Annotated in this window: 50 protein-coding genes and 1 riboswitch (1 of these 51 running past the window's edge); of the genes, 29 read left to right on the top strand and 21 right to left on the bottom strand. The window is 73.2% G+C overall.

Annotated features, from left to right (window positions below):
• A protein-coding gene (locus tag ACIF6L_RS09445) for a MarR family winged helix-turn-helix transcriptional regulator (protein WP_396488250.1) crosses the window boundary here: on the top strand, nt 1-412 show its 3' portion. 485 nt of this gene lie to the left of the window's left edge; the window shows 412 of its 897 coding nt (coding positions 486-897); its start codon lies beyond the left edge, outside the window; it ends in the stop codon at nt 410-412.
• A 133-nt stretch (nt 413-545) separates the two neighbouring features.
• Here ACIF6L_RS09445 and ACIF6L_RS09440 read toward each other — a convergent pair whose 3' ends face one another.
• Entirely contained in the window at nt 546-1,412 is an 867-nt protein-coding gene (locus tag ACIF6L_RS09440; protein ID WP_359806899.1) for an aldo/keto reductase, read from the bottom strand.
• Nucleotides 1,413-1,733: 321 nt separating this feature from the next.
• On the opposite strand from ACIF6L_RS09440, the gene ACIF6L_RS09435 reads away from it, so the two are divergent.
• From ACIF6L_RS09435 to ACIF6L_RS09385, 11 genes are all read left to right on the top strand, one after another.
• Complete coding sequence (locus ACIF6L_RS09435) at nt 1,734-3,506, top strand: ABC transporter transmembrane domain-containing protein (protein WP_396488248.1); 1,773 nt, start codon at nt 1,734-1,736, stop codon at nt 3,504-3,506.
• A 43-nt stretch (nt 3,507-3,549) separates the two neighbouring features.
• Nucleotides 3,550-5,322, top strand: a complete 1,773-nt coding sequence (locus ACIF6L_RS09430) for an ABC transporter ATP-binding protein (protein ID WP_352292434.1) — start codon at nt 3,550-3,552, stop codon at nt 5,320-5,322.
• Nucleotides 5,323-5,488: 166 nt separating this feature from the next.
• Nucleotides 5,489-5,734 (top strand): LapA family protein, encoded by a 246-nt coding sequence (locus ACIF6L_RS09425; RefSeq protein ID WP_359806892.1) that lies wholly within the window; start codon nt 5,489-5,491, stop codon nt 5,732-5,734.
• A complete protein-coding gene (locus ACIF6L_RS09420) occupies nt 5,731-6,495 on the top strand; it encodes an amino acid ABC transporter ATP-binding protein (protein ID WP_359806889.1) in 765 nt (254 codons plus the stop codon). The genes ACIF6L_RS09425 and ACIF6L_RS09420 overlap by 4 nt, the downstream gene beginning before the upstream one ends.
• Before the next feature lie 25 nt (nt 6,496-6,520).
• Nucleotides 6,521-7,399, top strand: coding sequence for a glutamate ABC transporter substrate-binding protein (locus ACIF6L_RS09415; protein WP_396488545.1), 879 nt, complete (start codon nt 6,521-6,523; stop codon nt 7,397-7,399).
• Between the two features lie 12 nt (nt 7,400-7,411).
• On the top strand, nt 7,412-8,056 hold the full coding sequence (locus ACIF6L_RS09410) for an amino acid ABC transporter permease (protein ID WP_329490737.1): 645 nt from the start codon (nt 7,412-7,414) through the stop codon (nt 8,054-8,056).
• Entirely contained in the window at nt 8,053-8,916 is an 864-nt protein-coding gene (locus ACIF6L_RS09405; RefSeq protein WP_396488245.1) for an amino acid ABC transporter permease, read from the top strand. Before ACIF6L_RS09410 ends, ACIF6L_RS09405 begins: the two co-directional genes overlap by 4 nt.
• A gap of 111 nt (nt 8,917-9,027) precedes the next feature.
• Nucleotides 9,028-9,942: a LysR family transcriptional regulator gene (locus ACIF6L_RS09400; RefSeq protein ID WP_329490739.1), complete on the top strand. Its 915-nt coding sequence runs from the start codon at nt 9,028-9,030 to the stop codon at nt 9,940-9,942.
• A 116-nt stretch (nt 9,943-10,058) separates the two neighbouring features.
• Entirely contained in the window at nt 10,059-10,625 is a 567-nt protein-coding gene (locus tag ACIF6L_RS09395; RefSeq protein ID WP_396488243.1) for a cysteine dioxygenase, read from the top strand.
• A gap of 13 nt (nt 10,626-10,638) precedes the next feature.
• Nucleotides 10,639-11,676, top strand: coding sequence for a YeiH family protein (locus ACIF6L_RS09390; protein ID WP_396488543.1), 1,038 nt, complete (start codon nt 10,639-10,641; stop codon nt 11,674-11,676).
• 85 nt (nt 11,677-11,761) lie between these two features.
• Complete coding sequence (locus ACIF6L_RS09385) at nt 11,762-12,472, top strand: spermidine synthase (protein WP_329490741.1); 711 nt, start codon at nt 11,762-11,764, stop codon at nt 12,470-12,472.
• 55 nt (nt 12,473-12,527) lie between these two features.
• Here ACIF6L_RS09385 and ACIF6L_RS09380 read toward each other — a convergent pair whose 3' ends face one another.
• The 4 genes from ACIF6L_RS09380 to ACIF6L_RS09365 form a co-directional block, all read right to left on the bottom strand.
• Nucleotides 12,528-14,798 carry a glycosyl hydrolase family 18 protein gene (locus ACIF6L_RS09380; protein ID WP_396488241.1) on the bottom strand — a complete coding sequence of 757 codons (2,271 nt, stop codon included), beginning with the start codon at nt 14,796-14,798 and terminating at the stop codon, nt 12,528-12,530.
• 322 nt (nt 14,799-15,120) lie between these two features.
• Nucleotides 15,121-17,169, bottom strand: coding sequence for a hypothetical protein (locus ACIF6L_RS09375; RefSeq protein WP_396488239.1), 2,049 nt, complete (start codon nt 17,167-17,169; stop codon nt 15,121-15,123).
• A 135-nt stretch (nt 17,170-17,304) separates the two neighbouring features.
• Nucleotides 17,305-18,195 carry a TetR/AcrR family transcriptional regulator gene (locus tag ACIF6L_RS09370; RefSeq protein WP_396488237.1) on the bottom strand — a complete coding sequence of 297 codons (891 nt, stop codon included), beginning with the start codon at nt 18,193-18,195 and terminating at the stop codon, nt 17,305-17,307.
• A 63-nt stretch (nt 18,196-18,258) separates the two neighbouring features.
• Nucleotides 18,259-18,771 (bottom strand): NUDIX domain-containing protein, encoded by a 513-nt coding sequence (locus ACIF6L_RS09365; RefSeq protein ID WP_329490745.1) that lies wholly within the window; start codon nt 18,769-18,771, stop codon nt 18,259-18,261.
• Nucleotides 18,772-18,846: 75 nt separating this feature from the next.
• On the opposite strand from ACIF6L_RS09365, the gene ACIF6L_RS09360 reads away from it, so the two are divergent.
• Nucleotides 18,847-20,070 (top strand): serine hydrolase domain-containing protein, encoded by a 1,224-nt coding sequence (locus tag ACIF6L_RS09360; protein WP_396488235.1) that lies wholly within the window; start codon nt 18,847-18,849, stop codon nt 20,068-20,070.
• A gap of 6 nt (nt 20,071-20,076) precedes the next feature.
• Here ACIF6L_RS09360 and ACIF6L_RS09355 read toward each other — a convergent pair whose 3' ends face one another.
• The gene (locus tag ACIF6L_RS09355; RefSeq protein ID WP_329490747.1) at nt 20,077-20,400 is read right to left on the bottom strand and encodes a nuclear transport factor 2 family protein; all 324 of its coding nucleotides are present in this window, start codon (nt 20,398-20,400) and stop codon (nt 20,077-20,079) included.
• Between the two features lie 145 nt (nt 20,401-20,545).
• On the opposite strand from ACIF6L_RS09355, the gene ACIF6L_RS09350 reads away from it, so the two are divergent.
• Together ACIF6L_RS09350 and ACIF6L_RS09345 are read left to right on the top strand one after the other, a co-directional pair.
• On the top strand, nt 20,546-20,974 hold the full coding sequence (locus ACIF6L_RS09350; protein ID WP_329490748.1) for a DUF6325 family protein: 429 nt from the start codon (nt 20,546-20,548) through the stop codon (nt 20,972-20,974).
• Nucleotides 20,975-20,981: 7 nt separating this feature from the next.
• A complete protein-coding gene (locus ACIF6L_RS09345) occupies nt 20,982-21,254 on the top strand; it encodes an SHOCT domain-containing protein (RefSeq protein WP_396488232.1) in 273 nt (90 codons plus the stop codon).
• Nucleotides 21,255-21,410: 156 nt separating this feature from the next.
• On the opposite strand, the gene ACIF6L_RS09340 is transcribed toward ACIF6L_RS09345, so the two are convergent.
• Both ACIF6L_RS09340 and ACIF6L_RS09335 read right to left on the bottom strand, forming a co-directional pair.
• A complete protein-coding gene (locus ACIF6L_RS09340) occupies nt 21,411-22,934 on the bottom strand; it encodes an aldehyde dehydrogenase family protein (RefSeq protein WP_396488230.1) in 1,524 nt (507 codons plus the stop codon).
• Nucleotides 22,935-23,227: 293 nt separating this feature from the next.
• Complete coding sequence (locus tag ACIF6L_RS09335; protein WP_352292410.1) at nt 23,228-24,175, bottom strand: terpene cyclase; 948 nt, start codon at nt 24,173-24,175, stop codon at nt 23,228-23,230.
• A 291-nt stretch (nt 24,176-24,466) separates the two neighbouring features.
• On the opposite strand from ACIF6L_RS09335, the gene ACIF6L_RS09330 reads away from it, so the two are divergent.
• Both ACIF6L_RS09330 and ACIF6L_RS09325 read left to right on the top strand, forming a co-directional pair.
• Nucleotides 24,467-27,457 (top strand): AAA family ATPase, encoded by a 2,991-nt coding sequence (locus ACIF6L_RS09330; RefSeq protein WP_329490752.1) that lies wholly within the window; start codon nt 24,467-24,469, stop codon nt 27,455-27,457.
• 333 nt (nt 27,458-27,790) lie between these two features.
• The gene (locus ACIF6L_RS09325; protein ID WP_396488228.1) at nt 27,791-28,873 is read left to right on the top strand and encodes an aldose epimerase family protein; all 1,083 of its coding nucleotides are present in this window, start codon (nt 27,791-27,793) and stop codon (nt 28,871-28,873) included.
• A gap of 148 nt (nt 28,874-29,021) precedes the next feature.
• Here the strand turns inward: ACIF6L_RS09325 and ACIF6L_RS09320 are convergent, their stop codons facing one another.
• On the bottom strand, nt 29,022-29,528 hold the full coding sequence (locus ACIF6L_RS09320; protein ID WP_396488226.1) for a GNAT family N-acetyltransferase: 507 nt from the start codon (nt 29,526-29,528) through the stop codon (nt 29,022-29,024).
• Between the two features lie 308 nt (nt 29,529-29,836).
• Between ACIF6L_RS09320 and ACIF6L_RS09315 the strand changes: the two genes are divergently transcribed.
• The 5 genes from ACIF6L_RS09315 to ACIF6L_RS09295 all read left to right on the top strand — a co-directional run bounded on the left by ACIF6L_RS09315 (nt 29,837) and on the right by ACIF6L_RS09295 (nt 35,972).
• On the top strand, nt 29,837-31,114 hold the full coding sequence (locus ACIF6L_RS09315; protein ID WP_396488225.1) for an extracellular solute-binding protein: 1,278 nt from the start codon (nt 29,837-29,839) through the stop codon (nt 31,112-31,114).
• Nucleotides 31,115-31,223: 109 nt separating this feature from the next.
• Nucleotides 31,224-32,225 (top strand): sugar ABC transporter permease, encoded by a 1,002-nt coding sequence (locus ACIF6L_RS09310; RefSeq protein ID WP_359806852.1) that lies wholly within the window; start codon nt 31,224-31,226, stop codon nt 32,223-32,225.
• Between the two features lie 39 nt (nt 32,226-32,264).
• Nucleotides 32,265-33,173: a carbohydrate ABC transporter permease gene (locus tag ACIF6L_RS09305; protein ID WP_329490757.1), complete on the top strand. Its 909-nt coding sequence runs from the start codon at nt 32,265-32,267 to the stop codon at nt 33,171-33,173.
• A 41-nt stretch (nt 33,174-33,214) separates the two neighbouring features.
• Nucleotides 33,215-34,927, top strand: coding sequence for an alpha-amylase family glycosyl hydrolase (locus ACIF6L_RS09300; RefSeq protein WP_329490758.1), 1,713 nt, complete (start codon nt 33,215-33,217; stop codon nt 34,925-34,927).
• 25 nt (nt 34,928-34,952) lie between these two features.
• Nucleotides 34,953-35,972, top strand: coding sequence for a LacI family DNA-binding transcriptional regulator (locus ACIF6L_RS09295; protein ID WP_359836429.1), 1,020 nt, complete (start codon nt 34,953-34,955; stop codon nt 35,970-35,972).
• Between the two features lie 59 nt (nt 35,973-36,031).
• Here the strand turns inward: ACIF6L_RS09295 and ACIF6L_RS09290 are convergent, their stop codons facing one another.
• Both ACIF6L_RS09290 and ACIF6L_RS09285 read right to left on the bottom strand, forming a co-directional pair.
• A complete protein-coding gene (locus ACIF6L_RS09290) occupies nt 36,032-36,232 on the bottom strand; it encodes a hypothetical protein (RefSeq protein ID WP_329490760.1) in 201 nt (66 codons plus the stop codon).
• Between the two features lie 179 nt (nt 36,233-36,411).
• Nucleotides 36,412-37,716, bottom strand: a complete 1,305-nt coding sequence (locus tag ACIF6L_RS09285) for a transglycosylase family protein (RefSeq protein WP_396488223.1) — start codon at nt 37,714-37,716, stop codon at nt 36,412-36,414.
• Nucleotides 37,703-37,861: riboswitch (cyclic di-AMP (ydaO/yuaA leader) on the bottom strand. Its footprint overlaps the gene before it by 14 nt.
• Nucleotides 37,862-38,253: 392 nt before the next feature.
• Here ACIF6L_RS09285 and ACIF6L_RS09280 point away from each other — a divergent pair.
• Nucleotides 38,254-40,392, top strand: a complete 2,139-nt coding sequence (locus tag ACIF6L_RS09280) for a hypothetical protein (protein WP_396488222.1) — start codon at nt 38,254-38,256, stop codon at nt 40,390-40,392.
• Between the two features lie 169 nt (nt 40,393-40,561).
• Here the strand turns inward: ACIF6L_RS09280 and ACIF6L_RS09275 are convergent, their stop codons facing one another.
• Complete coding sequence (locus ACIF6L_RS09275) at nt 40,562-41,485, bottom strand: hypothetical protein (RefSeq protein WP_359806836.1); 924 nt, start codon at nt 41,483-41,485, stop codon at nt 40,562-40,564.
• Nucleotides 41,486-41,999: 514 nt separating this feature from the next.
• On the opposite strand from ACIF6L_RS09275, the gene ACIF6L_RS09270 reads away from it, so the two are divergent.
• The gene (locus tag ACIF6L_RS09270; protein WP_329490764.1) at nt 42,000-42,245 is read left to right on the top strand and encodes a DUF397 domain-containing protein; all 246 of its coding nucleotides are present in this window, start codon (nt 42,000-42,002) and stop codon (nt 42,243-42,245) included.
• 329 nt (nt 42,246-42,574) lie between these two features.
• On the opposite strand, the gene ACIF6L_RS09265 is transcribed toward ACIF6L_RS09270, so the two are convergent.
• Complete coding sequence (locus ACIF6L_RS09265) at nt 42,575-43,096, bottom strand: ATP-binding protein (protein WP_329490765.1); 522 nt, start codon at nt 43,094-43,096, stop codon at nt 42,575-42,577.
• A gap of 417 nt (nt 43,097-43,513) precedes the next feature.
• On the opposite strand from ACIF6L_RS09265, the gene ACIF6L_RS09260 reads away from it, so the two are divergent.
• Nucleotides 43,514-44,380: a helix-turn-helix domain-containing protein gene (locus ACIF6L_RS09260; protein ID WP_396488219.1), complete on the top strand. Its 867-nt coding sequence runs from the start codon at nt 43,514-43,516 to the stop codon at nt 44,378-44,380.
• Between the two features lie 45 nt (nt 44,381-44,425).
• Here ACIF6L_RS09260 and ACIF6L_RS09255 read toward each other — a convergent pair whose 3' ends face one another.
• A complete protein-coding gene (locus tag ACIF6L_RS09255) occupies nt 44,426-45,004 on the bottom strand; it encodes a TetR/AcrR family transcriptional regulator (protein WP_396488217.1) in 579 nt (192 codons plus the stop codon).
• A 248-nt stretch (nt 45,005-45,252) separates the two neighbouring features.
• On the bottom strand, nt 45,253-46,767 hold the full coding sequence (locus ACIF6L_RS09250; RefSeq protein WP_329490768.1) for an MFS transporter: 1,515 nt from the start codon (nt 46,765-46,767) through the stop codon (nt 45,253-45,255).
• Between the two features lie 87 nt (nt 46,768-46,854).
• On the opposite strand from ACIF6L_RS09250, the gene ACIF6L_RS09245 reads away from it, so the two are divergent.
• A complete protein-coding gene (locus tag ACIF6L_RS09245; RefSeq protein ID WP_396488216.1) occupies nt 46,855-47,313 on the top strand; it encodes a MarR family winged helix-turn-helix transcriptional regulator in 459 nt (152 codons plus the stop codon).
• Nucleotides 47,314-47,362: 49 nt separating this feature from the next.
• Here ACIF6L_RS09245 and ACIF6L_RS09240 read toward each other — a convergent pair whose 3' ends face one another.
• From ACIF6L_RS09240 to ACIF6L_RS09215, 6 genes are all read right to left on the bottom strand, one after another.
• Nucleotides 47,363-48,310 carry a M56 family metallopeptidase gene (locus ACIF6L_RS09240; protein WP_396488214.1) on the bottom strand — a complete coding sequence of 316 codons (948 nt, stop codon included), beginning with the start codon at nt 48,308-48,310 and terminating at the stop codon, nt 47,363-47,365.
• A 132-nt stretch (nt 48,311-48,442) separates the two neighbouring features.
• The gene (locus ACIF6L_RS09235; protein WP_396488212.1) at nt 48,443-49,006 is read right to left on the bottom strand and encodes a DUF5134 domain-containing protein; all 564 of its coding nucleotides are present in this window, start codon (nt 49,004-49,006) and stop codon (nt 48,443-48,445) included.
• 201 nt (nt 49,007-49,207) lie between these two features.
• The gene (locus ACIF6L_RS09230; protein WP_329490772.1) at nt 49,208-49,966 is read right to left on the bottom strand and encodes an amino acid ABC transporter ATP-binding protein; all 759 of its coding nucleotides are present in this window, start codon (nt 49,964-49,966) and stop codon (nt 49,208-49,210) included.
• Nucleotides 49,963-50,913 carry an amino acid ABC transporter permease gene (locus ACIF6L_RS09225; RefSeq protein ID WP_396488210.1) on the bottom strand — a complete coding sequence of 317 codons (951 nt, stop codon included), beginning with the start codon at nt 50,911-50,913 and terminating at the stop codon, nt 49,963-49,965. Before ACIF6L_RS09225 ends, ACIF6L_RS09230 begins: the two co-directional genes overlap by 4 nt.
• Nucleotides 50,914-50,924: 11 nt before the next feature.
• Entirely contained in the window at nt 50,925-51,806 is an 882-nt protein-coding gene (locus ACIF6L_RS09220) for an ABC transporter substrate-binding protein (protein ID WP_359806819.1), read from the bottom strand.
• Nucleotides 51,807-51,970: 164 nt separating this feature from the next.
• Nucleotides 51,971-52,066 (bottom strand): putative leader peptide, encoded by a 96-nt coding sequence (locus ACIF6L_RS09215; protein ID WP_352296849.1) that lies wholly within the window; start codon nt 52,064-52,066, stop codon nt 51,971-51,973.
• A gap of 183 nt (nt 52,067-52,249) precedes the next feature.
• Here ACIF6L_RS09215 and ACIF6L_RS09210 point away from each other — a divergent pair, with 183 nt between their 5' ends.
• From ACIF6L_RS09210 to ACIF6L_RS09200, 3 genes are read left to right on the top strand one after another with little or no spacing between them, the layout of a single operon-like run.
• Entirely contained in the window at nt 52,250-53,650 is a 1,401-nt protein-coding gene (locus ACIF6L_RS09210; protein ID WP_329490777.1) for a DUF6421 family protein, read from the top strand.
• Complete coding sequence (locus ACIF6L_RS09205) at nt 53,647-54,393, top strand: SDR family NAD(P)-dependent oxidoreductase (protein ID WP_396488207.1); 747 nt, start codon at nt 53,647-53,649, stop codon at nt 54,391-54,393. Before ACIF6L_RS09210 ends, ACIF6L_RS09205 begins: the two co-directional genes overlap by 4 nt.
• The gene (locus tag ACIF6L_RS09200) at nt 54,390-55,466 is read left to right on the top strand and encodes a low specificity L-threonine aldolase (RefSeq protein WP_329490780.1); all 1,077 of its coding nucleotides are present in this window, start codon (nt 54,390-54,392) and stop codon (nt 55,464-55,466) included. The genes ACIF6L_RS09205 and ACIF6L_RS09200 overlap by 4 nt, the downstream gene beginning before the upstream one ends.
• Nucleotides 55,467-55,730 lie beyond the last annotated feature (264 nt).

The following is a 55,730-nucleotide window of genomic DNA, read 5'->3' as shown; positions in this document are numbered from 1 at the left end:
GCTGGACGCCCAGCGGGCGATCGGCTATCTGATCAGGGTGAGCCAGCAGGTGCACACCAAGCTCTGGTCGGAGCACGTCGGTTCGGAGCTGACGGCGCCGCAGTACGCGGTGCTCGACGCCCTCGAACTGGAACCGGGCGCGGACCAGCGCACGGTCGGTGAGCTGGCCTCGCTGGACAAGGCCACGATGGCCGAGATGGTCAGCCGGCTCGTCCGGCGCGGCCTGGTGCAGCGCCGGCGCGACCCTTCGGACGGACGGCGCAACCTGCTGTCGCTCTCGCCGGCGGGTCAGGACCTGCTGCACCGTTCGGCCGCGGGCGTCGCCCAGGTCCAGCGGCTGCTGCTCGGTCCGCTGGACGAGGACGAGCACGAACCGGCGATGGCGCTGATCGCCAAGGCGGCCAGGCTCTAGCCTTCGCCTTCGAAATCCAGCCAAAACGATTCGCCAACGTACCGAAGGCCGCCGACCCCGAATGCGGGAAGGCGGCCTTCGGTGTTGACGGCCCTTCAGGAGCACGGCGACGGCGCCGTGCTCACCGAGGGTGTCAGCTCCAGTCGAACTCCTGCGGGTCCGGACCGATCCGCACGCCGGTGGCGAGGCCGGCGATCGCGGCGAGGTCGGCCGCGTCCAGCTCGAAGCCGGCCACGTCCAGGTTCTCCTTGATCCGGGAGGGGGTGACCGACTTCGGGATCGCGACGATGCCGCTCTGCAGGTGCCAGCGGAGCACCACCTGGGCGACCGTGCGGCCGTGCTTCTCGGCGATCTGCGCCAGCACCGGCTCGGCGAGCAGCTCCTTGCCCTGGCCCAGCGGGCTCCAGGCCTCGGTGGCGATGCCGTGCCGGGCGTGGAAGGCGCGCAGCTCGTCCTGCGGGAAGTACGGGTGCAGCTCGACCTGGTTCAGGGCCGGCACGACCGAGGCCTCGTCGAGCAGGCGGGTGAGCTGCTCGGCCCCGAAGTTCGAGACGCCGATCGACTTGACCCGGCCGTCGGCCAGGAGCTGCTCGAACGCCTTCCAGACGTTCGGGAAGGTGCCGTGCATGGGGCGCGGCCAGTGGATCAGGTAGAGGTCGAGGTACTCCAGGCCGAGCTTGGCCAGCGAGGCGTCGAACTCGCGCAGCACCGCGTCCCGGCCCTGCGGGCCGGACCAGTCGCGGGTGCCCGAGTTCCAGAGCTTGGTGGTGACGTAGAGGTCCGCACGGGCGACGCCGCCGCCCGCGATCGCCTCGCCGATCGCCCGGCCGGTGCCGGCCTCGTTCTCGTAGATCGCCGCGGTGTCGATCGAGCGGTAGCCCGACTCGACGGCGGTGCGGACGGCGGCCGTGGCCTCGGCGTCCGGGACCTGCCACACGCCGAAGCCCAGCTGCGGGATCTGCGAGCCGTTGTTGAGGGTGACGCTGGGAATGGTGCTCACGGGAAGGGGTGCCCTCCTGGTTGTCCATAGGTTCGTGTGGACCAACCTGCCCGTTGTCCGGATTGTTCCCGGCCGGGCAAAGAATTTTCTGACGCGTTGTACCGGCGTGCGCAGGAGGTCCGGGAGGGGGCGCGCGACGCGGAAAACCTGTTGCGCAGCTCACAGTCGCCTTGGCAGGCTCGCTGCCATGACCTCCTGAGCAGCCCCCCCGGCCGTGACCGCACCGGCCCCATCCTCCCCTTCCCCCACCACGTGCTCCCGGCGCCACCGCGCGACGAGCACGTCGTCGCCATTCGCCCGCACCACCCCCAACGGAGCGTCATGCCGCTCAAGACCCTGCCGCTGGCCGATCCCGGCGACCCGGATCTCTCCTCCCCCCTCGCCTTCCTGCGCTGGCTGCAGCGCAGCCAGCGGCGCGGGCAGGTGCTCGCCACCTGCTGGTCGCTGCTGGAGATGGGCAGCCGGGCGGCCCTGCCGCTCCCGGTGGGCCTCGGCGTCCAGGCCGCCGTGGACGGCGACGCCGCCGGCCTCCGGTGGTCCGGTGCCGCCGTGCTGGCCCTGGCCGTCGTCGCCGCCTTCGGCGCCGTCATGCTGCACCGCCAGGCGGTGTGGAACTGGATCCACGCCGCCACCCAGGTCCGCCAACTGGTCTCCCGTCAGGCCTCCCACCTGGGCGCCGGGCTGTCCCGGCGGATCGCCACCGGTGAGATCGTCGCCGTCGGCAGCGGGGACGTCGAGAAGATCGGCTGGTACGTCGAGCTGGTCGCCCGGCTCCGCGGCGCGGTGCTGGTCTGGCTGGCGGTCAGCGCCGCGGTGCTGGTCGCCGAGCCCGTGCTCGGCCTCGCCGTGCTGCTCGGCGTCCCGGTGCTGGCCGCCTCCGTCTGGCCGTTGCTCGGCCCCTTCGAGCGGCGCTACTCCGAACAGCGCGCGCTCGGCGGCAAGGCGACGGAGCTGGCCGCCGACACCGTGGCCGGGCTCCGGGTGCTCCGCGGCATCGGCGGCGAGGAGCTGTTCCTCGACCGCTACCGGGCGGCCTCCCAGAAGGTCCGCGCGGCCGCCGTCCGCTCGGCCCGGGTCTGGTCGCTGATGCAGGCCCAGCAGGTCCTGCTGCCGGGCCTCTTCGTGGTCGGCGTCACCTGGTACGGGGCCCGGCTGGCCGCGGACGGGGAGATCGGCATCGGCACCCTCGTCGCGGTGTACGGCGCCACCGCCTACCTGGCCGCGCCGCTGCGCATCCTCGGCGAGGCCGCGCACGCCTGGAGCGTCGCCCGGGTCTCCGCCGGGCGGGCCGTCCGGGTGCTCTCGCTCAGCCGGACGACCGGCACCGCCGAGGCCGTGCTCACCGGGCCGGGCCGGGCCGACCTGTTCGATCCGGTGACCGGGCTGACGCTGCGGGCCGGTGAGCTGACCGCCGTCGTCTGCGGCGACCCGGACTTCGCCGGGGCGCTGGCCGGCCGGCTCGGCGGGCACGTCCCGCTGGGCGAGGGGGAGCGGGCGCAGCCCTCCGTCCGGCTCGGCGGCACCGAGCTGGACGCCGTGCCGCTGGCCGAGGCCCGGGCGGCGGTGCTGGTCCACGACAAGGAGCCGGTGCTGCTCTCCGGCACCCTGGCCGAGCTCTTCGACATCCCCGCCTCGGGCCGGGTCACCCCCGCCGAGGCGCTGGCCGCCGCCCGCGCCGAGGACGTCCTGGACGCGCTGGTGGACGGCTCGCCCGAGTGCGCGGGGGACGCCATGCGGGCCGGGATCACCGAGCGCGGCCGCTCGCTCTCCGGCGGCCAGCGCCAGCGGCTGGCGCTGGCCCGCGCCCTGCTGGCCGACCCGCCGGTGCTCGTCCTGGACGAGCCCACCAGCGCGGTCGACGCCCATACCGAGTCCCGGATCGCCACCGGGCTGCGTGCGACCCGGGAGGGGCGCACCACGGTGGTGTTCGCCACCAGCCCGCTGCTGCTGGACCAGGCGGACCGGGTGGTGCTGCTCCAGGGCGGCCGGGCCGTCGCGGCCGGCCGCCACCGCGAGCTGATGCGCACCGAGCCCGCCTACCGCGCCGTGGTCACCCGCGACGAGGAACCGGTCGCCGTGGGGGAGGGCGTATGAGCCCCGCACCCGTCCGCCGCCCCGCCCAGCCGAGGAGCACCGCATGAAGCCCCCCGCCCATCAGGAGCAGGGACCGGCCACCACCCTGCCGGTCGGCTCGCCGGCCACCGTCCGCGCCTACCTGCGGCTGCTCGCCCGGCGGCACCGCGCCGGCTTCGGCGCCGTGGTGGGCCTGCACTCGGTGGCCACCGTCGCCGGCCTGGTCGGGCCCTGGGTGCTCGGCACGCTGGTCGAGTCGCTGGCCACCGGCACCGCCGGGTCCACCATCGCGGTGGCCGTCGCCTGGTACCTGTTGGCCCTGGTGGTGCAGTCGGCCTTCACCTGGTGGTCCCGGCTGCGCGGCAGCGTCCTCGGCGAGCGGGTGCTGGCCGACCTCCGGGAGGACTTCCTGGTCCGGTCGGTGACGCTGCCGACCGGTGTGCTGGAGCGGGCCGGCACCGGGGACCTCGTCTCCCGGGGCACCACCGACATCGACCGGCTGGACAAGTCGGTCCGCGAGGCGGTGCCCGAGCTGGCCGTCGCCGTGGTCTCGCTGCTGCTGGTGCTCGGCGCCCTGGTGGTGACCTCACCGCTGCTCGCGCTCACCTCGCTGATCGGCCTGCCGCTGCTGCTGGCCAGCTCGCGCTGGTACTTCCGGCGGGCCCCGCAGTCCTACCGCAACGAGTCGGCCGGCTACGCCGCGGTCAACACCGTGCTGGCCGAGACGGTCGACGCCGGGCGGACGGTCGAGACGCTGCGCCTGGGCGACGACCGGGTCCGGCTCACCGACCGCAAGCTCGGCGAGTGGCTCGCCTGGGAGCGGTACACCCTCTGGCTGCGCTCGGTCTGGTTCCCGACCATCGACGCGGTCTACACCCTGGCCGTGCTCGGGACGCTGGTGCTCGGCGGCCTGTTCACGCTGGAGGGCTGGATCACCGTCGGCCAGCTGACCACCGGGGTGCTCTACGCCCAGGCGCTCACCGGCCCGGTCGACCTGATCCTGCGCTGGTACGACGAGCTGCAGATCGGGCAGGCCTCGCTGGCGCGACTGGTCGGGGTCCGCGAGGTGCCCGAGCACGAGAGCGACGAGTCCGCCCACCCGGACGGCCGGCACGTGCGGGCCGACGAGGTCCGGTTCGGCTACCGCGAGGGCGCCGACGTGCTGCACGGGATCAGCCTGGACGTCGCCCCGGGCAGCCGGGTCGCCCTGGTCGGTCCCTCCGGTGCGGGCAAGTCCACCCTGGGCCGGCTGCTGGCCGGGATCTACGCGCCCGGCCGGGGCAGCGTGACGCTGGGCGGGGCGGCGCTCTCGCGGATGCCGGCCGAGCGGGTCCGGGCCGAGGTGGCCCTGGTCAACCAGGAGCACCACGTCTTCGTCGGCACCCTGCGGGACAATCTGCGCCTCGCCGCGCCGGACGCCGCCGACACCGAGCTGCGCGCCGCGCTGGACGCGGTGGACGCCGGGGAGTGGGTGGACGCGCTGGCGCAGGGGCTGGACACCGAGGTCGGCTCGGGCGGCACCGCGCTGACCGCTCCGCAGGCGCAGCAACTGGCGCTGGCCCGACTGGTGCTGGCCGACCCGCACACCCTGGTCCTGGACGAGGCCACCTCGCTGCTGGACCCGAGGGCCGCCCGGCACCTGGAGCGCTCGCTCTCGCGGGTGCTGGAGGGCCGGACGGTGATCGCCATCGCGCACCGGCTGCACACCGCCCACGACGCCGACGTGATCGCCGTGGTCGAGGGCGGGCGGATCAGCGAGTACGGCAGCCACCCGGAGCTGGTCGCCGCGGGCGGTCCGTACGCGGCGCTCTGGCGGTCCTGGCGGGACGAGCGGTAACCGGGGGCGGCAGCGGCCCCGGGCGCTCTGCTGCCCCGACCGGCCACCGGTGGCCGGCCGCTCCCGGTGACACAGCGCAAACCCGCACGGGGCAGGGTTGCCCCGTGCGGGTTACTCCCGGGCGCGTAACCGGACAAGTCGGTCGATCCGCCCGCAGACTGCGCGTGTGACCAAGATTTCAGACGGTTCCTCCAGCACCCGGCGCAGCGAGATCGGTGGCGTCCCCACCCGGTACATCGGGATCGGCGTCATCGTCGTGCTCGCGGTGTGGTTCCTGTTCGCCAACCTCGACAAGGTGAAGATCCAGTTCTGGGTGTTCACCGTGACCGCGCCGCTCTGGATCGCGCTGCTCGCCACCCTGATCGCGGGTGGTGCGCTGGGGTGGTTGCTGAAGGGGCGGAGCACCAAGTGACGGCACCGCCGGGGGCGTCCGCCTTCGAGCCGCTGATCGAGCTGCGGGGCGTCAACAAGCACTTCGGCGAGCTGCACGTGCTGCAGGACATCGAGCTGACGGTGGGTCGCGGCGAGGTCGTGGTGGTGATCGGGCCCTCCGGCTCCGGCAAGTCCACGCTCTGCCGGGCGATCAACCGCCTGGAGCCGATCGAGTCGGGCAGCATCTCGATCGACGGCAAGCCGCTGCCCGCGGAGGGCAAGGGGCTCGCCCTGCTGCGCGCGGACGTCGGGATGGTCTTCCAGTCCTTCAACCTGTTCTCCCACAAGACCGTGCTGCAGAACGTCTCGCTGGCGCAGATCAAGGTCCGCGGCCGGCCGCGCGCGGAGGCGGACGCGAAGTCCCGGGCCCTGCTGGAGCGGGTCGGGCTGGTCGCCCAGGCGGACAAGTACCCGGCGCAGCTCTCCGGGGGCCAGCAGCAGCGCGTCGCGATCGCCCGGGCGCTCGCCATGGAGCCCAAGGCACTGCTCTTCGACGAGCCCACCTCCGCCCTCGACCCCGAGATGATCAACGAGGTGCTGGACGTGATGCGCCAGCTCGCGCACGAGGGCATGACCATGGTGGTGGTCACCCACGAGATGGGGTTCGCCCGCGCGTCGGCCAACCGGGTGGTGTTCATGGCCGACGGGCGGATCGTCGAGGACCGTGCCCCCGAGGACTTCTTCGGCGCGCCGGAGAGCGAGCGCGCCCGGGACTTCCTGTCCAAGATCCTGAAGCACTGAGGCGGGCGCCGTGACGAGGAAGTGGATGCTCGCCGCCGCGGCCCTGATCGTGCTGCTGGCCGGCTGCGGCAAGGAGGGCACCCCGCCGCCAAAGGGTCCGCAGCCCAGCGCGCTGCCCAGCTACCAGGTGCGGGACGCCGCCGGCATCACCGGTTCGCCCACCCTGGAGGCGGCGCGCGCCCGGGGCCACCTGGTGGTGGGGGCCAAGGAGGACCAGCCCTACCTCGGCCAGAAGAACCCTGCCACCGGGGAGTACTCCGGCTTCGACATCGAGATCGCCAGGATGGTCGGCGCCGACCTGGGCTTCGCGCCCGACCGGATCGAGTTCCGGACGATCGCCTCCGCCAACCGGGAGACCGCCCTGCAGAACGGGCAGGTGGACTACTACGTCGGCACCTACACCATCAACGACAACCGCAAGAAGCTGGTCGGCTTCGCAGGGCCGTACTACCTGGCCGGCCAGTCGCTGCTGGTGCGCGCGAACAACGACACCATCCACGGCCCGGAGGACCTGAACGGCAAGAAGGTCTGCTCGGCGGCGGGCTCCACCCCGTACCAGCGGATCCAGAAGCAGTACCCCGACGTCAAGCTGATCGGCTACGACACCTACTCGGCCTGCGTGGACAACCTGATCACCGGCCAGGTGGACGCCGTCACCACGGACAACACGATCCTGATGGGCTACGCGGCCAAGGTGCCGGACGAGCTCAAGGTGGTCGGGCCGCTGTTCTCCCAGGAGCCGTACGGGATCGGGACGCCGAAGGACGACACCGTGCTGCGCTACGCGCTCGACGACGCCCTGGCGCACCACGAGGAGAACGGTGACTGGAAGCGGGCCTACGACGCCACCCTCGGCCTGTCCGGGGTGCCCGCGCCGACCCCGCCGCCGATCGACCGGTACTGAGAGGGCCGCCCCGTGAAAACGCTGACCGACAACTGGTCGACCTACTGGGAGGGCTTCCTCGGCACCCTCTCGCTGTTCGTGGTGAGCGCCGTGCTCGCCCTGGTGCTGGGCGTGCTGATCGCCGGCTTCCGGGTCTCGCCGGTGCGGCCGCTGCGGGTGTTCGGGACGGTCTGGGTGACGCTGCTGCGCAACACCCCGCTGACCCTGCTCTTCTTCATCGTGGTGCTGGGCCTGCCGCGGTTCGACATCACGCTGCCGTTCTTCACCTTCGCGGTGCTCGCGCTCGGCTGCTACACCTCGGCGTTCGTCTGCGAGGCGATGCGCGCGGGGGTCAACACCGTGCCCAGCGGCCAGGGCGAGGCGGCCCGGAGCCTGGGCATGACCTTCGGACAGACGATGAGCCTGGTGGTGCTGCCGCAGGCGTACCGGTCGGTGGTCGCCCCGATCGGCAGTGTGATGATCGCGCTGGCCAAGAACACCGCGATCGCCGGCTCGTTCAGCGTGACCGAACTGCTCGGCAGCTACCGGACCATCAACGAGCTGGGATACAGCATCATCTGGACCTTCGTCTGGATCGCCGTCGGCTACCTGATCATCACCCTGGCCGTCAGCGCGCTCTTCAACGTGCTGGAACGACGAGTGGCGGTGTCGCGATGACGGTGGAATCCTCGGCGCTCTACGACATCCCCGGCCCCAAGGCGCTGGCCCGGCACCGGCTGTACGGGCTGATCGCGCTGGTCGCGATCGCCGCGCTGCTCGGGTGGATCGTCTACATGCTGTTCCACACCGAGCAGTTCACGTACCAGAAGTGGATGGCCTTCGAGTACGAGGGCGTGCAGGACCTGCTGCTGCGCGGGCTGGGGAACACGCTCAAGGCCTTCGGATGGACGGTGCTGTTCGCGCTGCCGTTCGGCGCGCTGTTCGCGGCCGGGCGGCTCTCCGACCACCGGGCGGTGCGCTGGCTCTCCACCCTGGTGGTGGAGTTCTTCCGGGCCATGCCGGTGCTGGTGATGATCTTCTTCATCTTCGTCGCGCTCAAGGTGGAACCGCTCTGGGCGCTGGTGGCCGGTCTGGTGCTGTACAACGGCTCGGTGCTGGCCGAGGTGTTCCGGGCCGGTGTGCTCGCGGTGCCCGCCGGGCAGCGCGAGGCGGCGTACGCGCTGGGCATGCGCAAGACCCAGGTGATGTCCTACGTGCTGGTGCCGCAGGCCAACCGGGCGATGCTGCCGGCCATCATCAGCCAGCTGGTGGTGGCGCTCAAGGACACCTCGCTGGGCTTCCTGATCACCTACGAGGAGTTCCTGCACGCGGGCAAGCTGATCGCCACCAACCTCGACTACGACCTGCCGTTCATCCCCGTGGTGATGGTGATCTCGCCGATCTACATCGGGATGTGCCTGGCGCTCTCCTGGCTGGCCCGGTGGGTCGAGGCCCGTACCCGGCGCAGTCCGAGCACCCAGGGCGGCGCACCGGTCGCCGAGGCCGGACTGGTGCTGGGGCTGCCCCCGGAGGAGTAGGAGCGGCGGGAACGCACCGGAGAAACCATAGGTGCGGGTGGGAATAGCTCCGGCATCTCCAAAGTCTGCTTATGATTCCTGGGACCAGGGGCGCGGGCAGGTGGAGGGGCAGTGGAGCCGGTATTCGACTCGCGGCACATCAGGACCTTCCACGAGGTCGTCCGGGCCGGCTCCTACTCGGCCGCCGCCCGCGAACTCGGCTACACCCAGCCCGCCATCACCCAGCAGATGAAGGCGCTGGAGCGGTCCGTCGGAGTGCCGCTGTTCACCCGGGCCGGGCGCGGGCTGCGCCTCACCGAGGCCGGTGAGGCACTGGCCCGGCACGCCGAACTGATCCTCGGCAGTCTCGCCGCGGCCCAGCAGCAACTCGGCGCGCTCGCCCGGTTGCGCGCCGGGAGGGTCCGGGTCTGCGCGTTCCCGAGCGCCAACGCGACCCTGATACCCCAGGCGATGGCCCGGCTGCTCGCCGAGCACCCCGGGGTCCGGGTCGAACTGCTGGAGGCCGAACCGCCCGACTCCGTGCAGCGGCTGCTGCGCGGAGAGTGCGACATCGCGCTCTCCTTCCGCTACCCGGGCGTCGCCGCCGAGCTGCCGCCCGAGCTGGACGAGATCCCGCTGATGGAGGACCTGCTCACGGTGCTGCTGCCGGTCGGCCACCCGCTGGGCCGCCGGCACGCCGTCCGGCTGGCCGACCTCGACGGCGAGCGCTGGATCGCCGGGTGTCCGCGCTGCCGGGCCAACCTGCTGCACGTCTGCGCCGAGGAGGGCTTCGCACCCGACATCGTCTTCTCCACCGACGACAACCTGGCGGTGCAGAGCCTGGTCGCCGCCGGGGTCGGGATCGCGCTGATGCCCGCGCTGGTGCTCTCCTTCATGTGCCACCGCAAGGTCACCGGGCGCGCCGTCGAGCCGCACCTGCGACGCCAGGTGAGCGCGTACGTGCTCCGCGAGCACCGCCGGATCCCGGCCACCGCTCTGGTGCTGGACCAGTTGCGGTCCGCGGCGGCCTCGCGGGTGGGCTGCTGATCCCCGCCGTTCGACAACCGGCCCGTCGGCCCGGGGTCAATCCATAAGCGGGGTTTGGGGAAGAGCGAAAGAACCCTCCTTGGACGTGATGGGTCGGCCGGGGCCAACCTGCTGGCATGACACCCTCCGCCACGGTCGGCAGCGACCGGCTCACCGAGCGCATGACCGCCCTGGTCGGCGAGATCCGCGCGGTCGTGGACCGCGGCCTGCCGCCGGAACTCACCGCCTACCTGGTCGGTGAGCGACTCGCCCCGCACCTGGGGGACGCCGGCCTGCTCACCGAGGCGCAGTGCGAGGGGGATCCCGACCGCTACCGCCAGCACGTCCTGCATGCCGAGGCCGACGGGGGGTTCTCGGTCGTCGCGCTGGTCTGGCTGCCCGGCCAGGAGACCCCGATCCACGACCACGTCTCCTGGTGCGTGGCCGGCGTCCACCAGGGCAAGGAGAGCGAGACCCGCTACCGGCTGGTGTCCGACGGACGCACCGCCCACCTGGTGGAGACCGAGCACGTGGTCGGCCCGGCCGGCACCGTCGCCGCCTTCGCCCCGCCCGGCGACATCCACCTGGTGCGCAACGCCTGCTCCTCCACGGCCATCTCGATCCACGTCTACGGCGCCGACGTCTCCCGGCTGGGCACCAGCATCCGGCGCGTCTACCGGCTGCCCGCCGACGGGCGGCGGTGAGCCCGCCGTGGCACTGACCCTCCGGGACCGGCCCGTCCGCACCCGCGCACTGCCCCCGCTCGGCGGCGACGTCCCCGGGCTGCTGCTCGCCGCCCTCGGCGTGGCCGCCGCGCTCGCGATCCACCAGGCCGTGCCCGCCGTGCCCAAGCTCACCGCCGCCGTGGTGCTCGGCATGGCCGCCGCCCACCTGCCCGGGCTGCGCCCGGTGGTCCGCGGGGTGGCCCGGCCGGGCCTCTCGACGGCCGGGAAGCGGCTGATGCGGCTCGGCATCGTGCTGCTCGGCCTCAAGCTCGGCCTGGACGACGTGCTCGGCCTCGGCTGGGCCACCGTCGCCATGGTCGTCGCCGTGGTGGCCGCCACCTTCGCCGGGACCGTCTGGCTCGGACGCCGGCTCGGCCTGCCGGGCGACCAGCCGCTGCTCGTCGCCACCGGGTACTCGATCTGCGGGGCCTCGGCGATCGGCGCGGTCAGCCAGGCTGCCGGCAGCGAGGAGGAGGACGTCGCCGCCTCCGTCGCGCTCGTCACCCTCTGCGGCACCCTGGCCATCGCCGTCCTCCCGCTGCTCCGCCAGCCGCTCGGGCTGGACGACGCCGGGTTCGGGCGCTGGGTCGGCGCCAGCGTGCACGACGTCGGGCAGGTGGTCGCCACCGCGCAGACCGGCGGGGCGGGTGCGCTGCGCGAGGCCGTCCTGGTCAAGCTGATGCGGGTGGTGCTGCTGGCGCCACTGGTCGCCGGGGTCGCCGTCGCGATGCGGCGGGCGCGCCGGGGCACCCCCGGGGCCACCGGCAAGCGGCCGCCGATCGTGCCGCTCTTCGTGGCCGGGTTCCTCGCGATGATCGCGCTGCGGACCACCGGCGTGCTGCCCGACCGGGCGCTCACGCTGGCCGGGGACGCGCAGGAGCTGCTGCTGGCGGCCGCGCTGTTCGGCCTCGGCAGCGCCGTGCACCTGCCGACCATGCTGCGCACCGGCGGGCGGATCGCCCTGCTGGGGCTGGCCTCCTGGGTGATGGTCGCCGGCGTCAGCTACGCGGGGGTGCTGATCACGACGTGACCGGCGGGGCGGTGGCCTCGGCTATTGTCGGGCGGGTACTCGTTCGCCGAGCCGTTCTGCACCCGAGCCCGGGAGGAATCGCCGCATGTCCATCGCACTGCCCGCACGGGACGACCAGGAGGCAGTCGTCACCCTCGACCGGCGGGAGGGCCCGTTCGGCGAGGTGGTGCTGCGTCGGCGCGGACGGCACTTCGAGATCATCGCGAACGGCTGCTTCCTGATGGACACCGCCGACGGCCGCTCCGAGCGGTTGCTGATCCAGGCGGCGCTGGACGAGCTGGACCGCACCGGCCCCGCGGTGGAGCGCCCCTCGGTGCTGATCGGCGGGCTCGGCGTCGGATTCTCGCTGGCGTACGCGGTGGCCGAGGCGCGCTGGGGCCGGATCGCGATCGTCGAGCGCGAGAACGCGATCATCGACTGGCACCGGAGTGGCCCGCTGGGTGCCTTCTCCGGCGGCGCGCTGGAGGACGAGCGGGTGGCGGTGCTCCACACCGACCTGCTGGAGTACCTGGCGGCGGCGGACGGCGAGCGCTACGACGCGCTCTGCCTGGACATCGACAACGGCCCGGACTGGACGGTCACCGACTCCAACGCCGGGCTCTACGGCGCCGACGGGCTGGCCGTGCTCTGGCACCGGCTGCGGCCGGGCGGGGTGCTGGCGGTCTGGAGCGCGCAGCCCTCCCCGGACTTCGAGGAGGCGCTGCGCGCGGCGGGCTTCTCGGACGTGGTCACCCACGAGATCGAGGTCGCCCGGGGAGTGCCGGACGTGGTGCACCTGGCCCGGCGCGCCGACTGAGCGCCGCGCCGGGCCGGGTCGTCCTGGGCGGGCTGGGCCGGGCTGTACCGGTGGCCTACTTCAGACCGTTGTCCACCGCGGCCATCAGTTCGCCGTTCGGGGTGTCGCCGTCGAAGGCCCACACCATCGCGCCGGCCAGCCCCTGGGACTTGATCCAGGCGGTCTTGCGGGCGATCTCGATCGGGTCGTCGTAGGTGTAGAGGACGGTCCCGTTGTAGATGTACGCGTGGCCGGCCACCGGGTCCCGGTAGATGGTGTAACCGCCGCCGGTGGCCATCTGCTTGAGCTTCTTGTAGTCCTCGAAGCCGGCCTCGTACGTCCCCGGGCCGGGGCCCGTCGCGGTCTGGAACAGGCCGTTGGTGGTGCCGCGCGGCACCCCCGTCCAGCCGCGTCCGTAGAACGGGATGCCCAGGGTCAGCTTGCTCTTCGGAGCGCCGCCGTTGAGGTAGGCGTTGATGGCGATCTCGGAGCTGAACTGCCGGTCCGGGGTGCTCGGGTCACCGGCCGCGAGCTTGATCGCGGACTGCTGGTTGGTGCTCATCTCCCAGCCGCCGTGGTAGTCGTAGCCCTGGATGGTGGCGAAGTCGAAGGCGCCGAACAGCCCGGGGACGTCGATGCCGGCGGTGACCTTCGCCGGGTCGGCCGGGAGGAAGGCGCTCAGCGTGTAGTGCTTGGCGGTGGTGGCGCCGAGGGCGTCCAGCTGGCGGCGGAACTCCTGGGCCAGCAGGGTGTAGTTGGCCTTGTCGGTCGGGCGGAAGATGTTCCCGTCGTGCCCGCCGGAGGCCGGCCACTCCCAGTCGAGGTCGATGCCGTCGAAGATGCCGGCCGCGCTGCCCGGGCCGCCGCGGCCGTCGATGACCGGCAGGTTGCCCTTGATGTACATGTCGATGCAGGAGCTCACCAGCGCCTTGCGGGAGGCGTCGGTGGCGGCCGCGTCGGAGAACCACTTGCTGTACGACCAACCGCCCAGCGAGATCTGGATCTTGAGGTTGGGGTACTTTGCCTTGAGCTGCTTCAACTGGTTGAAGTTGCCCGCCAGCTTCTGGTCCCAGGTGTCGGTGGTGCCGGCCACCGAGCTGCCGGCGTCCCAGCCCTTGCCGAAGTCGGCCCAGGCGTCACCGGCGCCGTCGCCCGCGTTGGGGTCGTTGTCCGGTCCGGCGGCCTTGTTGGTGATGAAGCACTGCTTGGTGGTCGGGTGGATGTTGGCGAAGGCGTAGTTGAGCGTGGTGAGCCGGCCGGCCGAGCCGGAGGTGTCGAGCTGCTTCACGCTGTACCCGCGGGCGTAGATGCTCCACTGGGTGAAGTAGCCGATCTTCAGCGCGCCGGGGTTGCTCCCGCCGGGCTGGGTCTTGCCGGTGACGGCGTTCGACGCGGGTGAGACGTTGCCGGCCGCGTCTCGGGCCTTCACGGTGAAGGTGTACGAGGTGTCCGGAGCCAGGTTGCCCACGGTGGCGGAGGTGCCCGTGACGGTGGCGGCGAGCGCGGTGCCGTTGTAGACGTCGTAGGCGGTGACCCCGATGTTGTCGGTGCTGGCGCCCCAGGTGAGCGAGACGCTGTTGGCGTCCGAGCCGGTGACCAGCGGGGTGCCGGGGGTGGTCGGTGCCTGGCGGTCCGGGTCGGTCGGCGGCTTGGTGGTGGCGGTGACCGGGCCGGCGGCGGCCGAGCGGTTGCCCGCGGCGTCGAAGGCCTGGACGGTGAACTGGTAGGCGGTGCCGGCGGTCAGGCCCTGGACGGTGACCGCCGTGGTGGCGCCGTCCGTGGTGGCGACCTTGGTGGCGCCCTGGAACACGTCGTAGCCGGTGACCCCGACGTTGTCGGTGCTCGCCGTCCAGGCGAGGTCGACGGTGGTCTGGGTGGTGCTGCCGGCCTGGAGGCCGCCGGGCACGGTCGGCGCGCTCTGGTCCCCGCCGGCACCGTCGCAGGGCTGGCCGTTCAGCTTGCAGTTGAGCAGCGGCTTGTAGGCGCCCGAGTAGGCGATGTTGAAGCCGAAGTTGTACGTGCCGCCCGGCGGCAGGTTGCCGGCCCAGCTGGGGTTCTTGACCGTGACGTGCGAACTCGCCGTGGTGTAGCTCGCGTTCCAGAGCGAGGCGACCGTGTTGGCGGCCGGCAGGTCGAACTCCAGGGTCCAGCTGGGCAGGGTGGCGCTGGAGCCGTTGGTGATGGTGTAGCCGCCCTCGTAGCCGGTGCTCCAGTCGCTGCCCTTGGTGAACGTCGCGGTGGCGGACCCGGCGGCGTGGGCGGCGGTGCTGGGCAGGGAGACGGCGAGCAGCGGGACGATCAGGGTCCCGGCCGCCAGCAGCGGCAGCTTGATCCGACGTCGGCGCATGGTTGTGGCTCCTGTCCTGGGGCCTCCGGGCATGCCGGGTCGCCCCGTTACCTGTGGGGAGGTGTCAGGTGCGTGGAGCAGCGTGCGGGAGCTCCGGGCCGTCGGGCGGCGCGGAACCGGGACCTCCGGCCGTCGGGGTGCCGTCAGGATCCTGTGCTCCCCGAGGGTAGGGAGCCGCTCGGCAACTGGCAATAGGTCTGTACCAGTTGACGGTGGTGGACATGGCGGGTGGCGCGGTCGCCGGTCGGTGGGGCCGGGGGCGGACGCGCACCGGCGGCCGCCCCTGGTGCGGGGCGGCCGCCGGTGCGGGGCGGTCCGGGCCTCAGCCGAAGGGGCTGGTCTCCGGCGCGGCGGCCGGTGCGGCCTCGGGGGCGGCGGGGGTGTCGGCCGGCAGCGGGGCGAAGGGGTTGAAGTCCGGCGGCGGGACCATCACCGGGGTGCCCTTGGGGCCGCGCGCCGGGTCGTCCGGCCCGTCCTCGGCCGTCGGCAGGGTGACGGTCGGTGCGGGGACGGTCGGCGGCGCCGAGGGCGGCGGCGGCACGGCGGCGGGCGGCTGCGGGAGGGTGGTGCCGAACGGGTCGCTCGGCCGGTCCTCGGCCGTCACCGTGCCGAACGGGTCGGCGGCCCGGGTGGCGGCCGGTGCGGCCTCGGGGGCGGCGGGGGCGGGGGTGTCGGCCGGCAGCTGGGCGAAGGGGTCGAAGTCCGGCGGCGGGACCATCACCGGCGTGCCCTTGGGGCCCCGCTCCGGGTCGTCGGCGGTCTCCGGCACGGTGGTGTCGGTGAGCGTCGCGGCCTGCGGGGCGAAGGGGTCGAAGTCCGGCGGCGGGACCATGACGGGGGTGCCCTTGGGGCGCCGCTCGGCCGCCTCCGGGCTGTCGTCCGGCACCAGGAGGGGCTCGACGGGCGTCGGGTCGGCCTCGGGGGCGAAGGGGTTGAAGTCGGCCGGGGGGACCCGGACCGGCGTGCCGCGCAGGTGGACCGGCAGCGGCGTGGCGTCGTCCGGAACGGGCGCGGCGGCCTGCTCCGGGACGGCTTCGGCGGCGAACCCGGCCGTCGCGGCGAGCGGTTCGGCCGCCGGAGCGGGCGTCGGAGCCGGAGTCGGAGCCGGAACCGGGTACGGCTCGGCGGGGACGCCGTGGGCGGGGGGCGCGGCGGGCGCCGGCGCGAAGGCGCGGACCGGCGGGGCCAGCTGCCCGGCCACGCCGTCCCAGCCGAACTGGACGCTCTTCAGCAGCTCGGCGAAGGCCTCCGTGTACAGCTCCCAGTCCTGCTGCTGCGCCGTCGTGAGCTGGACGCAGAGCACCGAGACACCGTCCGGCAGCGGCACGAACGCCTCCACCACCGAGGTGACCGCCCAGCGGCGCCGGCCGTCGTCGGCGAGCGGACCGGGGACGGGGACGCTGCGGCCCTCGACCAGGACGGCGGCCGGGCCGGCCGGCAGCAGCACCGTCCAGACCTCGGCGTGCCGGCGGACGGTGGCCAGTTCGGTGGCCAGCCCGGAGATCGGCAGCGGGTGGCGGGCGAGCGAGACCACCAGGGTGGCCTCGGTCGGCCGGCCGGCCACCTCCAGGGCGCAGAGCCCGGCGTAGACCGTGCCCGAGGCGGTGATGGTGTCGGCCAGGGACGCGGCGATCACCGCGAAGTCGCGGCGCGGCGCCGGACCGGTGCCGCTGAACAGCTCCTCGGCGACCTCGGCCAGGTGCGCGGTCAGCTCGGCGGCGGCCGCACCGGTGGCCGGGTCGACGCCCTTGGTGGTGGCCACCGCGTCGGCCCCGGCCGGGCCGGCGGGCACGGTACGGGCGGAGACGCCGACCGGGCCGCCCGGGGAGGTCAGCGGGTGGAAGCCGGGCGGGACGACCAGGCGGACCTCGGCGCCGGCGCCGGTGGCGAGCTCCACCGGCTGCCGGGTCTGCTGTCCGGCGGCGAGCGACGCCAGCGCGGCGGCGAACGGCGGGCGCAGCTCGGGGGCGGCGACCTCGCCGGCCACCGGCAGCCCGAACAGCGCGGCCGTGGCGGTGCCCCGGTCGGCCACCGCGCCGCGTACCGGGCCGCCGCCGTACCGCGCGAGCAGCGCGTCGCCGGCCAGCTCGGCCAGCGGGGCGCCGGTGCCCGGGCGGGCCGTCCCGGCGGTGACCACGGTGCCGAGCCGGTCGACGGCGTCGTGCACCGGACCGTTGGGCGCCAGTGGGAGGTTGAACAGGGCCTCGGCCGCCGGGTGGGCGCCGGCGGTCAGGGCCGTCAGCGAAGCCGCCGGGTGGCGCGAGGTGTGCTTCCCGAAGAGGGCTTCGGTGAGCGCGCCGAGCGTCGCGGACACCTGCTCCGCCGGGGCGAAGGGATTGGCCTCCGTGGTGAACTGGCCGTCCTGGGTCAACTGATGAGCCCCCCGCTCTGCTGCGTGTGCGTTGGTGGTTCGGCGGATCCGGGCGCGCTCGTGACCGGCGCGGCGTCAGATCCGTGCCCATTCCTATCAGAGGCCGCCGCTGTGGCAGAACCGGCGTCCGCCGGTTCAGTCCGCGGGCTCGACCGCCAGCGCGGCGACCGCGTCCGCGATGCCGGGAACGGCGAACAGGCCCGCGAGTTCGCGCACCAGCCGCCCGGCCGGGCCGGCGGGGCGCTCGGCGGCGAAGAAGCCGGCGAGTTCGGCGGCCAGCGCGGGCTCCCGGGCGGCGGTCAGCGTCAGGGCCGCGACGAACTCCTGGACCAGGTGCAGCTGGAGCTCCTCCAGCGGCACCGAGCGCTCGCCCAGCCACTCCAGCGAGGTGATCTCGGCGTTGGCGATCCAGGCGCGGACGGTCAGCCGCAGGCCCGGACTCGGCGAGGGGACCGCCAGGTGGCTCAGGATCTGGTCGTGCGCGGCCCGCCGGACTTCGTCGATCACCGCCGACGTCCCGGCGCTGGCCGCCACCGAGCCGCCGCGCAGCAGCGCGGCGAAGCCGGGACCGTGGCTCTGCACGAAGTCCAGGTAGCGGCCCATCACCCGGTACAGCCGCTCGGAGAGCGGGCCGTCGGCGGGCTCCTCGAAGCGGCCGGCCAGCTCGCGGCCGGCCCGGCGCAGCGACTCCTCGTACAGCGCCTGCTTGCCGGGGAAGTAGTGGTAGACCAGCGGGCGGGAGGCGCCGGCGGCGGCCGCGATGTCGTCGATCGACACCTCCTCGGGCGGGCGCCGGCTGAAGAGGTCCAGGGCGACGGCGATCAGCTGCTCGCGCCGCTCGTCCACGCTGAGCCGCCGGCGCGGGCGCTCGCCGCCCTTCCCGGCCGGTGCGCCGGCGGCGGTGCCGCCGGGTGCCGCGAGGCCCGGGGTCGCGCCGTCCGGGGCGCCGGTGCGGCCGGCGGCCCGGCCGCTGCTCCGGGCGGTGCGCGGGGACGTGGGCGCCGCCGACGGCGTACGGGAAGCCATGGGCGTCACCCTATCCGGCCCGGGCGGCCGCCGTGGATCTTGTCCGGCGGCCGGGAACCGGGCCTACCGCGCCGGGTGCCGCTCCCGGTAGCGGCGGTACGCCTCCAGGCCGTCCGGCACGAACGCGTCGGCCGCCAGCCGGGCGTCCAGCTCCTCCGGGGTCAGCCAGGCGTGCCAGGCGACCTCGGACTCCTGCGGCGCGACCGGGCCGTCCCAGCGCGCCTCGTACAGGTCGCACCACCAGGAGAGCCCCTCCTGCCGGAAGAGGAACTTGAACAGCGGGCGCGGCTCGATCCCGCTGACGCCGAGCTCCTCCTCGGCCTCGCGGACGGCGGCGCTCGCGTACGTCTCGCCGGCGCCGACCACGCCGCCGACGAACATGTCGTGGAAGCCGGGCGCGAACAGCTTGGTGTCGGTCCGCCGGTGCACGAAGATCCGTCCGGTCCGGTCGCGGACCAGGATGAACACGCAGCGGTGGGTCAGCCCCCGCCGGTACACCTCCCCGCGCGGGGCGGTCCCGATCACCCGGTCGTGCTCGTCGACGACGTCCAGCAGTTCATCCGCAGGGTTGGTCATGACGGACAGGTTAGGGTTTCCGGGCCCGGTTCGAACGCGGGCACGACAGGATTCGGACGACTCCGGGGGCGCGCGGTGACGGAGATCTGGGGCGAGACGGCCGAGGGCTTCGAGCCCGTACGGGAGGCCTTCTCGCGCAACTTCCAGGAGTACGGCGAGCTCGGCGCGGCGTTCGCGCTGTACGTGCGCGGGCGCAAGGTGGTCGACCTGTGGGGCGGCGACGCCCGGCCCGAGGTCGGTGGCCGGCCCGCGCCGGCCGTGCCGTGGACGGCGGACACCGCGCAGGTGCTGCGCTCGGTCACCAAGGGCCTGACCGCGACCACGGCGCTGCTGCTCGCCGAGCGCGGGCAGCTCGACCTGGACGCGCCGGTGGTCTCGTACTGGCCGGAGTTCGGCGCGGCGGGCAAGGGCGGGGTGCCGGTGCGCTGGCTGCTCTCGCACCAGGCCGGGGTGCCGGCGCTGGACGTGCCGCTGCGGCTGGAGGACGTGCTCACCTGGGAGCGGGCGGTCGCGGCCGTGGCCGCGCAGGCGCCGGCCTGGGAGCCCGGCACCGCGCACGGCTACCACCCGTACACCTTCGGCTGGCTGGTCGGCGAGGTGGTCCGCCGGGTCAGCGGGCGCACGGTCGGCCGGTACTTCGCCGAGGAGATCGCCCGGCCGCTCGGCCTCGACCTGTGGATCGGGCTGCCGGCCGGCGCCGCGCCGCGGGTCGGCCGGCTGGTGGACCTGCCCGCCCCGGAGGCCGCCCGGACCGGCCCGAGCGGGCTGCGGCTGCGCCCCAAGCAGGTGGTCCGGGACGCTTACCAGGACCCGGCCTCGCTGACCGCCCGGGCGTTCGCCTCGGTGCGGCCCGGGGTGGACCTCAACGACCCGGCGGTGCAGGCCGCCGAGATCCCCGGGGCGGGCGGGATCGGCACCGCGCGGGCGCTGGCCCGGTTCTACGCGGCGCTCGTCGGCGCGGCCGACCGGGAGGGCGGGGCGCCGGGCACGGTGCCGGCACCGTTGCTGGGGCCGGAGGTGCTGGCCCGCGCGGCCGGGCCGGTGGTCAGCGGGCCGGACCGGGTACTGATCGTCAACTCGACGTTCGGCCTCGGCTTCTTCCGGCACGGCCCGACCGCGCTGATGGCCTCGCCGGCGAGCTTCGGCCACCCGGGCCGGGGCGGCTCGCTCGGCTTCGCCGACCCGGAGCTCGGCCTCGGGTTCGGCTACGTCACCAACGGCATGCAGCCCGGGGTGACGGGAGACGTCCGCTCCCGCCGGCTGATCCACGCGGTGCGCGGCTGCCTCGGGCTGTCCTGAGCGGCGTCAGGCCTGGCCGGTCTCGAAGCGGCTGATCCGGTTGCCGTCGACGACGAAGCGCCAGGCGGTGCGCATCTCGCCCCAGGTCTCGTTGCTGTAGTTGGCGATCAGCGCGCGGCCGCCGTCCGACTCGGACTGGACGTCCATGTGGCCGCGGCTGGTGAAGATCTCACGGTCGATCCAGTCCGCCAGGTCACGGTCGGCGCCGTCGTCGGACATCGTGGCGTCCTCGGTGAGCAGGGCCGTGAAGGCCGCGCGGTCGTTGGCGTTGATCGCGGCGACGGCGGCCCGGACGGTCGGGTCGGAGAGCTTGGCGATGGCGATGGTCACGGTTTCTCCCAGGGTGAAGGGGGACGGGTCTCCTGTCTAAGGCGTCCGCCGGGCGTGTCCGGGCATGTCGGCGGCGCGTCGGTGATTTTCGGTACTCATGTGCTTTGATCCCGATATGGGTGATTTGCTCGCGGAAGGGAGTCCCATGGGTCCGGCCGAACTGCTCGTCCTGGCGTTCCCCCGGCAGACCATCACCGTCGAGGCGGCCACGGTGCTCGGCAAGCTGCGCACCGGGGGCGACATCCGGGTGGTCGACTCGCTGGTGGTCACCCGGCACGTGGACGGGGAGGCGACGTACGGCGAGCTCGCCGACTACGAGGACCTGCGCGGCATCGTCCCGGACGGGCACGCCGACCTGCCGCTGATCGGGCCGGAGGACGCGCAGGAGGCGGCCGAACTGCTGGTGCCGGGCACGGTGGCGCTGCTGGTGCTGATCGAGCACGTCTGGGCGCGGGAGGCCGCCGAGGCCCTGAGCGCCGTCGGCGGGCGGATCGCCTCGGGCGTCCGGATCCCGCCCGAGCACATCGACGAGGCCGTCCGCGCCGCCGAGGCGCATCGCGCGGCCGGGAAGTGAGGACGCCGTGATCCGATCCCCGGGGCCGATCCGGCCGGTGCGGGTGCAGCGGCCGGTGGGCGCGCCGCTGGTGCGCGGACCGGTGCTGGGCGCCGCGGCCGGCCGGCCGCCGGGCGGGCCGGTGGCCGAGGGCGCCGGACCGGTGGACGAGCCGGTGAACCAGCCGGCGGTCGGGCCGCAGATCGCGGACATGCTTTTCGACCTGGGCCGGCTGACCCGGCAGGGCCTGCTCACCCCCGAGGAGTTCGCGACCGCGAAGGCGCGGCTGCTCGGCGGGTGAGCTCGGGAGAACCGCGGTGCGGCGCCTCGCAGGGGCGCCGCGGCGCGGACCACGGGGAGTGGTGGCGGAGTGGGAAGTCGGCCGGTCCGACATCCCACTCCGCCTTTCGCGTCCGTCGGGAGCGCCCGGTGCCCGGCCGGGCGTCCGGCGCCCGGCCTAGAAGAAGCCCAGGGCGTCCGGGGAGTAGCTGACCAGCAGGTTCTTGGTCTGCTGGTAGTGCTCCAGCACGGCCTTGTGGTTCTCCCGGCCGATGCCGGAGTTCTTGTAGCCGCCGAACGCCGCGTGCGCGGGGTAGAGGTGGTAGCAGTTGGTCCAGACCCGCCCGGCCTGGATCGCCCGCCCGGCCCGGTAGGCGGTGGCGCCGTCCCGGCTCCAGACGCCCGCGCCGAGGCCGTACGGGGTGTCGTTGGCCTGGGCGATGCCGTCGTCGAAGTCCTCGAAGCGGGTGACCGAGAGGACCGGGCCGAAGATCTCCTCCTGGAAGATCCGCATGCTGTTCACGCCCTCGAAGACGGTGGGCGTCACGTAGTAGCCGCCGGCCAGCGAGCCGCCGAGGTCGGCCCGCTCGCCACCGGTCAGCACCTTGGCCCCCTCGGCCTGGCCGATCTCGATGTAGGAGAGGATCTTCTTCAGCTGGTCGTCGCTGGCCTGCGCGCCGACCTGGGTCGCGGTGTCCAGCGGGTCGCCCTGACGGATCGCCCGCACGCGGTCCAGGCCGTCGGAGAGCAGGCGGTCGTAGACGGCGGACTGGATCAGCGCCCGGCTCGGGCAGCTGCAGACCTCGCCCTGGTTGAGGGCGAACATCGCGAAGCCCTCCAGGGTCTTGTCGTAGAAGGCGTCCTGCTCGGCCGCGACGTCGGCGAAGAACAGGTTGGGGCTCTTGCCGCCGAGCTCCAGCGAGACCGGGATCAGATTGCCGCTGGCGTACTGGGAGATGAGCCGGCCGGTGGTGGTCTCGCCGGTGAAGGCTATCTTCCGGATCCGGGGGCTGGAGGCCAGCGGGCGGCCGGCCTCCAGGCCGAAGCCGTTGACCACGTTGAGTACGCCGGGCGGCAGCAGGTCCGCGGTGAGCTCGACCAGCAGCAGGATCGAGGCCGGGGTCTGCTCGGCGGGCTTGAGCACCACCGCGTTGCCGGCCGCCAGCGCCGGGGCGAGCTTCCAGACCGCCATCAGGATCGGGAAGTTCCACGGGATGATCTGGCCGACCACGCCCAGCGGCTCGTGGAAGTGGTACGCCACGGTGTCCTCGTCCAGCTGGGAGAGGCCGCCCTCCTGGGCGCGCAGCGCGCCCGCGAAGTAGCGCAGGTGGTCGACGGCCAGCGGCAGGTCGGCGGCCAGCGTCTCGCGCACCGGCTTGCCGTTGTCCCAGGTCTCCGCGACCGCCAGCTCCTCCAGGTGGTCGGCGATCCGGTCGGCCATCCGCAGCAGCACCTGGGCGCGTTCGGCGGGCGGGGTGCGGCCCCAGGCCGGGGCGGCGGCGTGGGCGGCGTCGAGCGCGGCCTCGATGTCCTCGGCGGTGCCGCGGGCGACCTCGGTGAAGACCTCCCCGGTGACCGGGCTGGGGTTCTCGAAGTACTCGCCGCGGACCGGCGGCGTCCAGCGGCCGCCGATCCAGTGCTCGTAGCGGGGCCGGTAGGCGACGATGCTTCCGGGCTGACCCGGGGGCAGGTAGACCGTCATGTGCTGGGTGCCTCCTCGCGCTGTCGGGGCACCGCCGCGGCACGCGGGCCGGGCGGTGCGCCGGGCCGCACCGGCGGCCCGGCGCAGGGGTGCGGCCGTGCACGCGGGCGGGGCGCCGCCGGGGCGCCCGCCGCTGGGCGTGTCGGGCACGCCCTGGCACCCTAGCCGCGGACGGCGCCCCGCGGCTACCGTCCGTACGGGAGGGGTCCACGGAGGGTGCGCGTTCCGGCCGATTCCCGCCACGGCCGGGGCCCGGCGTTCGGGACCGCCCGGCCGGCGCGGGGCGGTCCGGTTCAGGCGGACTGGTACCGGCCGGTGCGCGACTCCCAACTGAGGTAGCCGGCCAGCCAGGTGACCAGGCCGTCGGCGTACCGCCCGGCGATCGCCCGCTCCACCCGGGCCAGGCCCAGCTCCCGGAAGACGTCGGGGAGTTGGGCATGCAGCTGGCGGCAGCGCTCGACCATCAGCTGGGCCTCGGCCATCACCACGGCGCAGGCCTCCTCGGCCGAGCAGCGGCGCTCCCGCTGCACGATCATCACCAGGTTGTTGACGTCGCCGCGCGGGGCCTCCAGGGGGAAGGACCGGACGTCGTTGCTGAGCGAGGGGATGTCGGCGGCGAGCTGGCGCAGTTGACGCAGGACCGGGTGGTGGAGCACGGCGGCGGGCACCTCGAAGTTGCCGAGCCGCTCCACCATGTCGAAGATCGTCTCCATCGCGGCGGTGCCCCGCCTGAGCACCAGGTACCCGTCGCGGTCCGGCGGGCGCGCGGAGATCCGTCCGGCGGCCTCGGCCGGGTGACTGGCCAGGTACCACTCCCAGTTGTAGGCCGCGCGGGCCTGCCAGCGGGCGGGCATGCCGCGCACGCTGCGGTCCCAGAGGTCCGCGAACGCCGTCTCGACGGGGGAGGAGGCGTCGGGGCGCGCGCCGTGCAGGACGGCGATCAGCCGCTCGCAGATCGGGGCGACCTCGGTGGGGCGCCGGCCCAGCGGGCCGTCGAACTGGTCGTCGAAGAGGAAGTAGAAGCCCATCAGGTCGGCGGCCAGGGCGAGTTCGTCCGGCCCCGAGTCCGGGTAGCCGAGGGCGGCGAGGTCGACCACGTCCCAGTGGGCGTAGGAGGGGTGCGCCGGATCCGGGAGCAGCGGATGCCGGGTCAGCCAGGCGCGGTGCAGCTCGGCGGCGTGCGGGCCGTGCGGGCTACGGCGGTGCGGGAACGGAATCTGAAGTGAGGTGTCGTCAGACATCGGACTCCCGGTGCGGCGGAGGGTGGGGGCGCTGGCGGTACTCGTGCTGATTGTGGGGGAGTTGGTGCGGCGGGTTTCCATCAGGGGGTCCCACAAGGAAGATCAACTCGGTGGGAATGCCGTAGAGTATCGGATGCAATGATCGGACGTTAGGGATATAGGGCAATTGCCCTGGGCAAGCCGTCCGAACCCTCAATCTCGGCCCCAGCCTGCGCGAATGCTGCGCAACGCGCCCCCAGCGGCGCTAATCTCGGCTCCACGGGCAGGGAACGGTGAGGCGGAGGCACGACGGTGACCGAGCAGCGACACGAACTTCGGGCGGAGGCGGCCGGCGCGGAGAAGCAGGACGCGGACGCCCTGTCACCCCGGGTCAGGCTGCGCGACCGCGACGCCGAACTCCGGTCGGCCGAAGCCGCGGTGGAGAAGCTCTGCCGGGAGTTCGCGGCCGGCGGCACCGAGATCGGCGAGCTGCTCACGTTCTCCGGCCGGCCCGGCATCGGCAAGACCAGCCTGCTCCACGAGGTCCGCCGGATCGCCAAGCTCCGCGAGGGCGCCACGGTGCTCTTCGCCCGCGGCGGCGAGCGCCAGTTCAACGAGCCGTACCACGTCCTGCGCCAGCTGCTCCAGCCCGTCCTCGGCGACCTCGCCCCCGACGAGTTCCGGCAGGTGATGGGCACCTGGGAAGAGGTCGTCGGACCGGCCATGGGCCTCAAGCAGCCGAAGAGCGGGGCCCGCCGACTCGATCCGCAGGGCGTGCGCGACGGCCTCGACTACGTCCTCACCCAGCTCGCCCCGCGGCGCGCCCCGCTGGTGATGATCGTCGACGACCTGCACTGGGCCGACCTCGAATCGCTCGGCTGGCTCACCCAGTTCGCCGTCCGGGCCCGCGAGTTGCCCGTCCTGCTGGTCTTCGCCTACCGGGAGGACGCCGCCGACTGGCAGCCCGAGGCCCAGGACCAGCGGTGCGCCGTCACCGGGCTCGCCACCCGCCGGCACGAGCTCAGCAGGCTCTCGCTGGTCTCCGTCACCGACATGATCCGCGCCGAGTTCGGGGCGAAGGCCGAGGACTCCTTCTGCTACGAGTTCTGGAACGTCGTCAACGGCAATCCCTACGAGGCCGTCGCCCTGCTCGACCAGGTCCGCGACCAGGCCCTCGAACCGGTCGAGGAGAACTCCCAGCAACTGCGCGAACTCGCCGTCGACGCCACCGGGATGACCCTCAAGCGCTGGCTGGACCGGCTCGGCGCGACCACCCTGCGGTTCGCCTGGGCCGCCGCGATGCTCGGCACCGACATCCGGCCCGAGCTCGCGGCCCGGATCTCCACCCAGAGCGCCGAGGGCTCCCGCGAATCCATCAAGCAGCTGCGCCGCCAGCGCGTCCTCACCCAGACGCCCAACGGGAACCTGGAGTTCGTCCACCCGCTGATCGGCAGCTCGATCTACAACACCATGCCGGAGTCCACCCGCACCGGGATGCACGGCGTGGCCGCCGCCGAGATCGAGAACGCCGGACTCGGCCTGCTCGCGGCCTCCCGCCACCTGGTGGAGACCTTCCCCGGCGAGGGCGACGACCGCACCGTCCGCAAGCTGCGCCGGGCCGCGCAGGAGCACCTGATGATCGGCGCGCCCGAGGCCGCCCAGCGCTGCCTGCACCGCGCGCTCGCCGAGCCGCCGGACGACGAGGACCGCGCCGAGGTGCTCTACGAGCTCGGCTGCTCCGCCCTGCTGACCGACCCCGGCGCGACCGTCAACCAGCTGCGGCTCGCGCTCGACCCCGAGGAGGGCCCGCTGCGCCCCGCCCTGCGGGTGGACGCCACCTTCCGGCTCTCGGAGGTCCTCGCGCACAGCGGCCAGCTCGGCGAGGCCGCGCGGGTCTGCCAGGAGGAGGCCGAGCAGACGGTCGGCGACCCGGCCGGTCGGCTCCGGCTGGAGGCCGCCTCGTTCATGTGGCACGCCTACCGCAAGTCCGAGGAGGACGGGCCGGGCCGCTCGGAGCGGCTGGGCGCGCTCTGCCGCAGCCTCACCGGCCGCGAGGCCGCCGATCGGGCGGTCCTCGCGTTGCGCGCCTGGGACCTCACCCTGCGCGGCGAGCCCTCCGCCGAGGTGCTGCGCCACGCGGACCAGGTGCTCGACCAGGGCCGGCTGCCCAAGGGCCTCGGCTGGACCGACAACACCTGGGGCTTCGAACTGCCCGCCACGCTCGGTCTCTCGTACACCTACAGCGACCGCATCGCGCAGGCCGAGCGGCTCTTCGGGGACGCCATCGTCCAGTTCGAGGTGGCCGGCTGGAGCGGCGCGCACCGCGGCTTCGCGTACTTCCTGATGGGCCTGGCCCGGTTCCGCCGGGGCCTGCTCGCCGAGGCCGAGGACTTCCTGCGCCGCGCGCTGCGGCTCTCCGAGCGGATCGGCCCCAAGCTGCCGCTCGCCTGGGACGCGGTCGGCGTCCTGGTGGACACCCTGATCGCCCGCGGCCGGATCAACGAGGCCTGGGAGCTCGCCAGCGGCTTCGGGTTCAGCCCGCCGTACCACGAGACCGCGATGGTGCTGCCGGACGCGGCCTCGCTCTACGGCAAGCTGCTGCTCGCCAAGGGCCGCAACGCCGGGGCCGCCGCCGCGCTCACCCAGGCCGGTGCCCAACTGGACGCCCGGGGCTGGCACAACACCGTCTGGGCGCCCTGGGCCGGCCACCTCGCCATCGCGCTCGCGCAGGACGAACCCGACAGCGCCCGCGCCTACGCGGAGCGGTCCGTCCGCGACGCCCGCCGCTTCGGCACCGCCTCGGCGATCGGGACCGCGCTGCGGCTGCACGCCCAGATCGAGGACGGCCAGCAGGCGGTGGAGCTGCTGGAGCAGGCCGTGCGCCACCTCGGCCAGTCGCCCGCCGGGTACGAGCACGCCGTCGCCCTGGTGGAGCTCGGTGCCGCGCTGCGCCGGGTCGGCCGGCTGGAGGACGCCCAGGAGTACCTGTACCAGGGCATCGAACTGGCCCAGCACTGCGCCGCCGACGGACTGGTCGAGCAGGCCCGCCGCGAGCTGGCCAACTACGGCCTGCGGCCCAACCGGCTGGCGGACGTCCGGGAGATCCTCAGCCAGCCCGAGTGGGACGTCGCCCGGCTCGCCGTCCGCGGATTGCCGGCCCAGCGGATCGCCGAGGAGCTCGGCGTCCACCTGAGCCTGGTCAACCGGCGGCTGGCGGCCGTCTACCGCAAGGCGGGCAGCGGGCCGGACGGCCTGGCTTCCGCCCTCGGCATGCCGCCCGAGCAGCCCGGCAGTGCGGACTAGCCCGGCGGCACGGACCAGTACGGCACCAGGGACCAGTACGGCAGGACGATCCGGCACGACAGGACGAACCAGCCCGGCGGTACGGGCCGACGCGGCGCCTCGGGGAGCGGCGGGTCGGACCGGTACCCCGGGGCGGTGCGCGCGACGCGGCGGAGCGTCGGAGCGGCGCCGCGCGAGGGGCCGGCGGACGGCAGTGGGACAACGGCGCGCGGGGGCGACATGAGCGCCCTCGCCACCGGCCCGCTGACTAGGCTGGCCCACGGGGCTGCGGGCCCCGGACGGACCCGGTACCAGGGGCCGCGGCACGCCGCGGCCGTCAGTGAGGAGCAGGACATGTCGACGCCCCCGGCGAACGGCTCGCAGCCGACCAGCGTGCGGCACGAACCCCTCGAACCCGCGGGCGCAGGCGCCGCGATCGAGCGCTGGACCCTACGGGCCGGCCCGTACGAGGCGAGCGTGCTGACCCTCGGCGCCACCCTGCACACCCTGAGCGGCCCCGACCGGGCCGGCCGGACCGGGCAACTGCTGCTCTCCTCCGACCGGTTGGCCGAGATCCTCGGCCCGGCCCGGCACTACGGCACCGTCGTCGGCCGCTACGCCAACCGCATCGACGGCAGCAAGGTCACCATCGACGGGGAGGAGCACCCGCTCGCCCCGACCGGCGGCGGCATGACCCTGCACGGCGGCCCGGACGGCTTCGCCCATCGGATGTGGGAGGCCGAGGAACTGCCCACCGGTGTCCGGCTGCACCTGCACAGCCCCGACGGCGACCAGGGGTTCCCCGGCGCGCTCGACGTCACCGTCGACTACACACTGACCTCCGCCGGCGAGCTGACGATCGCCTACCGCGCCGTCACCGGCCGGCCGACCGTGATCAACCTGACCAACCACGCGTACTTCAACCTCGCCGGCGAGGGCAACGGGGACATCCTCGGCCACCTGCTCACCCTCGACGCCGACGCCTACACCCCGGCCGACGAGCGCCAGATCCCCTACGGCCGCACCGAGCCGGTGGCCGGGACGCCGTTCGACTTCACCGTCGCCCGGCCGATCGGCAAGTCGGTGCACGACGAGCACCCGCAGCTGACCGGTCCCGGCGGCTACGACCACAACTGGGTGCTGCGCCCGCGTCCGGCCGACGGCACCCCCGCCCGGGCGGCGCTGCTGGAGGAGCCGGTCGGCGGCCGCACGCTGGAGGTACTGACCACCGAGCCGGGGCTGCAGGTCTATACGGCCAACAAGTTCCAGGGCGCGGTGACCGGCGCGAGCGGCGTCCCGTACGGGCCGTTCGCCGGAATCGCGCTGGAGACCCAGCACTTCCCGGACTCCCCGCACCACCCGGACTTCCCCGGCACCGAGCTGCGGCCGGGGGAGGAGTTCCGCTCGACGACCGTGCTGCGCCTCGGCGTGAGCTGAGCCGGCCCGGTGGCGGCGCGGGGCCCGGGGCGGCCCCCCGGACCCCCGGGTCGGCCCGTGGCCCCCTAGCCCGGCCTCTCGCCCCCGGTGAGGCTCCTCGCCCCCCGGAGCCCGGCCGGCCGCGCCATGAGCCGGCCGGGCCGGGCCGTCAGCGTGCCGGGAGCTCCCGGCGCATGCAGAGCCGGGGCCAGCGGTCCAGGCCGTGCTCGGCCTCCCGACGGCGGATCTCCCGCAGGCCGGGGGTGATCTCGCCGTCGGCGAGCGGCCGGAAGCCGCAGCGCGCGTAGTAGGGCGCGTTCCACGGCACGTCGGCGAAGGTGGTGAGGGTCAGCGCGGGCGCGTCGGCGCCCGCCGCGAGGTGCTCGATCAGCGCCCGCCCGATCCCCCGCCGGGCGTGGCCGGGGTGGACCGAGACCTGTTCGATGTGCAGGGCGCCGTCCACCGGTTCGGCCAGCAGGTACGCGACGGGTGTTCCGCCGGCGCCGGGCGCGACCAGCGCGACGCCCTCCTCCAGGTAGCGGGCGAGTTCCTCCGGGGTGGGCGGCTCGTCCTCGGCGATCTCCGGCATCCCGATGACGGCGAACGGCGCCCCGGCGGCTCGTTCCAGTGCGCACAGCAGCGGTAGGTCTTCTCGCGTGGCGGCTCGGATCGGCATCCGTCCAGTCTGCTGCAAGGGCCTTGCCGCAACCCAGCGTATTTTCCGACGGTCGGGTAACGGGGCGAACCGGACATAAGGATTCAGGATCTTCGCCTGTCAACTACCGTGCGGCTACGTCCAGGACACGTGGGCGTAACGATCGGCGATTCTTGCAGAAACTTGCTGCAAGGGCTTTCGGTGACGATTGCGCCGCTGTTAACTTCCTTCCCGAGCCCGACCGCGGTAACGGTGCGGTCGGGACGAGGCAGCCATTATGCGCCTGTCTCACACATCTCGGGCACCCCCACCCCTCCCAAGGAGTTCTCATGCGGCGTGGCATCGCGGCCTCTGCCCTCGTTGTGGCCCTCGCGGTCTCGATGGCTGCCTGTGGCAGCAGCGGCTCCAGCTCGGACGGCAAGGCCGACGGGCCGGTCACCCTCACGTACTGGGACACGTCCAACGCGACCAACGAGGCGCCGAACTACCAGGAACTCGCCAAGAAGTTCGAGGCTGCCAACCCGAACGTCAAGGTCGACTTCGTCAACGTGCCGTTCGACCAGGCGCAGAACAAGCTCCAGACCGCCATGGGGGCCAAGGGCGCGCCGGACGTCTTCCGCGCCGAGGTCGGCTGGACCGCCGCCTTCGCGAAGGCCGGCTACCTGGAGCCCCTCGACGGCACCCCGGCCGCCGTCGACTCCGCCGCCTTCCAGCCCACCCTGGTCCAGCAGGCCAAGTACGGGGGCAAGATCTACGGCATCCCGCTGGTCACCGACACCCTGGGCCTGCTCTACAACAAGGAGCTCTTCACCAAGGCCGGCATCACCGCCGCGCCGAAGACCTGGGACGAGCTGAAGACCGCCGCCGCCACCGTCAAGGAGAAGGCCGGCGTGGACGGCTTCTGGCTGAAGGCCGCCGACGGCTACTACGCGATGCCGTTCCTGTTCGGCGAGGGCACCGACACCGTCGACGCCGCCGGCAAGAAGATCACCGTCACCTCGCCCGAGGCCGTCAAGGGCATCGAGACCTACAAGTCGATGTTCACCTCGCCGGGCACCGCCAAGGCCGACGTCACCACCGACGCCTACGCGCACATGATGGACGCCTTCAACAGCGGCAAGGTCGCGGCGATCATCCAGGGCCCCTGGGAGATCACCAACATCTACAAGGGCTCCGCGTTCGCCGACAAGACCAACCTCGGCATCGCCCCCGTCCCGGCCGGCTCCAGCGGCAAGTCCGGCGCCCCCACCGGCGGCCACAACATCTCGGTCTACGCGGGCGCCGACAAGGCCCACAAGGCCGCCGCGGAGAAGTTCGCCGCCTTCATGACCTCGGCCGAGAGCCAGGCCTTCATCGCGCAGAAGAACTCCACCCTGCCGACCCGCGCCGACGCCTTCACCCCCGAGGTCAAGGCCGACCCCGGCATCGCCGGCTTCCAGGCCGTGCTGGACAGCGCCCGGCCGCGCCCCGAACTGCCGGAGTACAGCTCGCTGTTCGCCTCGCTCGGCACCAACCTCGGCAAGGTGGTCCAGGGCACCTCCACCCAGGACGGCCTGAACACCGTCGCCACCGACTACGCCAAGCTCCTCCCGGGCTTCGCCAAGTAGTCACCCGGCCGTCCGGCCCGCCGCCACCTCCCGGCGGGCCGGACGGCCAGACCCTTAGCAGCAGTCGCCGAAGCGAGGCGGCGGACCTCCTCCGAGAAGGTGTCGAACAATGTCAGTCGCCGTGCAGGGCGCCACCGGCCAGGGCAGCCGGGAGCGCGATCCGCGTCCGGGCCTGATGGAGCGCCTCAAGCGCTCGTACGCCAAGCACTGGTACGCCTACGCGATGATCGCGCCGGTCGTGCTGGTGCTGGGCGTGCTGGTGATCTACCCGCTGGTCCAGGGCGTGTGGCTCACCCTCACCGACGCCAACAGCCTCAACTCGGCCCGCACCATCGGCGCCAACGAGATCCCGGCGACCTACCAGTTCGTCGGCTTCGACAACTACGCCGACATCCTCTGGGGCCCCGGCTCGTACGACCGCTTCTGGTCGCACTTCGTCTGGACCATCGCCTGGACCGCGATCTGCGTCGCCCTGCACTACACCCTCGGCCTCGCCCTCGCGCTGCTGCTCAACCAGAAGCTGCGCGGGCGCACCGCCTACCGGCTGCTGCTGATCCTGCCCTGGGCCGTGCCGACCTTCGTCACCGTCTTCTCGTGGCGGCTGATGCTCGCCGACGGCGGCGCCCTGAACAGCGTCCTCGGCTTCCTGCACCTGCCCGAACCCAGCTGGCTCTCCGACCCGTTCGCGCAGAAGGCCGCCGCGATCCTGGTCAACACCTGGGTCGGCGTGCCGTTCATGATGATCTCGCTGCTCGGCGGCCTCCAGTCGATCCCCGCCGAGCTGTACGAGGCCGCGGAGATGGACGGCGCCTCCGCCTGGCAGCGCTTCCGGTACGTCACCCTGCCCGGGCTGCGCTCCGTCTCCTCCACGGTCGTCCTGCTCGGCGTGATCTGGACGTTCAACCAGTTCGCGGTGATCTTCCTGCTGTTCGGCACCGGCGCGCCGGACGCCCAGCTGCTGGTCACCTGGGCGTACTACCTCGGGTTCGGCCAGCAGCCGCGGGACTACGCGCAGTCCGCCGCCTACGGCGTCATCCTGCTCTCCATCCTGATCGTCTTCACCACCTTCTACCGGCGCTGGTTGGCCCGCAACGAGCAGGCCAACGGCTGACGCCCCGTACCCCAGCGACCCACGAAGGCAGGTAGCACGATGAGTACCACCACCGAACGACCCCGCGTCGCCGCCACCGCGGCGAGCGCCCCCGCCACCGCCGGGAAGGTACGGCCCCGCGGCCGGAAGTCCCCGCTCGCCACCGCGCTCTCGCACGGCGCGCTGATCACGGCCAGCCTGATCGCGCTCTTCCCGGTGCTGTGGATCCTGTACGTCTCGCTCGGCCCGGGCAAGACGGACTACCTCCACCCCGGCGACATCCTCGACAAGATGACGCTGTCGAACTACACGACGGTGCTGAACGACACCGACTTCTTCACCTGGTTCGGCAACTCGCTGATCGTCGCCGGCGTCACCACCGTGATCGGCGTGATGTTCGCCGCCACCACCGGCTACGCCGTCTCCCGGATGCGCTTCCCCGGGCACCGGCCGCTGATGTGGTCGCTGCTGGTGACGCAGATGTTCCCGATCGCGGTGCTGATCGTGCCGATGTACACGATCATGTCGACGCTCGGCCTGCTGGACACCCACCTCGGCCTGGTCCTGGTGTACTCCACCACCACCGTCCCGTACTGCGCCTGGCTGCTCAAGGGCTACTTCGACACCATCCCGGTGGAGATCGACGAGGCCGGCCGGGTCGACGGGCTGAGCCCGATCGGCACCTTCTGGCGGCTGATCCTGCCGCTCGCCCGCCCGGGCCTGGCGGTGGCCGCGTTCTACTCGTTCCTCACGTACTGGGCCGAGGTGCCCTTCGCGTCGACCTTCATGCTCAGCTCCGACAACTACACGCTCTCGGTGGGCCTGCAGACCTTCGTGAGCGAGCACGACTCGCAGTGGAACCTGATGGCCGCGACCGCGGTGATGATCGCGATCCCGTCCGCGCTCTTCTTCTACCTGGTGCAGCGTCACCTGGTGACCGGCCTGACCGCCGGCGCCTCGAAGTCCTGACCTGCCACCCGCTCACCACTAGTCCCCAAGGGATACCGTCCATGACCCAGAACCTGGCCGACACCTCCCGGCCCGCCGCCGACGCCACCGCCCACGAGGCAAGCACCGGCGCGTCCAGAGGCTGGTGGCGGGATGCGGTCATCTACCAGGTGTACCCGCGCAGTTTCGCCGACTCCAACGGCGACGGCATGGGCGACCTGCCCGGCATCCGCAGCCGTCTGCCCTACCTGCGCGACCTCGGCGTGGACGCCGTCTGGCTCTCGCCGTTCTACGCCTCCCCGCAGGCCGACGCCGGCTACGACGTGGCCGACTACCGCGCGGTGGACCCGATGTTCGGCACCCTGCTGGACGCCGACGCGCTGATCCGCGACGCGCACGGGCTGGGCCTGCGGATCATCGTGGACCTCGTCCCCAACCACTCCTCCGACCGGCACGAGTGGTTCCAGCGCGCCCTGCGCGAAGGCCCGTCCTCCCCGCTGCGCGAGCGCTACCACTTCCGCCCCGGCAAGGGCGAGAACGGCGAGCTGCCGCCCAACGACTGGGAGTCCATCTTCGGCGGCCCGGCCTGGACCCGCACCGAGAACCCCGACGGCACCCCCGGTGACTGGTACCTGCACCTGTTCGCGCCCGAGCAGCCCGACTTCAACTGGGAGAACGGGGCCGTCGCCGACGAGTTCCGCTCGATCCTGCGGTTCTGGCTGGACATGGGCGTCGACGGATTCCGGATCGACGTCGCCCACGGCCTGGTCAAGGCCCCCGGCCTGCCCGACATCGGCGGCGGCGACCAGCTGAGGCTGCTCGGCAACGACGTCATGCCGTTCTTCGACCAGGACGGCGTGCACGAGATCTACCGCAGCTGGCGGAAGATCCTCGACGAGTACCCGGGGCAGCGGATCGGCGTCGCCGAGGCGTGGACCCCGACCGTCGAGCGCACCGCCAACTACGTGCGCCCCGACGAGCTGCACCAGGCCTTCAACTTCCAGTACCTGGGCACCTCCTGGGACGCCGCCGAGCTGCGCTCGGTGATCGACCTGTCGCTCGACTCGATGCGCCCGGTCGACGCCCCCGCCACCTGGGTGCTCTCGAACCACGACGTCACCCGGCACAGCACCCGGTTCGCCAACCCGCCGGGCCTGGGCACCCAGATCCGCACCCCCGGCGACCGCGCGCTCGGCCTGCGCCGGGCCCGCGCCGCCACCCTGCTGATGCTCGCGCTGCCCGGCTCGGCGTACGTCTACCAGGGCGAGGAGCTCGGCCTGCCGGACGTCACCGACCTGCCCGACGAGGTCCGCCAGGACCCGTCCTTCTTCCGCAAGGCCGGCCAGGACGGCTACCGCGACGGCTGCCGGGTGCCGATCCCGTGGTCCGGCACCGAGGCCCCGTACGGCTTCGGCCCGACCCCCGGCGGCCCCAGCTGGCTGCCGCAGCCGGCCGAGTGGGCCGGGCTCAGCGTCGAGGCGCAGACCGGTGACCCGACGTCGACCCTGGAGCTCTACCGCAGCGCGCTGGCCATCCGCCGGGAGCAGTCCGGGCTGGGCGCCGGCACCGGGGTCGAGTGGCTGGCGAGCCCCGAGGGCACCCTGGTCTTCCGCCGCGGCTCCTTCGTCTGCACGGTGAACACCACCGCCGAGCCGGTGCGGATACCCGCGCCGGGCCGGCTGCTGCTGTCCTCCGCGGACGCCGCGCCGGAGGCCGCCGACGCCGGCGGCGAAGCGGTCCTCGGACCGGACAGCACCGACTGGTGGGCGGTCTGACGTGGTTGCAATAGGCTCTGGGACCGTGACTACGGCGCGACTATCAGACATCGCGGCGCAGGCGGGGGTCAGCGAAGCCACCGTCTCCCGCGTACTCAACGGCAAGGCGAACGTTTCCGCCGCCACCCGGCAGACCGTGCTGGCGGCGCTGGACGTGCTCGGCTACGAGCGGCCGACCAGGCTGCGCCAGCGCAGTGCGGGACTGATCGGGCTGATCACCCCGGAACTGAGCAACCCGATCTTCCCCGCGCTGGCCCAGGTGATCGAGCAGGTGCTGAGCCGGCACGGGTACACCCCGGTGCTCTGCACCCAGACGCCCGGCGGCTCCACCGAGGACGAACTGGTGGAGATGCTGGTCGACCGGGGCGTGGCGGGCATCGTGTTCGTCTCCGGCCTGCACGCGGACACCACCGCCGACCACGACCGGTACGCCCGGCTGACCGGCCGGCAGGTGCCGTTCGTCCTGATCAACGGCTTCAGCGAGAAGATCGACGCGCCGTTCATCTCGCCGGACGACCGGGCCGCGATGTGGATGGCCGTCCAGCACCTGGCCGAGCTCGGCCACGAGCGGATCGGCCTCGCGGTCGGGCAGAAGCGGTACGTCCCCGTGCTGCGGAAGATCGAGGGCTTCACGGCGGCCCTGCGGGAGGTCCTCGGCCGGACCGAGGAACAGGCCCGGGAGCTCGTCCACCACACGCTGTTCAGCGTGGAGGGCGGCCACGCGGCGGCCGGCGCACTGCTCGACAAGGGCTGTACGGCGATCGTCTGCGGCAGCGACATGATGGCGCTCGGGGCGATCCGCGCGGTGCGCCAGCGGGGGCTGTCCGTGCCGCAGGACGTCTCGGTGGTCGGGTTCGACGACTCGCCGCTGATAGCTTTCACCGAGCCGCCGCTGACCACCATCCGCCAGCCGGTCGAGGCGATGGCCACCGCCGCCGTCGACGCCCTGCTGGAGGAGGTCGGCGCGAACGCCGCCCAGCGCGGTGAGTTCATGTTCCAGCCGGAGCTGGTGATGCGCGGTTCCACGGGCGCCCGCGCCCGCTGAGACGACGACCGGGGCCCCGGAGGACGATCCAGTCCTCCGGGGCCCCGTCCTGTCCGCCCTCAGCCTTCCTGCGCGGTCGGGCGCTGCTGTCCGGTCCGCTGCCCGTCGGCGGCCTCGCCGGTCCGGCTCTCGGTGCGCCGCCCCCGGGCGAGGTAGTCGCGCAGGATCAGTTCCACGGCGTCCTGCGGGTTCCTGGTGCCGGAGAGCATCATCGCGTCGATCGCGAGATTGGCGTCGAGCGTGACGGTGACCTGGGCCATGTGACTCCTCCTCGGGTGCAGAGCAGCAGCATGCCCGCCGGGCCCGGCTTTGGCCATGCCCGGGCCCGGGCCCGGGCCATCCTGCGCGCGGGCGTGCCGGAGCCCCCGGGGAGGAGCGACCAGACTCTCCCCGGGGGCTGCGGCGGGTGGCGCGGACCGCGTGCGGACCGCAGGCGGGATCAGACCCGGCCGGCGAAGTCCGGGGCCCAGTTGGCGATGGTCTGGGTCCGCACGCCCACGCTCGGGTTGGCGGCCTCGACGTACTTGCCGTCGCCGATGTAGAGCGCGACGTGGTAGACGCCCGAGTCCTGGCCGTTGTTGGACCAGAACAGCAGGTCGCCGGCCTTGAGGGCGTCCAGCGAGACGTGGGTGCTGGCGGCGGCCTGGTCGGCGGCGACCCGCGGGACGGAGACGCCCGCGGCGCGCAGCGCGGCCTGGGTCAGGCCGGAGCAGTCCCAACCGCCGTTGCCGGTACCGCCGTAGACGTAGGCCTGGCCGACCTTCGACTGGGCGAAGGAGACCGCGGCGGCCATGCTGCCGGTGGCGGCCTGGGCCGGCGCCTCGGCCGACGCCTGGGCGGCGGGCTTGGCGGCCGGAGCCTGGGTCTGCGCGGCCGGCTTGGTGGCGGTCGCGGTGGAGCCGTCGGCCTTGCCGGTGGCGCCCGAGGAGCGGTTGAACCAGTCGAAGCCCTGGCCGGACTCGTCCGAGGCCCGGGTCTTCGCGCGGTCGCCCAGGCTCAGGTGCTGGCCCGGGTAGATGACGTGCGGGCCGTCGCCGAGGGTGCCGCGGTTGAGCTCGTAGAGCCGCTCCCAGCCGCCCTGGATGTTGTTCTTGTCGGCGATCGAGGAGAGCCAGTCGCCCGCGACCACGGTGTAGTCGGAGGAGGCCTGCGCGTCCTGACGGTACTGCTGCCAGTTCCGGCCCTGCGACGGCTGGGCGGAGTCGGCGGCGGCCGGGGTCTCGGCGGCCTTCGGGGCGGCCTTGGGCGCGGCCGGCTTGGCGGCGGGGGCGGGGGTCTGCACCGGGGCCGGGGTGGCCTTCGGGGCGGCCGGCTTGGCGGCGGTCGCGGTGTCGACGGCGGCCGGGGTGCCGCCCTTGGTCAGACCGGCCTGGACGGAGCAGACGGGCCAGGCGCCGGGGCCCTGGACGGCGAGCACCTTCTCGGCGACCGCGATCTGCTGGTCCTTGGTGGCGAGGTCGGCACGCGCGGCGTAGCTGGTGCCGCCGAACGCCGCCCAGGTGGAGTTGGTGAACTGGAGGCCGCCGTAGAAACCGTTGCCGGTGTTGATGCTCCAGTTGCCGGTACTCTCGCACTGGGCGACCTTGTCCCAGGTGGCGACGGAGGCGGCCGAGGCGGAGCCGGCGGTGAGGCAGGGGACGGTGAGGCCGATGCCGACGACGCCGAGGGTGGCGATCGCTCGGCGGGTGCGGCCGGACAGGCGGGTGCCGTTGGTGGGCAGCATGGTGACGCGGTCCTCTCCCACGCCTGCGAGGTGAGCTGTCGGATTCGGGCTGGAGTTGCCCGGCCGCGCTGTGGACGCGGCTTCACCCCTAGCCCCGAACCGGTACGAACCGGTCCCGGGCGACTTACCTGTGGTTCCCCCGCTCCTGCCGTGGTGCGTTCTGCGCTGCCAGCGCACCCGACGGCAGGACTCGGCGTTGCGGGTGGGCTGGGTCCGTGTGGCCACGAACGGGGAGCACGTTAAGCAGACTTAAGTTCAAACCGCAAACATGTGTGACGGTCATCACAGTTTATGAAGAGCGTGCTGAATGGCTGTCCACCATGATCAGAAATGACCGATTTCGCGCAACGCCCTTCGGAGCCACGGCAACTGCCTATGCTTCAGGGCGTCAGGACCGACGCGGCCGTCTGGGGGGAGGGCTTCGCAGCGATGGCCATGGACGAGGGTCCCGAGGCCGGCGCGCCGGCCGAGCGGCCGCGTGGAACGCACCGCCGGGCAAAACACCGCAGAGCGGACATCCCGCCCGCCGAGCCCCGAACTCCCCTGCCCCGGCGGACGATGCTGCGCTGGCTCGCCGTCGGCACGGTCTTCGCGGCGGTCGGCGGCGAGGAGGCACTGCGGCGCTCCCTGGACGGCCGCTCCGCGCCCGGCGCCGCCGCGGAGGACCCCGCCACGGCGCCGGGAGCGGCCGACCCGGCCGCGGAGCACCGGCACGGCGCCGCGTCGCCCTCCGGGACGCCCGGGGGCACCACCGACGGCGCCCCCGCCGAGGGGACGGCCGCGCCCGGGCAGCCCACCGCCGGAGCCGCCCCCGCACCCACCCCCGACCAGGGCGGCCGCCCCTGGTCGGACCCGGCCGGCTGGGGCGGCCGGGTACCCGGACCGCAGAGCGCCGTCCGGATCACCGACCGGGTGCTGCTCGACACCGACGCCGCGATCGGCTCGCTGCTGGTCGAGCCGGGCGGTGCGCTCACCTTCGCCGCCGACCGCAGCCTCACCCTCGCCGCCGCGGGCAACGTCGAGATCCGCGGCACCCTCGCGCTCGCCCCCGAGGGCGCCGCCGTGCACACCGTGCGCTTCCCCGCCGTCGACGAGCGGCGCTTCCGGGGGGACGGCATGAAGGTGGTCGACACCGACGTCGGCCTCTGGGTCACCGGCGCCGGGTACCTGCGGCTGGACGGCGCGGCCAAGACCGCCTGGGGGCGCGCCGACCGGGCGCTCGCGGCGGGCGACACCACCGTCAGCCTGGCCGCGCCGCCCACCGGTTGGCTGCCCGGCGACGAACTGGCCGTCACCCCGACCGGCCCGCCCGGCGAGGACGGCTTCTCCACCCGCTACGACCTCGCCGTCGTCCGGGCCGTCAGCGGATCCACCGTCACCCTGGAGGCGCCGCTGACGTACGCGCACCCCCGGGTCGGCGCCGGAGGGGGCGTCACGGTCGGCGCCGAGGTGCTCAACCTGACCCGCAGCGTGCGGATCGAGGGCACCGCCGAGGGCCGCGCCCACGTCCACCTCACCACCTCCCGCCGGGCCGACCTGCGGCATGCGGCGCTGCGCTGGGTCGGCCCGCGCACCGACACCGCGGAGTCCTGGAAGGGCCCGGACGGCAGCGCCCCGGTGACCGCCCCGGTGCTCGGCCGGTACGGGCTGCACTTCCACATGCTGGGCGACACCACCCGGGGCACCGTCGTCGAGGGCCTGGTGGTCCGCGACGCGGGGAGCCACGCCTTCGTCCCGCACGCCAGCCACGGCATCACCTTCCGCAGCTGCATCAGCCACGACACCTGGGAGGACGCCTACTGGTGGGACGGCCCGCCGGACACCCGCACCCCGCAGCAGCCCTCCGACGACATCGTCTACGAGTCCTGCGTCGCCTCCCGCACGCGGCTGGAGCCCAACCCGCGGGCCTACCGGCTGACCGGCTTCAACCTCGGCGCCGGCACCGGCGGCAAGGCGCTGGACTGCGTGGCCGTCGGCGTCCAGGGGGCCGACGGCGCCTCCGGCTTCGAGTGGCCGGAGAACAGCGAGGGGGTCTGGACGTTCCAGCGCTGCCTGGCCCACAACAACCTGCGGGACGGCATCTTCGTCTGGCTGAACGCCCAGCAGCACCACGTGGTCACCGAGTTCGCGGCCTACCACAACGGCGGGTGGGGCATCGAGCACGGCGCCTACCTCAACGACTTCGACTACACCGCGAGCGTGCTGTACGGCAACGGCGGCGGGGGAGTGGCGCTGCACTCGCTCGGCCGGGACAAGGGGACCCTCTTCGACGGCCTGCTGATCGACGCCGCCGGGCAGAGCGACTACGGCGTCTCCACCGCGCGCCACGAACTCGCCGGGGAGGCGGTCACCTTCAGCCGCAGCCGGTTCACCGGCCACCGCCGGGCCGGGATCGCCTTCCGGGCCACCCCGGACGGCAAGCCGGACGACATCCTCGTCCTGGACTGCGAGTTCGACGGCAACGAGCTCTGGATGGACCCGGAGTCGGCGCCGCCGAAGAACATCCTGCTGCGCCGGGCGGGGCAGACCGAGGTGCTCCAGGTGCGCAAGGCGGACGGTGACGGCGGGCGGTCGCCGTGGAACGCCACCGGCGTGCCGGTGGCCGCCTTCGCCGCGCAGTCCCGGCCGGTGCAGCTGCCGGCGCTGCGGCTCAAGGACGCGGCGGCGGCCACCGGCCGGGTGGGCGGGCGGACCTGAGGCGGACCTGAGGCCGGCCGGGGCCCGCCGGGGCCCGCACCGACGCGCCGCGGGCCGGTGCGGCGCGGGCCCGTACGGAGAGGGCCGGTGCGGCGGGGACACGTACGGCGGGGGGTACGGCGAGGGCCCGGAGCGGGTGCGCTCCGGGCCCTTCGGCGTTCGTGGTCCGCTACTCGGCGGCGGGCTCCCCGGCCTCCTGGGCAGCGGCCTCCTCGGCGGCGGCCTGCGCGGCGAACGCCTCGGGGGCGACGGCCGGCAGCACGGCGAGGTAGGTGGCGGCGATCAGCTGGCCCACCGTGGGGTAGGCGCCGAGCGGCGCGGCGCTCGGGCAGCCGGTCTCCTCGGCGGCCGTGGCGAGCAGCTCGGAGTCGGCCTCCGGGCCGATCACCAGCGGGGCCAGCGCGGGGCGCTGGGAGCCGGTCTCCTTGAGGTGCGCGACGGCGGCGGCCACCGAGCCGGGCACGTCGAGCGCGGCGGGCACGACCGGCACCGCGAGGCGGGCGGCCAGCAGCACACCGGTGATCCCGGCCGCCGCGGCGGCCTCCTCGCCACCGACGGTGGTGAGGACGACGCCGTCCGCGGCCGTCGCGATGGCGAACAGCCGGGCGCGGTCGGCGCGGGCCAGCCCCGCCTCGGAGAGCCGGACGTGGACGGCCTCGGCGAGCAGCGGGTGCGGGCCGAGGACATCGGTGACGTGGGCGCCGTACTCGGCGGCCAGCGCGTGCAGTTCGGTCAGGAAACCGTGCGGGCCGGGGACCAGCGGCACCACGACCGGGGCGGGCAGGCCCGACTCGGCGGCGTGCGCCAGCAGTTCGGCGACGGAGTACTCGTCACGGCCGGGCTCGCTCCCGCCCGCGCCGCTGTCGAGGTAACCGGCCGCGGTCTGCACGCCGTTCTGCTCGCTGCGTACGATCGACAGCAGTTCCTCGACCACGGAACGGGACTCCGGCCCGGCGGTCGCGGGCACCGCGAGCACCAGGGCCGGGGATCCGGCCGGGATCTCGGGGCGCTCGGGGCGTCGGTGGCGCCCCCGCGCACGGGAGCCTGGGGTGCGGACGGGCAGTGGCGCGCCCGGGATGGCTGCGGTGCTCATGGCGGAGATCGTAGGACATCCCCCGGCCAACGCTGCAGTCGGCTGCCGTACCGGGAGGGGCGGGGTGCCCGAAATTAGGACATACCGTGATCAATCCCTATGTGGCTACCACTTCTGCCTGAGACGTGACAGGAGGTGCCGCGCGTTGCGGCGGTGGCGCGTGAGATGTCTCACAGCATACGGACGGTCTGACGGAGGGTCACGGCGGCGCGACTCCGGGCGCCCGAAGATCAACATTCAGCGGGTGGCTGCCTACGGGCGGTTATCGGAGTCTTCCCGATTGCCCCGGATATGTCCGCTTACGTTCCCTCAGGTGTCGAGGCGGTGAAGAGTTCCGATTTGTCGACGAAAGGCCCGTGCACCTGCAACGTCCCGTGCTGATGCACGTGCACTGGAGCTATCATCACGTCAAGTGAGGCGTTGTGCCGGGCCGGTACGGGGCCGGCCCAGTCGTTCGGCTGCGAGCCGGGGCGCCGAGCTGGACGACTACTCCGGAGCTCTTCGGGAGATTTCTATGCACGACAGGTACGACACGTACAACGGGATGGCGGCTGCGGACCTCAAGGACGTGGTCTGGCAGAAGAGCCTCCACAGCAACTCCCAGGGCAACTGCGTCGAGTTCGCCGCGCTCCCGGGGGGCGACGTGGCGATGCGCAACTCGCGCTTTCCCGATGGTCCGGCACTGATCTACACCCGGGCCGAGATCGCGGCGCTGCTGCTGGGCGCCAAGGACGGGGAGTTCGACCACCTGGCGGTCTGACCGTTTCGTCTTCTTCGCCATCGGGGGGCCGTCGTGGGTGCTGACACCACGACGGCCTTTGTCTTCTCCGCCCGGCCGCCCCGTGGTGGGCGTCGTGAGCGGGTGCCGCCGGTGCGGCCGTCGCTCCGGGAGGCTGTCGCCGGGCGATCGCGCGACCGGCTGCCGTCGGCCGGTCGCCGTCGGGCCGGGGCTCGCGGGCGGGCCGCTGCGGACCGGGCACCACACGTCTGCGGCCAGGAGCGTGCGCGGCCGCGGATCGGGAGCGGTGCCGTCCTCCCGGTGCCGCACCCCGGGAGTGGTGCCGTCCTCCCGCCGGCCGCGGCGCACGGCTAGGCCGAGCGGCGGTGCCGCCCGCCGAGCTCCGCCAGCGCGCCGGCCTCGGGCTCGAACAGAGCCCAGACCACCTTGCCGCCGCCCAGCGGGTGCCAGCCCCAGGACCGGCTGAACGAGTCCACCAGGTGCAGCCCGCGACCCGATTCGGCGACGAAGTCCGCCTCCCGGGCCACCGGCCCGGTGCTGCTGGGGTCGCTGACCGCGCAGACCACCTGCGGTGCGCGGTGCACCAGGCTTATTCGGATCGGTAGCCGCCCCTCGGGAGCGGGCTGGGTGGGAAAGTCGTAGTCGTCGAGCGCGCCGCCCGTCGCCCCGGGGCACGCGCCGATGGCGTGCCGCAGGGCATTGGTCACCAGTTCCGAGGCCACCAGCGCGACGTCGTCGAACAGTTCGCCCAGTCCCCAGCGCTGAAGAGCGGTCCTGGCGAAGTCGCGCGCGGTTCTGACGGCTTCGTAGCGAGGGGCGAGCGTACAGGTGACCACATGGGGATCGACTGCCAAGGCCGTACCGGTGCTCATGAAGAGCTCCTCCCATAAGGGGGCGGACACGGCTGGACCCGCCGGGGTCATGCCGGTCACCTCCGACTCGCTAGGCCGCGCGGCCGACCCCTCGACCAGTCGCGCGCGCACACGAAGGCCCGGTGGCGCGAGGGCGCTGCCGGGCTGGTGCGCGGAGTCGCGCGTGGGGTCGACGCGGAGCCCGCGGGATTGCCAGGGATGTGCAGGTGCACGTGCACCATCGTCCTCTGCGCTCACTGCAGATGCAAGAGTCGATTCACGTGCAGTCGTTCAAATGGCATATGCAAGCGCCGAATGCACGTGCATCCTGGTGTGAGGAGTGCAGAACTGATAGGAACATCCGTCAGTATCGGCACCGTGAGCGCTCAACTGATGGCAGACTGTGCGCTGTTTGCCCTAGGTGGAGGTTTCGACCGCATGACCACAGTTCAGCCGGGCGGCGGCTCGATGGTCCGCCGGATCCTCCTCGGCTCCCAGCTGCGCCGCCTCCGCGAGGCGCGCGGCATGACCCGCGAGGACGCGGGCTATGCGATCCGCGCCTCCGAGTCGAAGATCAGCCGCATGGAGCTCGGCCGCGTCAGCTTCAAGGAGCGCGACGTCGCCGATCTGCTCAGCCTCTACGGCGTGGACGACGGCGGTGAGCGCGAGGCCCTCCTCGGCCTGGTCCGGGAGGCCAACAAGTCCGGCTGGTGGCACAGCTTCAACGACGTGCTGCCGGGCTGGTTCCAGACCTATGTCGGCCTGGAGGAGGCCGCCGCACTGATCCGCACCTACGAGGTCCAGTTCATCCCCGGCCTGCTGCAGTCCGAGGAGTACGCACGGGCGGTTTTCGGTCAGAGTCGCCCGGTGATCAGCGAGGACGAGGTCGAGCGGCGGGTGAGCCTGCGGCTGCGCCGCCAGAAGCTGCTCGCCGAGGGCAGCAGCCCCCGGCTCTGGGCGGTCATCGACGAGGCGGCCCTGCGCCGGCCGGTCGGCGGCCCCAAGGTGATGCGCGGTCAGGTGCAGTACCTGATCGACGTCGCCGAGCAGGCCAACGTGGTGATCCAGGTGATGCCGTTCCGCTTCGGCGCCCACGCCGGGGAGTCCGGGGCGTTCACGATCCTGCGCTTCCCCGAGCAGGACCTCGCCGACGTGGTCTACCTGGAGCAGCTCACCAGCGCGCTCTACCTCGACAAGCGCGACGACGTCGACGCGTACATCCAGGTCATGGAGCGGCTCTGCGTCGACAGCCTGACGCCGGAGCGCACCATCGACCTGCTGGCGTCGATCCTCAAGGAGCGCTGACCCGGCCCGGGCGACCGGGCACCGAACGGCCGCCGGCCGCCGCGTTCACCCGCGGGCCGGCGGCCGTTCGCGTTCCGGCGGCTGCGGCTGCGGGGGGAGGCCCAGCGGCCAGTCCAGGCCGTAGCGGCCGAACAGGTCGGCGCGGATCAGCGCCAGCGGCAGTTCGGCACCCGGCAGCAGCACCCCGATGCAGCCGCCCATCAGCGCGCTGCGCAGCACCGCGTGCTCGGCGAGCGGGTCGGGCGCGCCCCAGTCGCGCAGCAGCCCCTGGAGGATCGCGCCGAGCTGCCGCTGCTCCGGGTCCTGGACGAAGGCGCCGGTGTCCGGGTCCAGGATGAGCGCGAGGTGCGAGCGCATCACCCGGGGGTGGTCCATCGCCAGCCCCAGCACGGTGTCGATCGCGCGGGCCAGCCGGGCCTCCGGCGAGGAGCCGGGCTCCATCGCGTCCAGGGCGGCCGACAGCGCCAGGTGCATCATCCGGTGGGTCGCCGACTGCATCAGCAGCCGTTTGCCGTCGAAGTAGTACGAGAGCAGGCCGCGGGCGAGGCCGGCCCGCTCGGCGATGTCGGTCAGCGTGGTGCCCGCGTAGCCGTGCTCGTCGACGAGTTCGACGGTGGCGCGCATGATGCGCCGGCGGGAGCGTTGACGCATTTCCTCGTTGACCGAATCCCCGCGAGGTGCCATCGTGTCTGCTCCGTACGTTCGTTGGCTCCTGGCCAATATACTGGCGGCGCGAGCCGCCGATCCGTGGAACCCCGCACTTGGGCGGGACTGCGGGGATCGGCTCGTACGGACGCGCCGGCTCCACCGACACGGGGGTTTGGTGGAGCCGGCGCGTACCTGAGGTCGAGGACGGGGCCGGGCTGGTGGGGTCAGCTCTTGGTCAGGACCTCGTCCCGCCGGTCGGCCAGGTCGACGGACGGATAATCATAGTCCGGGACGGACACGGGAGTTGACCGCTTGCGCCGGTCGAGCACGGCACCCGCGGTGGCGATCAGGAAGCCCAGCGCGGCGATCCCGGTGATGAGGACCAGGGCGGGCCGGTAGCCGTCCAGCTGGGCCTGGGCACCGTCCCCTCCGCCGCTGCCCGCGGTGATCATCGCGGTGGCCCCGGCGAGCACCACGGCCGTACCGACCTGGATCGCGGTGTTGACCAGCCCGGAGGCCAGGCCCTGCTCCTCGTCGCCCACGCCGTCGGTGGCGGCGATGTTCACCGAGGGGAAGGCCAGGGCGAAGCCGACGCCCAGCAGGATCATCGACGGCAGCACCAGGGTGAGGTACGAGCTGTGCTCGTCCAGCCGCAGGAACAGCGCGAAGGCGGCGGTCAGGGCGAGCAGGCCGATCGGCAGCAGCCGGCCGGTGCCGAAGCGGTCCACGATCGGGCCCATGAACGGGGCCGACAGCGCGATGAAGGCACCGGCCGGGAGCAGTCCGAGCGCCATCTGCAGGGCCGACCAGCCGAGCAGGTGCTGGAGGTAGAGGGTGACCACGAACTGGAAGCCGCCGTAGGCGCCGGTCATGGTGAAGGCGATCACGTTGGCCCGGGCGACCGAGCCGTTGCGGAAGATGCCGAGCCTGACCAGCGGGTGGGCGGTGCGGCTCTCGGTGACCAGGAAGGCGGCGGCCAGGGCGGCGACCACGACGAGCGAGCCGAGGGTGCGCAGGCTCAGCCAGCCGGCGCCCTGCGCCTCGGTGACGGTGAAGACCAGGAGCAGCACGGTGAGCGTGCCGGTGATCGCGCCGAGCACGTCGTACCCGCCCTTGGCCCGCTCCTCGACCGGGCGGGGGAGCAGCCGGATCGCGAAGAGCAGGGCCAGCAGGGCGACCGGGACGGGCATCAGGAAGGTCCAGCGCCAGCCGACCGAGGTGAGCAGGCCGCTGAGCACCAGGCCGAGCGAGAAGCCGCTGGCGCCGCAGGTGGTGTAGATGGAGAGTGCCCGGTTGCGGGCCGGGCCCTCCGCGAACGTGGTGGTGATGATCGACAGGCCGGCGGGCGCGGTGAAGGCCGCGCTGACGCCCTTGAGGAAGCGCGCGGCGATCAGCAGGCCGCCGTCGTCGACCAGGCCGCCGAGCAGTGAGGCGCCCGCGAAGACGCCGAGGGCGACCAGGAACACCCGGCGCCGGCCGAGCAGGTCGGCGGCGCGCCCGCCGAGCAGCAGCAGCCCGCCGTAGCCGAGGACGTAGCCGGAGACCACCCATTGCAGTGCGGAGGTGGAGAGGTGGAGTTCGGAGCCGATGGACGGGAGGGCGACGCCGACCATGGAGACGTCGAGGGCGTCCAGGAACATCGCGGCACAGAGCACGATCAGGGTGCCCCAGAGGCGGGGGGTCCAGCGCAGCCCGGAGGCTGACGGGTCGTCGGTTGCGGGGACGGTCGCGGTGGTCATGGGGAGGACACTACATGCACGTGCATTCATTGCAAGTGAATTTAATGCGGGCACATAAGTTTCATGTGCACGTGGTACTGTGGCCGGGTGGCTGAACTCGACTCTCCGGCGGAGGCAGGTCTGGTCGCCGAATGGCGAGACCTGCTGGCCCGCCATGCCGCGACGTCCTGTGCGCTCGATCGCGAGCTGGGTGAGAAGTACGACCTGGGCGTGAGCGAGTTCGAGGTGCTGGAGCGCCTGGTCGAGGAGCGCGACAGCGCGGTCGGCCACCAGCTGCGGGTCCAGGAGCTGGCCGACACCGTCCATCTGAGCCAGAGCGCGCTCTCGCGGCTGATCGGCCGGCTGGAGAAGGCCGGGCTGGTGACGCGTGCGATGTGCCCCAACGACCGGCGCGGCATCCAGGTGGCGCTCACCGAGGCCGGCTGCCGGCGCTACGCCGAGGCCCGGCCGCTGCACCGCGAGGTGCTCGCGCGCACGCTCGGCTTCCCGGTCTCCCCCGACCCGGTCTCTCCCGGCACTCCCGGCGGGGAGCCGGCGTCGGCCTGACGCTCCGTCACCGGTCCGCCGAGGGCGGGCCCGTAGGCCCGCGCCGGAATCAGAACAGGGTCGAGAGCCCCGGTGCGGCGGCCAGCAGGACGGCGGCGGCCGGCGCGGCGAGCGCGGCCAGGGTGAGCCGCAGCCGGTGGGTGACGGGCAGCCGGGGTCGCCCGGCGAGCAGCCGGTCCACCCGCTTCGGGGACTGCGCCAGCCCCGGTGGGCAGGAGCCGAACACCCCGCGGTCCAGGTTGAGTTCGGCCAGCGCCACGGCGGTGGTGTGCCGCCCGTGCCGTCGGGCCGCCCGGTCGTCCGCGGCCAGTTCCACGAGTTCGCCCACCTGGTCCCGGAAGGCGCTGAACACGCCGACCCCGGGGAAGCCCGAGGCGAGGGCCTGCGAGCACTGCGACAGCCAGTGGTGCCGGGCCCGGACGTGTCCGCGCTCATGGCTCAGCACGGCGGCCAACTCCCGGTCCGTCAGCTGCTGGAGGGCTCCGGTGGTGACCACCAGCCGGGAGTTGTGGCCGGGCAGCGACCAGGCCTCCGGGCGGACGTTCTCGAGCACCACCAGCCGCTCCCGGCGGTGCTTCAGGGTGTCGATGGACCCCGGCAACTCCGGAGACCGGCTTGCCAGTTGGGCGTGCCGCCGATTGCGCAGGGCCTTCGCCGAGCGGACTTCGCGGGTCAGTGCCAGCACGGTCTGCACGCCGCCCGCCGCCAGGACCGCGGCACAGAGCCGCCCCCAGCCCTCGGCGTCCTGGAGCGCGTACGCGGCCTCCACGCCGTGCGGCGCGCCGGTGAAGAGCAGTACCCGCAGCTCCGGCAGGGCGGCCGAGGCGGCCAGGACCAGGCTCAGGGCGCAGCACAGCAGGACGGCGACCACCAGGCACTGCCAGACCAGCAGGGCCAGCACGGGTTCGCGCTCGGCCCAGCGGGCCCGGGCCAGCAGCCGGGGCGCCACGGTCGAGAGCAGCAGTCCGAGCAGCAGCAGGCCGAGCAGGGCCGTCATGGCATGGGCTCCCCGAGTACGCACGGAACGCGACAGCGCGCTCCGTGCCAACCTAAGCGCTGTCGGCGTCCGGAGGAACGGCTTTCGGCCACCCAGTGACCAACGCCACGCCCCGGGCCGCACGGGCCGCTCTCACATCGTCAGGAGCATGGCGAACATGCCCAGGCCCATCGCCAGTCGGCAGGCCCGGGGCAGCCCGGCGGTGCGCAGGCTCCCGGACACCTGGCCGCCCGGTGCGGCCAGCAGGTGGCTGCCGGCCCAGAGCGAGTAGCCGCCGAAGTAGAGCAGCAGCGCGCCGGTCAGCAGCGGGGCCCCGGCGCTCGCGCCGTGGTGATGGCCGTGGGCCGGCGCGGCCGCCATCGCGAGCGCCATGTACGTCATCGCCAGTCCGCCGACCGCGTGGTGCAGCCGGTGGCCGCGCCCGGTCCGGTCGCGGGCGGCGGCCAGCAGGAAGAGCACCGCGGGGAGGCCGAACAGCCAGACCCAGAGCACGGCGGGGACGGCGGCCCCGGCGAGGGCCATGGCCGCCATCCCGAGCCCCATCAGGGCCTCGGCGGCGTCCGACTCGTGGGCATGGCCGCGGCCCGCCCCGGCGTCCGCCGCGCACGGGGTGCGGCCCAGGCGGCTGAGGCAGTAGGCGCCGGACGTGGCGGTGAGGGCGGCCAGCAGCCAGCTGACCAGCACTGGACCGTGCAACGGCGGCCTCCCGGAGAACGCGGACAGACGTGCTGTCCACGATCACCGGTCGAAGCCGCGCGCAGCAGGGCGCGAACGGGGGCGCATGGGAGTGACGGGCGTAGTGATTCCTCGGGAGGCACCCCCGAGGCCCGGGTGCACTGGTCCGTTCGAGTGACACCGGTTCGGTCGGTCGGCGACCTGCCGACCGAGCGCCGGGGCCTACGGCGCCAGTCGTCCGGAGGCGACCACCCGGCTCAGGAACCGCCTGGTCCGGTCGTGCTGCGGATCGCCGAACACCTGCTCCGGCGGGCCCTGTTCGAGCACCACCCCGGACTCCAGGAAGCAGACCTGGTCCGCCACCTCACGGGCGAAGCCCATCTCGTGGGTGGAGACGACCATCGTCATGCCCCGCTCCTTGAGGTCCCGCACCACCGCGAGCACCTCGCCGACCAGCACCGGGTCGAGCGCGGCGGTGATCTCGTCGAGCAGCAGCAGCCGGGGCCCGGTGGCCAGCGCGCGGACGATGGCGACCCGCTGCTGCTGCCCGCCGGAGAGCCGGTCCGGGTACTCCCGGGCCTTGGCCGCGAGACCCAGCCGGTCCAGCAGCTCCAGCGCCTCGGCCTCGGCCTCGGCCCGGCCACGCCGGTGCACCCGGCGCGGCGCCAGCGTGACGTTCTCCAGCACCGTCATGTGCGGGAACAGGTTGTACGCCTGGAACACCACACCGATCCGGCGCCGGACGGCGTCCTCGTCGGTGCGCGGATCGGTGATCTCCGCGCCGTCCAGGAAGATCGCGCCGTCGTCGATCCGCTCCAGCAGGTTGGCGCACCGCATCAGGGTGGACTTGCCGGAGCCGGACGCGCCGATCAGCGCCGTCACGGTGTGCTCGGGCACGGTGAGGTCCACGTCGCGCAGGACCAGCTGGGAGCCGAAGCTCTTGCGCACCGACTCCAGCCGCAGGACCGGGTTGGTCGTCACACGGCACCTCCCTGGTGCTGACGGCGGTTCATCCGGCGGGACAGCCAGTCGGTGAACCGGGTGAGCGGCACGGTCAGCACGATGAAGACCAGCCCGGCCACCACGTACGGGGTGTAGTTGAACGACCGGCTGGCGATGATCTTCGCCGCGTACACCGCGTCGATCGCCCCGCCGATCGACACCAGGCCGGTGTCCTTCTGCAGGCTGACCAGGTTGTTCAGCAGCGGCGGCACCACCCGGCGGACCGCCTGCGGCAGCACCACGTGGCGCATCGCCTGCGCGTTGCTCAGCCCGAGCGAACGGGCGGCCGCCCGCTGGTCGGGGTGCACCGAGTCGATGCCGGCCCGGAAGACCTCGGAGACGTACGCGGAGTACGTCAGCACCAGCGCGGCGCCGCCGAGCAGCATCGGATCCGTGGTCACCCCGGTCAGCCGCAGCGCCGGCACGCCGGTGATCATGACCAGCAGACAGATGATCATCGGCAGGCCGAGGAAGAAGTCCACGTACGCCGTAGCCAGCAGCCGCACCGGCAGGAAGACCGGTCCGCGCAGCGTCCGCAGCACCGCCAGCAGCAGGCCGAGGAGCAGGATCAGCACCCCGCAGCCGAGCATTAGCTCCAGGTTGATCCGCAGGCCCCTGAGCACCTCCGGCAGCGCCCGGCGGGCGTAGTCGGCGTCGAAGAAGGCCTTCCGGGTGGCCGCCCAGCCGGGGGAGTTGACCACCAGCAGGGAGAGCGCCGCGGCGGTCACCAGGGTCGACGCCCCGGCGATCAGCGCGGCCCGGCGGCTGCGGCCGCGCCGGTACGCCTCGTGCGCCAGCCGCCGCGCGGACGGGCGGTAGCCGTCGTCCGGCGCCGGCCCGGGCGGGTCCGTCCGCCGGCGCCGGAGCAGCCCGGTGCCGCTCCCGCCGCCGGTCTTGCGGGGACCGGCCCCGGCCTCGGTGCTCATCGGGGCCCCGCTCACTTCAGGACGGGTGCGGAGACGGCGTCGGAGAGCCACTGCTTCTCCAGCTTCGCCAGCACGCCCTCGGCCCGCAGGGCGTCCACCGCCCGCGTGACGCACCCGGTGAGCCGGGAGCCCTTGTCCAGCACCAGCCCGAACTGCTCGCCCCGCGCCGCCCCTTCGAACTGCCCGACCACCTGGGCGTCCGTCACCTCGGCACCGGTGATGTAGAACGCCGTCGGCAGGTCCACCACCAGGGCCTCGATCTGGCCGTTCCGCAGTGCGGCCTTCGCCAGGTCGTTGGAGTCGAACACGGCCGGCTGCACGGTCGGCCTGATGGTGTCGGTGACGACCTCCAGACTGGTGGTGCCCACCTGCGCGCCCAGCTTGGCGCCCTTCAGGTCGGCGACGCTCTTCGCCCCGGCCGCCTTGGAGCTCTTCAGCGCGATCACCGCCTGCCGCACGTCGTAGTAGCCGGAGGAGAAGTCGACGGCCTGCTTGCGCTCGTCACTGATCGACACCTGGTTGATGTCGAAGTCGAAGTCCTTGGCGCCCGGGGTGGTGGCCTTGCCGAACGGCGCCGCCACCCATGTCACCTTCTCCTTCGGGTAGCCGAGCTTCTCGGCCACGGCGTACGCCACCGCCGACTCGAAGCCCTTGCCGTTCTCCGGCTTGTCGTCCGTGAACCAGGGGTCGTAGGCGGGCTGGTCGGTGCCGATCGTCAGCGTTCCCGCGGCGCGGGTGCCCAGCGCACCCGGCGCGCAGCCGTCGGCCGTCCCCGGGGCACTCGCGGCGGCGCCCGTGCCGGACGCGTCGGACGCGGAGTCCTGCGGCGCGCACGCGGTCAGCGCGGCGGCGGTGACCAGCAGGGCGGCGAACGGCTTGCGGAGGGAGGTCATGGCGGGGCTCCTGGAAAGAGGGACCGGAAAGAGCGGGGAGCGAGCGGCGCGGGGGCGCGGGCCGGGCCGGCACCCCGGCGGGTCACTTCCCCCCGGTGGCGGCGCCGGAACACAGGCGGCATGGTCGGCGTACGAGGCCGCGTCCGCGGCGCCCCCGAGCCGGATCAGCGGCAGCGGCAGAGACCGCGCGCACAACAGCTGGAAGACACCCGGAGCAGGTCGATGTGGCGTCGCGCCACCAGGATCACCGCCGGGAGCATGGCGGGAGGTTCGCATCCCCACGGCGCGGCTGTCCAGAACATCCAGATGACCGTCCACATGTCGGACAAGCGGTTTCGGAGCCCCGAACCGGGAGAATCGACGGCAGGGCCCCCCTTGAACAGGAGAACCTGTCGTACTTATGGTGGTCCTGTTGAAATACCTCCTGTCGAAGTGAGTCCACGATGCAGAATCTTTCGCCAAGGCTCGCTGTGGCGGCCGACGCCCCGGTCTCGACCCACGCCGGCCACCCGGCCTGGCTCCGCCTGAAGGACGCGGTCGAGGCCCTGCGCCCGCTGCAGTCCAAGGACGGCTCGATCGACCTGTCCGCCGTGCAGCGGCACACGGTCGACCCGCTGGTCGCCACGGTCCGCAGTGCGATCGCGGAACTCGCCCCGCTCTTCCCGCACGACGCCGCCTACCTCGCCGCCGTCGACGCGGACCTGGCCAAGTGGGCCGACACCGGCTACCGGGAGCCCGACTTCCTGGACTCGCTGCTCGCCTTCCAGCCCGCCGACCAGCGCGAGGACGGCCTGGAGCACCTGGTCGTCTTCGCGATGTACACCCAGAACGGCAACCCGAACCGCAACCTGGAAGCCGTCCTGCTGCGCGTGGTCTGGCCGGACTGGCTGGCCGAGCTGGAGCGCACCCGCTTCGACAACCCGATGTTCGTGCCGATCACCTTCACCGACTTCACGGCCGGCTACGACACCAACTCCGCCGTCCTGTTCCCCGAGACCGTGGCCGTGCGCAAGGCGCCGGAGCGCTTCACCTGGGGCGGCATCTTCTGCGACCGCGAGGCCGCCCGCTTCCGCGCCGTCACCACCAGCGCCGTCCGGCAGCTCGGCCTGGAGATCCCGGCCGACGCCGAGGGCCTGCTGGAGGACCAGGAGCGCGCCCAGCAGACCTTCGTGCTGTGGGACCTCGTCCACGACCGCACCCACAGCCACGGCGACCTGCCGTTCGACCCCTTCATGATCAAGCAGCGCAGCCCGTTCTGGATGTACGGCCTGGAGGAGCTCCGCTGCGACCTCACCGCCTTCAAGGAGGCCGTGAAGCTGCAGGCCGAGGGCTACGCCCAGGGCCGCGACGTCCAGTACGCCATCCTCTTCGACCGGATGTTCCGCTTCCCGGTCAGCGGTGACCGCGTGCGCAACTACGACGGCATGGGCGGCCAGCTGCTCTTCGCCTACCTGCACAAGCACGACGCGCTGCGCTGGCGCGACAACCGCCTGAGCATCGACTGGGACCGCGTCGCCGACGTGACCAACGCGCTCTGCGGCGAGATCGAGACCCTGTACCGCGACGGCATCGACCGCCCGAAGACGGCCCACTGGATCGCCGCCTACCAGCTGGTCTCCCGCTACCTCACCCCGCACCCCGCCTCCACCTGGGCGAAGGGCCCCGACGCGCTGCCGCTGGACACCGCCGACGGCAAGGCGCTCAACAAGGCCCTGTGCGACGCCGTCCACCCGGACGAGTTCCCGTTGAGCATGTTCTACGAGGCCCTCGCCAAGAAGCTCGGCGGCGTCATCGCCGCCACCACCGGCATCACCGGCGCCGGCATCCAGGAGGTCGCCGCGTGAGCACCCACCTCGAAGGCAAGGTCGTCGCCGTCGCCGGAGCCAGCGGCCCGGCCGGCCAGGCCGTGCTGCGCCGGCTCGCCGCCGACGGCGCCACCGTGATCGGCGCCGACATCGACCCGCAGCGGCTGGAGAAGGCCCTCGACACCGTGCGCGGGGCAGTCCCCGGCGCCCGGGTCAGCGGCCAGGTCATCGACCTGCTCGACCCGCAGGAGGTCCACGACTGGGCCGACCACCTGGAGGCCGAGCACGGCCACGTCGACGGCCTGCTGCACCTGGTCGGCGGCTGGCGCGGCAGCAAGAAGTTCTTCGACACCCGGATCGACGACTGGGACTTCCTGCACGACACCGTGGTGCGCACGCTCCAGCACACCTCGCTCGCCTTCCAGCCCGCGCTGCTCCGCAGCGAGTCCGGCCGGTACGCGATGATCTCCGCGGCCGCCGCCCACAAGCCGACCGCCGGCGGCGCCGCCTACGCGGCGGCCAAGGCCGCCACCGAGGCGTGGACGCTCGCCATGGCGGACTCCTTCAAGAAGGAGACCACCGCCGAGGACGGCGAGCCCACCGCCGCGGCTGCGATCCTGGTGATCAAGGCGTTGGTCAGCCCCGAGATGCGGGCGGAGAAGCCGGACGCGAAGTTCGCCGGCTTCACCGACACGGCCGACCTCGCCACCGCCCTGGCGGGCCTCTGGGACCGCCCCGCAGCAGAACTGAACGGACAGCACCTGTGGCTGACAGCCCGATGACCGAACCGACCTCCACCGACGCGGTACGGCGGCACGACCCCGCCGTCCGGGGCTTCGCCAGCGACAACTACGCCGGCGTGCATCCGGAGGTCCTCGCCGCGATAGCGCTCGCCAACGGTGGCCACCAGGTCGCCTACGGCGAGGACGACTACACGGCCCACCTGCAGGACGTCTTCCGCCGCCACTTCGGCGAGCACGCCGAGGCGTACCCCGTCTTCAACGGCACCGGCGCCAACGTCGTCGCCCTGCAGGCGCTGCTCCCGCGCTGGGGCGCGGTCGTCGCGGCCGAGAGCGCCCACATCAACGTGGACGAGGGTGGCGCGCCGGAGAAGATGGGCGGCATCAAGCTGCTCACCGTCCCCACCCCGGACGGCAAGCTCACCCCCGAGCTCATCGACCAGCAGGCCTGGGGCTTCGGCGACGAGCACCGCGCGCAGCCGCTCGCGGTCTCGATCACCCAGAGCACCGAGCTCGGCACCCTCTACACGGTGGAGGAGATCCGGGCCATCGTCGACCACGCCCACCAGCTCGGCATGCTGGTGCACGTGGACGGTTCGCGGCTGGCGAACGCCGCCGCCTCGCTCGGCGTGCCGCTGCGCGCCTTCACCACCGACGTCGGCGTGGACGTGCTGTCGTACGGCGGGACGAAGAACGGGCTGCTCTTCGGCGAGGTCGTGGTGGTGCTGAACCCCGAGCGGGTCCGGAACATCAAGTACCTGCGCAAGACCTCGATGCAGCTGGCGTCGAAGATGCGCTTCGTGTCGGTCCAGTTCGAGGCGCTGCTCGCGGGCGACCTCTATCTCCGCAACGCCGGCCACGCCAACGCCATGGCCAGCCGGCTGGAGGCGGCCGTCCGCGGGATCGAGGGCGTGACCGTCGTCCGCCCGGTCGAGGCCAATGCGGTGTTCGCGATTCTCCCGCGCGAGGTCAGCGAGCGACTGCAGAAGCGTTACCGCTTCTACTTCTGGAACGAGCACACCGGCGAGGTCCGCTGGATGTGTTCGTACGACACCACCGAGGCGGACATCGACGCCTTCGCGGCCGCCATCGCCGAGGAGATGGGCCGCGCCTGACGGTGCCGGTGACCGCGGATCGTCCCGTCCTGCGACAGCAGGGCGGGACGATTTGCATGTGGCGGGCCGGTCCCCGTACAGTTCCGGAGTCGCACCGAGAGGGGCGACGGAATGCGAATCCGATGAATGAAACTCCGGAAAACGGAGCGGAAAACATCTGATAAGCTTCAAACACGAAAGAACGAAGCGCCCGGAGAGCCCGCTGGAAGGCGGTCCGAAGGAAGTGTCCGTTCCTTGAGAACTCAACAGCGTGCCAAAAGTCAA

Origin of the sequence: Kitasatospora sp. NPDC086009 (genome assembly GCF_044540385.1) — a bacterium.
In the GTDB taxonomy this organism is placed as follows: domain Bacteria; phylum Actinomycetota; class Actinomycetes; order Streptomycetales; family Streptomycetaceae; genus Kitasatospora.
Note: the sequence above shows the minus strand (reverse complement) of the source record. Positions and strands in the feature narration are given on the sequence as shown.

What these genes read in the sequence shown, in the direction of transcription:
- ACIF6L_RS09385 (WP_329490741.1), top strand. Translation starts at nt 11,762, where the DNA reads ATGTCCATCGCACTGCCCGCACGGGACGACCAGGAGGCAGTCGTCACC.
- ACIF6L_RS09430 (WP_352292434.1), top strand. Translation starts at nt 3,550, where the DNA reads ATGAAGCCCCCCGCCCATCAGGAGCAGGGACCGGCCACCACCCTGCCG.
- ACIF6L_RS09320 (WP_396488226.1), bottom strand. Translation starts at nt 29,528, where the DNA reads ATGCCGATCCGAGCCGCCACGCGAGAAGACCTACCGCTGCTGTGCGCA.
- ACIF6L_RS09290 (WP_329490760.1), bottom strand. Translation starts at nt 36,232, where the DNA reads ATGGCCCAGGTCACCGTCACGCTCGACGCCAATCTCGCGATCGACGCG.
- ACIF6L_RS09275 (WP_359806836.1), bottom strand. Translation starts at nt 41,485, where the DNA reads ATGAGCACCGCAGCCATCCCGGGCGCGCCACTGCCCGTCCGCACCCCA.
- ACIF6L_RS09310 (WP_359806852.1), top strand. Translation starts at nt 31,224, where the DNA reads ATGTCAGTCGCCGTGCAGGGCGCCACCGGCCAGGGCAGCCGGGAGCGC.
- ACIF6L_RS09280 (WP_396488222.1), top strand. Translation starts at nt 38,254, where the DNA reads ATGCTGCGCTGGCTCGCCGTCGGCACGGTCTTCGCGGCGGTCGGCGGC.
- ACIF6L_RS09380 (WP_396488241.1), bottom strand. Translation starts at nt 14,798, where the DNA reads ATGCGCCGACGTCGGATCAAGCTGCCGCTGCTGGCGGCCGGGACCCTG.
- ACIF6L_RS09220 (WP_359806819.1), bottom strand. Translation starts at nt 51,806, where the DNA reads ATGACCTCCCTCCGCAAGCCGTTCGCCGCCCTGCTGGTCACCGCCGCC.
- ACIF6L_RS09415 (WP_396488545.1), top strand. Translation starts at nt 6,521, where the DNA reads ATGCTCGCCGCCGCGGCCCTGATCGTGCTGCTGGCCGGCTGCGGCAAG.
- ACIF6L_RS09305 (WP_329490757.1), top strand. Translation starts at nt 32,265, where the DNA reads ATGAGTACCACCACCGAACGACCCCGCGTCGCCGCCACCGCGGCGAGC.
- ACIF6L_RS09210 (WP_329490777.1), top strand. Translation starts at nt 52,250, where the DNA reads ATGCAGAATCTTTCGCCAAGGCTCGCTGTGGCGGCCGACGCCCCGGTC.
- ACIF6L_RS09265 (WP_329490765.1), bottom strand. Translation starts at nt 43,096, where the DNA reads ATGAGCACCGGTACGGCCTTGGCAGTCGATCCCCATGTGGTCACCTGT.
- ACIF6L_RS09225 (WP_396488210.1), bottom strand. Translation starts at nt 50,913, where the DNA reads ATGAGCACCGAGGCCGGGGCCGGTCCCCGCAAGACCGGCGGCGGGAGC.
- ACIF6L_RS09240 (WP_396488214.1), bottom strand. Translation starts at nt 48,310, where the DNA reads ATGACGGCCCTGCTCGGCCTGCTGCTGCTCGGACTGCTGCTCTCGACC.
- ACIF6L_RS09200 (WP_329490780.1), top strand. Translation starts at nt 54,390, where the DNA reads ATGACCGAACCGACCTCCACCGACGCGGTACGGCGGCACGACCCCGCC.
- ACIF6L_RS09255 (WP_396488217.1), bottom strand. Translation starts at nt 45,004, where the DNA reads ATGCGCGCCACCGTCGAACTCGTCGACGAGCACGGCTACGCGGGCACC.
- ACIF6L_RS09350 (WP_329490748.1), top strand. Translation starts at nt 20,546, where the DNA reads ATGGGTCCGGCCGAACTGCTCGTCCTGGCGTTCCCCCGGCAGACCATC.
- ACIF6L_RS09315 (WP_396488225.1), top strand. Translation starts at nt 29,837, where the DNA reads ATGCGGCGTGGCATCGCGGCCTCTGCCCTCGTTGTGGCCCTCGCGGTC.
- ACIF6L_RS09395 (WP_396488243.1), top strand. Translation starts at nt 10,059, where the DNA reads ATGACACCCTCCGCCACGGTCGGCAGCGACCGGCTCACCGAGCGCATG.
- ACIF6L_RS09365 (WP_329490745.1), bottom strand. Translation starts at nt 18,771, where the DNA reads ATGACCAACCCTGCGGATGAACTGCTGGACGTCGTCGACGAGCACGAC.
- ACIF6L_RS09435 (WP_396488248.1), top strand. Translation starts at nt 1,734, where the DNA reads ATGCCGCTCAAGACCCTGCCGCTGGCCGATCCCGGCGACCCGGATCTC.
- ACIF6L_RS09215 (WP_352296849.1), bottom strand. Translation starts at nt 52,066, where the DNA reads ATGCTCCCGGCGGTGATCCTGGTGGCGCGACGCCACATCGACCTGCTC.
- ACIF6L_RS09340 (WP_396488230.1), bottom strand. Translation starts at nt 22,934, where the DNA reads ATGACGGTCTACCTGCCCCCGGGTCAGCCCGGAAGCATCGTCGCCTAC.
- ACIF6L_RS09250 (WP_329490768.1), bottom strand. Translation starts at nt 46,767, where the DNA reads ATGACCACCGCGACCGTCCCCGCAACCGACGACCCGTCAGCCTCCGGG.
- ACIF6L_RS09405 (WP_396488245.1), top strand. Translation starts at nt 8,053, where the DNA reads ATGACGGTGGAATCCTCGGCGCTCTACGACATCCCCGGCCCCAAGGCG.
- ACIF6L_RS09325 (WP_396488228.1), top strand. Translation starts at nt 27,791, where the DNA reads ATGTCGACGCCCCCGGCGAACGGCTCGCAGCCGACCAGCGTGCGGCAC.
- ACIF6L_RS09270 (WP_329490764.1), top strand. Translation starts at nt 42,000, where the DNA reads ATGCACGACAGGTACGACACGTACAACGGGATGGCGGCTGCGGACCTC.
- ACIF6L_RS09300 (WP_329490758.1), top strand. Translation starts at nt 33,215, where the DNA reads ATGACCCAGAACCTGGCCGACACCTCCCGGCCCGCCGCCGACGCCACC.
- ACIF6L_RS09260 (WP_396488219.1), top strand. Translation starts at nt 43,514, where the DNA reads ATGACCACAGTTCAGCCGGGCGGCGGCTCGATGGTCCGCCGGATCCTC.
- ACIF6L_RS09335 (WP_352292410.1), bottom strand. Translation starts at nt 24,175, where the DNA reads ATGTCTGACGACACCTCACTTCAGATTCCGTTCCCGCACCGCCGTAGC.
- ACIF6L_RS09370 (WP_396488237.1), bottom strand. Translation starts at nt 18,195, where the DNA reads ATGGCTTCCCGTACGCCGTCGGCGGCGCCCACGTCCCCGCGCACCGCC.